General features: G+C 67.9%; 54 protein-coding genes, 3 tRNA genes and 1 pseudogene (1 of these 58 only partly in view). 24 read left to right on the top strand and 34 right to left on the bottom strand.

The annotated features are described in order from the left end of the window. The 3 genes from MUN33_RS02955 to MUN33_RS02945 form a co-directional block, all read left to right on the top strand. On the top strand, positions 1-1,763 hold the 3' portion of the coding sequence (locus MUN33_RS02955; RefSeq protein ID WP_244803415.1) for a S8 family peptidase. The gene continues 787 nt to the left of window position 1, outside the view; the window shows 1,763 of its 2,550 coding nt (coding positions 788-2,550); its start codon lies off the left edge, out of view; the stop codon is at positions 1,761-1,763. 77 nt (positions 1,764-1,840) lie between these two features. After that, complete coding sequence (locus MUN33_RS02950) at positions 1,841-2,377, top strand: hypothetical protein (RefSeq protein ID WP_244803414.1); 537 nt, start codon at positions 1,841-1,843, stop codon at positions 2,375-2,377. Positions 2,378-2,434: 57 nt separating this feature from the next. Beyond that, positions 2,435-3,607, top strand: coding sequence for an MFS transporter (locus MUN33_RS02945; protein ID WP_244803413.1), 1,173 nt, complete (start codon positions 2,435-2,437; stop codon positions 3,605-3,607). On the opposite strand, the gene MUN33_RS02940 is transcribed toward MUN33_RS02945, so the two are convergent. From MUN33_RS02940 to MUN33_RS02915, 6 genes are all read right to left on the bottom strand, one after another. Then, entirely contained in the window at positions 3,589-4,191 is a 603-nt protein-coding gene (locus MUN33_RS02940) for a response regulator transcription factor (protein WP_244803412.1), read from the bottom strand. The two genes, MUN33_RS02945 and MUN33_RS02940, sit on opposite strands and share 19 nt — an antisense overlap. Continuing rightward, positions 4,188-5,261: a sensor histidine kinase gene (locus tag MUN33_RS02935; RefSeq protein WP_244803411.1), complete on the bottom strand. Its 1,074-nt coding sequence runs from the start codon at positions 5,259-5,261 to the stop codon at positions 4,188-4,190. Before MUN33_RS02935 ends, MUN33_RS02940 begins: the two co-directional genes overlap by 4 nt. Next, positions 5,258-6,022 (bottom strand): ABC transporter permease, encoded by a 765-nt coding sequence (locus MUN33_RS02930; RefSeq protein WP_244803410.1) that lies wholly within the window; start codon positions 6,020-6,022, stop codon positions 5,258-5,260. The genes MUN33_RS02935 and MUN33_RS02930 overlap by 4 nt, the downstream gene beginning before the upstream one ends. Then, on the bottom strand, positions 6,019-6,864 hold the full coding sequence (locus MUN33_RS02925; protein ID WP_244803409.1) for an ABC transporter ATP-binding protein: 846 nt from the start codon (positions 6,862-6,864) through the stop codon (positions 6,019-6,021). The genes MUN33_RS02930 and MUN33_RS02925 overlap by 4 nt, the downstream gene beginning before the upstream one ends. A gap of 75 nt (positions 6,865-6,939) precedes the next feature. Further along, the gene (locus tag MUN33_RS02920) at positions 6,940-7,716 is read right to left on the bottom strand and encodes an SDR family oxidoreductase (RefSeq protein WP_244803408.1); all 777 of its coding nucleotides are present in this window, start codon (positions 7,714-7,716) and stop codon (positions 6,940-6,942) included. A 60-nt stretch (positions 7,717-7,776) separates the two neighbouring features. Further along, entirely contained in the window at positions 7,777-8,733 is a 957-nt protein-coding gene (locus tag MUN33_RS02915; protein ID WP_244803407.1) for a glycerophosphodiester phosphodiesterase family protein, read from the bottom strand. A gap of 139 nt (positions 8,734-8,872) precedes the next feature. Here MUN33_RS02915 and MUN33_RS02910 point away from each other — a divergent pair, with 139 nt between their 5' ends. Further along, positions 8,873-9,322 (top strand): DUF4442 domain-containing protein, encoded by a 450-nt coding sequence (locus MUN33_RS02910; protein ID WP_244803406.1) that lies wholly within the window; start codon positions 8,873-8,875, stop codon positions 9,320-9,322. Here MUN33_RS02910 and MUN33_RS02905 read toward each other — a convergent pair. After that, positions 9,319-10,347, bottom strand: coding sequence for a methyltransferase (locus tag MUN33_RS02905; protein WP_244803405.1), 1,029 nt, complete (start codon positions 10,345-10,347; stop codon positions 9,319-9,321). The two genes, MUN33_RS02910 and MUN33_RS02905, sit on opposite strands and share 4 nt — an antisense overlap. A gap of 131 nt (positions 10,348-10,478) precedes the next feature. On the opposite strand from MUN33_RS02905, the gene MUN33_RS02900 reads away from it, so the two are divergent. Further along, positions 10,479-11,372 (top strand): GDSL-type esterase/lipase family protein, encoded by an 894-nt coding sequence (locus MUN33_RS02900; protein ID WP_244803404.1) that lies wholly within the window; start codon positions 10,479-10,481, stop codon positions 11,370-11,372. Between the two features lie 76 nt (positions 11,373-11,448). Continuing rightward, positions 11,449-12,360, top strand: a complete 912-nt coding sequence (locus MUN33_RS02895; protein WP_244803403.1) for a DNA glycosylase AlkZ-like family protein — start codon at positions 11,449-11,451, stop codon at positions 12,358-12,360. On the opposite strand, the gene MUN33_RS02890 is transcribed toward MUN33_RS02895, so the two are convergent. After that, the gene (locus MUN33_RS02890; RefSeq protein WP_369414913.1) at positions 12,323-12,811 is read right to left on the bottom strand and encodes a TetR/AcrR family transcriptional regulator; all 489 of its coding nucleotides are present in this window, start codon (positions 12,809-12,811) and stop codon (positions 12,323-12,325) included. The genes MUN33_RS02895 and MUN33_RS02890 overlap by 38 nt on opposite strands. Positions 12,812-12,909: 98 nt before the next feature. On the opposite strand from MUN33_RS02890, the gene MUN33_RS02885 reads away from it, so the two are divergent. After that, positions 12,910-13,308, top strand: a complete 399-nt coding sequence (locus MUN33_RS02885) for a hypothetical protein (RefSeq protein ID WP_244803402.1) — start codon at positions 12,910-12,912, stop codon at positions 13,306-13,308. Here MUN33_RS02885 and MUN33_RS02880 read toward each other — a convergent pair whose 3' ends face one another. Both MUN33_RS02880 and MUN33_RS02875 read right to left on the bottom strand, forming a co-directional pair. After that, positions 13,309-13,500 (bottom strand): hypothetical protein, encoded by a 192-nt coding sequence (locus tag MUN33_RS02880; protein ID WP_244803401.1) that lies wholly within the window; start codon positions 13,498-13,500, stop codon positions 13,309-13,311. Between the two features lie 99 nt (positions 13,501-13,599). After that, positions 13,600-13,779: a hypothetical protein gene (locus tag MUN33_RS02875; protein WP_244803400.1), complete on the bottom strand. Its 180-nt coding sequence runs from the start codon at positions 13,777-13,779 to the stop codon at positions 13,600-13,602. Between the two features lie 184 nt (positions 13,780-13,963). On the opposite strand from MUN33_RS02875, the gene MUN33_RS02870 reads away from it, so the two are divergent. Then, a complete protein-coding gene (locus MUN33_RS02870; protein ID WP_244803399.1) occupies positions 13,964-14,488 on the top strand; it encodes an LGFP repeat-containing protein in 525 nt (174 codons plus the stop codon). 39 nt (positions 14,489-14,527) lie between these two features. Here MUN33_RS02870 and MUN33_RS02865 read toward each other — a convergent pair whose 3' ends face one another. Then, complete coding sequence (locus MUN33_RS02865) at positions 14,528-15,520, bottom strand: helix-turn-helix transcriptional regulator (protein WP_244803398.1); 993 nt, start codon at positions 15,518-15,520, stop codon at positions 14,528-14,530. 54 nt (positions 15,521-15,574) lie between these two features. Here MUN33_RS02865 and MUN33_RS02860 point away from each other — a divergent pair, with 54 nt between their 5' ends. Next, positions 15,575-17,860 (top strand): ATP-binding cassette domain-containing protein, encoded by a 2,286-nt coding sequence (locus MUN33_RS02860; protein WP_244803397.1) that lies wholly within the window; start codon positions 15,575-15,577, stop codon positions 17,858-17,860. A gap of 134 nt (positions 17,861-17,994) precedes the next feature. On the opposite strand, the gene MUN33_RS02855 is transcribed toward MUN33_RS02860, so the two are convergent. From MUN33_RS02855 to gyrA, 5 genes are all read right to left on the bottom strand, one after another. Then, positions 17,995-18,067: transfer RNA gene (locus MUN33_RS02855), tRNA-Ala, on the bottom strand. Between the two features lie 382 nt (positions 18,068-18,449). Next, positions 18,450-18,522 (bottom strand) — tRNA-Ala (locus MUN33_RS02850). Positions 18,523-18,537: 15 nt separating this feature from the next. Next, positions 18,538-18,614 (bottom strand) — tRNA-Ile (locus MUN33_RS02845). A 52-nt stretch (positions 18,615-18,666) separates the two neighbouring features. Further along, positions 18,667-19,032, bottom strand: coding sequence for a DUF3566 domain-containing protein (locus MUN33_RS02840; protein WP_244803396.1), 366 nt, complete (start codon positions 19,030-19,032; stop codon positions 18,667-18,669). Further along, positions 19,029-21,533 (bottom strand): DNA gyrase subunit A, encoded by a 2,505-nt coding sequence (gene gyrA / locus MUN33_RS02835; protein WP_244803395.1) that lies wholly within the window; start codon positions 21,531-21,533, stop codon positions 19,029-19,031. The genes MUN33_RS02840 and gyrA overlap by 4 nt, the downstream gene beginning before the upstream one ends. A 127-nt stretch (positions 21,534-21,660) precedes the next feature. Between gyrA and MUN33_RS02830 the strand changes: the two genes are divergently transcribed. After that, positions 21,661-22,488, top strand: coding sequence for a siderophore-interacting protein (locus tag MUN33_RS02830; RefSeq protein WP_244803394.1), 828 nt, complete (start codon positions 21,661-21,663; stop codon positions 22,486-22,488). Here the strand turns inward: MUN33_RS02830 and MUN33_RS02825 are convergent. Further along, a complete protein-coding gene (locus MUN33_RS02825) occupies positions 22,470-22,892 on the bottom strand; it encodes a flavin reductase family protein (RefSeq protein WP_244803393.1) in 423 nt (140 codons plus the stop codon). The two genes, MUN33_RS02830 and MUN33_RS02825, sit on opposite strands and share 19 nt — an antisense overlap. 242 nt (positions 22,893-23,134) lie before the next feature. On the opposite strand from MUN33_RS02825, the gene MUN33_RS02820 reads away from it, so the two are divergent. After that, positions 23,135-24,304: an HNH endonuclease signature motif containing protein gene (locus MUN33_RS02820; protein ID WP_244803392.1), complete on the top strand. Its 1,170-nt coding sequence runs from the start codon at positions 23,135-23,137 to the stop codon at positions 24,302-24,304. On the opposite strand, the gene MUN33_RS02815 is transcribed toward MUN33_RS02820, so the two are convergent. From MUN33_RS02815 to MUN33_RS02800, 4 genes are all read right to left on the bottom strand, one after another. Continuing rightward, positions 24,291-25,088 carry an ABC transporter ATP-binding protein gene (locus MUN33_RS02815; protein ID WP_244803391.1) on the bottom strand — a complete coding sequence of 266 codons (798 nt, stop codon included), beginning with the start codon at positions 25,086-25,088 and terminating at the stop codon, positions 24,291-24,293. The genes MUN33_RS02820 and MUN33_RS02815 overlap by 14 nt on opposite strands. After that, entirely contained in the window at positions 25,085-26,014 is a 930-nt protein-coding gene (locus MUN33_RS02810) for a taurine ABC transporter substrate-binding protein (RefSeq protein WP_244803390.1), read from the bottom strand. Before MUN33_RS02810 ends, MUN33_RS02815 begins: the two co-directional genes overlap by 4 nt. A gap of 113 nt (positions 26,015-26,127) precedes the next feature. Next, positions 26,128-26,910, bottom strand: coding sequence for an ABC transporter permease (locus MUN33_RS02805; protein WP_244803389.1), 783 nt, complete (start codon positions 26,908-26,910; stop codon positions 26,128-26,130). Continuing rightward, positions 26,907-28,046: an LLM class flavin-dependent oxidoreductase gene (locus MUN33_RS02800; protein WP_244803388.1), complete on the bottom strand. Its 1,140-nt coding sequence runs from the start codon at positions 28,044-28,046 to the stop codon at positions 26,907-26,909. The genes MUN33_RS02805 and MUN33_RS02800 overlap by 4 nt, the downstream gene beginning before the upstream one ends. 111 nt (positions 28,047-28,157) lie before the next feature. Between MUN33_RS02800 and MUN33_RS02795 the strand changes: the two genes are divergently transcribed. Then, positions 28,158-29,291 (top strand): MarR family transcriptional regulator, encoded by a 1,134-nt coding sequence (locus MUN33_RS02795; RefSeq protein ID WP_244803387.1) that lies wholly within the window; start codon positions 28,158-28,160, stop codon positions 29,289-29,291. Here the strand turns inward: MUN33_RS02795 and MUN33_RS02790 are convergent. The 6 genes from MUN33_RS02790 to dnaA all read right to left on the bottom strand — a co-directional run bounded on the left by MUN33_RS02790 (position 29,288) and on the right by dnaA (position 37,182). Continuing rightward, positions 29,288-30,127 carry an alpha/beta fold hydrolase gene (locus MUN33_RS02790; RefSeq protein WP_244803386.1) on the bottom strand — a complete coding sequence of 280 codons (840 nt, stop codon included), beginning with the start codon at positions 30,125-30,127 and terminating at the stop codon, positions 29,288-29,290. The genes MUN33_RS02795 and MUN33_RS02790 overlap by 4 nt on opposite strands. Then, the gene (gene gyrB / locus MUN33_RS02785; protein ID WP_439647823.1) at positions 30,120-32,168 is read right to left on the bottom strand and encodes a DNA topoisomerase (ATP-hydrolyzing) subunit B; all 2,049 of its coding nucleotides are present in this window, start codon (positions 32,166-32,168) and stop codon (positions 30,120-30,122) included. Before gyrB ends, MUN33_RS02790 begins: the two co-directional genes overlap by 8 nt. 61 nt (positions 32,169-32,229) lie before the next feature. Beyond that, positions 32,230-32,745: a DciA family protein gene (locus MUN33_RS02780; RefSeq protein WP_244803385.1), complete on the bottom strand. Its 516-nt coding sequence runs from the start codon at positions 32,743-32,745 to the stop codon at positions 32,230-32,232. Beyond that, the gene (gene recF / locus MUN33_RS02775) at positions 32,729-33,886 is read right to left on the bottom strand and encodes a DNA replication/repair protein RecF (RefSeq protein ID WP_244803384.1); all 1,158 of its coding nucleotides are present in this window, start codon (positions 33,884-33,886) and stop codon (positions 32,729-32,731) included. Before recF ends, MUN33_RS02780 begins: the two co-directional genes overlap by 17 nt. Positions 33,887-33,890: 4 nt before the next feature. Next, positions 33,891-35,060 carry a DNA polymerase III subunit beta gene (dnaN, locus tag MUN33_RS02770; protein ID WP_244803383.1) on the bottom strand — a complete coding sequence of 390 codons (1,170 nt, stop codon included), beginning with the start codon at positions 35,058-35,060 and terminating at the stop codon, positions 33,891-33,893. A 637-nt stretch (positions 35,061-35,697) separates the two neighbouring features. Next, entirely contained in the window at positions 35,698-37,182 is a 1,485-nt protein-coding gene (dnaA, locus tag MUN33_RS02765) for a chromosomal replication initiator protein DnaA (RefSeq protein WP_244803382.1), read from the bottom strand. A gap of 677 nt (positions 37,183-37,859) precedes the next feature. Between dnaA and rpmH the strand changes: the two genes are divergently transcribed. The 8 genes from rpmH to MUN33_RS02725 all read left to right on the top strand — a co-directional run bounded on the left by rpmH (position 37,860) and on the right by MUN33_RS02725 (position 43,358). Then, positions 37,860-38,003: a 50S ribosomal protein L34 gene (gene rpmH / locus MUN33_RS02760; RefSeq protein ID WP_075811958.1), complete on the top strand. Its 144-nt coding sequence runs from the start codon at positions 37,860-37,862 to the stop codon at positions 38,001-38,003. Positions 38,004-38,027: 24 nt separating this feature from the next. Continuing rightward, entirely contained in the window at positions 38,028-38,378 is a 351-nt protein-coding gene (rnpA, locus tag MUN33_RS02755; protein ID WP_244803381.1) for a ribonuclease P protein component, read from the top strand. Further along, complete coding sequence (yidD, locus tag MUN33_RS02750) at positions 38,344-38,637, top strand: membrane protein insertion efficiency factor YidD (RefSeq protein WP_244803380.1); 294 nt, start codon at positions 38,344-38,346, stop codon at positions 38,635-38,637. The genes rnpA and yidD overlap by 35 nt, the downstream gene beginning before the upstream one ends. A gap of 33 nt (positions 38,638-38,670) precedes the next feature. Further along, positions 38,671-39,648: a membrane protein insertase YidC gene (yidC, locus tag MUN33_RS02745; protein WP_244803379.1), complete on the top strand. Its 978-nt coding sequence runs from the start codon at positions 38,671-38,673 to the stop codon at positions 39,646-39,648. Between the two features lie 88 nt (positions 39,649-39,736). Further along, positions 39,737-40,405, top strand: coding sequence for a 16S rRNA (guanine(527)-N(7))-methyltransferase RsmG (gene rsmG, locus MUN33_RS02740; protein WP_244803378.1), 669 nt, complete (start codon positions 39,737-39,739; stop codon positions 40,403-40,405). A gap of 155 nt (positions 40,406-40,560) precedes the next feature. Then, complete coding sequence (locus MUN33_RS02735; protein ID WP_244803377.1) at positions 40,561-41,502, top strand: ParA family protein; 942 nt, start codon at positions 40,561-40,563, stop codon at positions 41,500-41,502. After that, positions 41,502-42,539 carry a ParB/RepB/Spo0J family partition protein gene (locus tag MUN33_RS02730; RefSeq protein ID WP_244803376.1) on the top strand — a complete coding sequence of 346 codons (1,038 nt, stop codon included), beginning with the start codon at positions 41,502-41,504 and terminating at the stop codon, positions 42,537-42,539. Before MUN33_RS02735 ends, MUN33_RS02730 begins: the two co-directional genes overlap by 1 nt. A 111-nt stretch (positions 42,540-42,650) precedes the next feature. Continuing rightward, positions 42,651-43,358 carry a hypothetical protein gene (locus MUN33_RS02725; protein ID WP_244803375.1) on the top strand — a complete coding sequence of 236 codons (708 nt, stop codon included), beginning with the start codon at positions 42,651-42,653 and terminating at the stop codon, positions 43,356-43,358. Positions 43,359-43,374: 16 nt separating this feature from the next. Here MUN33_RS02725 and MUN33_RS02720 read toward each other — a convergent pair whose 3' ends face one another. From MUN33_RS02720 to MUN33_RS02705, 4 genes are all read right to left on the bottom strand, one after another. Next, positions 43,375-44,565, bottom strand: coding sequence for an N-acetylmuramoyl-L-alanine amidase (locus MUN33_RS02720; RefSeq protein WP_244803374.1), 1,191 nt, complete (start codon positions 44,563-44,565; stop codon positions 43,375-43,377). Between the two features lie 48 nt (positions 44,566-44,613). Then, on the bottom strand, positions 44,614-44,943 hold the full coding sequence (trxA, locus tag MUN33_RS02715) for a thioredoxin (protein WP_244803373.1): 330 nt from the start codon (positions 44,941-44,943) through the stop codon (positions 44,614-44,616). A gap of 144 nt (positions 44,944-45,087) precedes the next feature. Next, positions 45,088-46,023 (bottom strand): thioredoxin-disulfide reductase, encoded by a 936-nt coding sequence (gene trxB, locus MUN33_RS02710; RefSeq protein ID WP_244803372.1) that lies wholly within the window; start codon positions 46,021-46,023, stop codon positions 45,088-45,090. Continuing rightward, a complete protein-coding gene (locus MUN33_RS02705; RefSeq protein WP_244803371.1) occupies positions 46,020-46,628 on the bottom strand; it encodes an RNA polymerase sigma factor in 609 nt (202 codons plus the stop codon). The genes trxB and MUN33_RS02705 overlap by 4 nt, the downstream gene beginning before the upstream one ends. Before the next feature lie 136 nt (positions 46,629-46,764). Here MUN33_RS02705 and MUN33_RS02700 point away from each other — a divergent pair, with 136 nt between their 5' ends. Continuing rightward, on the top strand, positions 46,765-47,316 hold the full coding sequence (locus MUN33_RS02700; protein ID WP_244803370.1) for a hypothetical protein: 552 nt from the start codon (positions 46,765-46,767) through the stop codon (positions 47,314-47,316). 115 nt (positions 47,317-47,431) lie between these two features. Here the strand turns inward: MUN33_RS02700 and MUN33_RS02695 are convergent, their stop codons facing one another. The 3 genes and pseudogenes from MUN33_RS02695 to MUN33_RS02685 all read right to left on the bottom strand — a co-directional run. Next, on the bottom strand, positions 47,432-50,833 hold the full coding sequence (locus MUN33_RS02695) for a lipid II flippase MurJ (RefSeq protein WP_244803369.1): 3,402 nt from the start codon (positions 50,831-50,833) through the stop codon (positions 47,432-47,434). After that, positions 50,826-53,192: a hypothetical protein gene (locus MUN33_RS02690; protein ID WP_244803368.1), complete on the bottom strand. Its 2,367-nt coding sequence runs from the start codon at positions 53,190-53,192 to the stop codon at positions 50,826-50,828. The genes MUN33_RS02695 and MUN33_RS02690 overlap by 8 nt, the downstream gene beginning before the upstream one ends. Positions 53,193-53,212: 20 nt before the next feature. Beyond that, positions 53,213-53,710, bottom strand: a pseudogene (locus MUN33_RS02685) (NUDIX hydrolase); the annotation flags it as partial. Positions 53,711-53,930: 220 nt separating this feature from the next. Here MUN33_RS02685 and MUN33_RS02680 point away from each other — a divergent pair. From MUN33_RS02680 to MUN33_RS02670, 3 genes are read left to right on the top strand one after another with little or no spacing between them, the layout of a single operon-like run. Continuing rightward, positions 53,931-55,379, top strand: a complete 1,449-nt coding sequence (locus MUN33_RS02680) for a CCA tRNA nucleotidyltransferase (RefSeq protein ID WP_244803462.1) — start codon at positions 53,931-53,933, stop codon at positions 55,377-55,379. Next, on the top strand, positions 55,376-56,074 hold the full coding sequence (locus MUN33_RS02675) for an AzlC family ABC transporter permease (protein WP_244803367.1): 699 nt from the start codon (positions 55,376-55,378) through the stop codon (positions 56,072-56,074). The genes MUN33_RS02680 and MUN33_RS02675 overlap by 4 nt, the downstream gene beginning before the upstream one ends. Then, positions 56,067-56,411: a branched-chain amino acid transporter permease gene (locus MUN33_RS02670; protein WP_244803366.1), complete on the top strand. Its 345-nt coding sequence runs from the start codon at positions 56,067-56,069 to the stop codon at positions 56,409-56,411. The genes MUN33_RS02675 and MUN33_RS02670 overlap by 8 nt, the downstream gene beginning before the upstream one ends. Positions 56,412-56,445 lie beyond the last annotated feature (34 nt).

Here is a 56,445-nt window from a genome sequence, read left to right as displayed (position 1 = left end):
TCCAACAGGAGCACGTTACCGATCTGGCGGATCGGGTGACCCCGCCCGACCTGGATGCACCGGCCGTCTGCCTTCTCGACAGCGGAGTCCTACGCGCTCATAGTCTGCTCCGCGATGCTCTCGCACACAGCGACCACCAGGCGATCAACGGTTGGCCGGCCGATAACACCGCCACGCACGCACACGGCACCTCCATGGCCGGGCTTGCGCTGTACGGGCCCCACCTCGACGACCATTTCACCACGACTCAAACGGTCCCTCTACTCCATCGACTCGAATCCGTACGTATGGTTCCCGATCGTCGAGAACCAAAAATCGAGATAGCCGATCGCGGAACAGCAACAACGGAGGCCGTCGCCCTCCCCGAGATCACTTACCCGAGGCCCCGGGTTTTCTGCCTCACACTGAGTTCCACACCCGATGGTCGACCAGGGGAACCGACACTGTGGTCTGCGGCAATCGACGCGATCGCCGCAGGAACGGACAGCATGCGTGAAGGTGATCAGTTCCGTCTGATCTCTGATCCCGACCCTCACAGCAGCCGCCTGTTCGTGATAGCGGCCGGCAACCTCAACCCTCCGCACTACCAGGAGAAACATCGTCAGGCTTCTGCTGTCTCAGCGATTCAGGACCCTGCCCAGGCATGGAATGCCCTGACCGTCGGTGCATCGACCCAACTCACAGAACGCCCCTCAGACGCACAGCACGACAGCTGGTCGCCGATTGCAGCCTCTGGGGACCTCTCACCACACAGCAGCACGTCACTCCTGTTTGACCACTCGAAATGGCCGTTGAAGCCGGACATCTGCATGGAGGGAGGGAATGTCCTCAGCGACGGCAAGAACATTCACGAGCGTCATCCGCTGTTGTCGCTACGTTCAACAGGAGTCACATCAGATACCGCTTTAACGTCCGCTAACGCAACAAGTGCAGCGACTGCGCAGGCAGCCCGGCTCGCGGTCCTTGCGATGCAGCGTTACCCCGACTACTGGCCGGAAACTATCCGTGGCCTTCTGCCGCATTGCGCAGAATGGACGCCATCGATGAAGCGTGAGATCGACACAGCTCGACGGGGCAGTAAACATGAGATCGAGGTTCTGCTCCGGACGTTCGGCTGGGGCGTACCGACCGAGGACGCTGTCCTGAACTCCTCACGGCAGGCAGTCACGCTCGTCACTCAGGATCAGTTCACCCCCTTTGAGGGGAGAGAGTTCTCCATGCGCTCCCTTCGCCTGCACGACCTTCCTTGGCCCGCGGAAGCACTCGAAGCGCTGGGTGAGAAGGATGTACGTCTCCGAGTGACCTTGTCCTACTTCATCGAACCGTCCGCATCACGTCGTGGATGGCAGAGGCGCCACAGCTATGCCTCCCACGGCCTTCGCTTCGATCTCCAGGACTCCACTGAAACACAACAGCAGTTCATCGCACGCGTGAGCAACACAGCACAACGGGAGGAAGAAGGGAATTCACCGGGCAAGGATGCGTCCAAACGATGGACCCTCGGCCCTCGCCGACAAGGACTCGGGTCACTCCACCAGGACGACTGGTACGGCACCGGTGCCGAGTTATCCCGTTGCAACAGCCTCGCGGTGTTCCCCGTGGGTGGATGGTGGAAGTACAACAAACGTACCGGCCGTGAGGGTCAACCAGTTCGATACGCACTCCTACTGTCCCTGCAGACACAGGAGGAAGGTGTCGATCTCTATACTCCGATCGCCACACAACTTCAGGTTCCCGTCCCCACCATGATCGACACCCCCTGACCCAACACCACACACCCCGCATCCTGACTGGTAAACATGGCTGTAGTGAACCATTCAGACGTGGAGAGAGAACACCCATGACACGACACCGCTCCGTCGCCGCTTCCCTGGCGGCCGTCCTCGCCCTCGGGGCCGTCACCGCCTGCAGCGACGACGACAGCACCGCAGACCCCAGCTTCACCACGGAAACCACGACAACCACTGAGACTTCGACGACCTCAGCCACCTCAGAGCCCGAGATCCCCGAGGGCCACATCGCCGTCTCCTCCTCCGGTGGTGGCCCGATCGCGCTGACCACCAGGGACACCCCGGAGGGTGAGCCGCAGCAGGTGACCGGCCGCCTCATCGTCGGCCCCGGCTCCTGTTTCGCGCTCAAGCGGCCCAACGGCCGGGGTAACGATGGCGAGAACGCGCCCCGTCCCCTGGTGCTGCCCGTCGGCTCCGAGTTCGTCACCCGGGGCGACCGTCCGTCGGTCACGCTGCCGGGCAAGGACACCGTCTACGTCGGCGAGACCATGGACGTCGAGGCCGTGTCCATGCCGTTCAACGAGCTCGACGGACTGCCGGACCCGTGTGCCCGCGGCGCGGCGGAGTCCGGTCTCGTGGTGAACTGAGCCCCACCGGACCCCACAGCCCCATAAGGGACCGAACTGTATGCCAGAGTGTGGGTCATGACACTCGCACCCTGGGTCCGCGTCGCACTGGGCATGTTCGCCGTGTCCTACGGCGCGAACCTCTTCGCTCCCCTGCTCCCGGTGATGCGCGACGTCCACGGCCTGGGTCAGGCGCCGGTGAACCTCGTCCTCGCCGTCTACGTCCTCGGCCTGATCCCCGCGCTCATGGTCGGCGGTCCCTTCTCCGACCGGCACGGCCGCCGCGCGGTGGTCCGTCCCGCCCTGCTGTTCTCGGCGGCGGGCACGCTGGTGACGCTCACCGCCCACCTGGGCGTCGGCTCCGCGTGGGGCCCCGTCCTGCTCAGCGCCGGGCGCATGCTCACCGGCGTGGCCGTGGGTCTGGTCCTCGCCGCCGGCGCCTCCTGGCTCAAGGAGATCACCGCGCGGTCCGGCGGTGACGAGGGTGCCGCGGCCCGGCGCGCCACGGCGGCCACCTCCGCCGGGTTCGGGATGGGCCCCCTGGTCAGCGGCCCGGTCGCCGAGTGGTTGCCGGGGCCGGACGTCACCCCGCTGCTGCTGCACCTCGCCATGACCGTGGTGCTGACGCCGTTGGTCTGGGTCACCCCGGAAGCCGGTGGACGGTCCCCGTCGCGCCTGCGGTTCCCGCCGTCGGCGCGGACGCCCCGGTTCCTGTTCTCCGTCGCACTGTGGGCACCGTGGGCGTTCGGGCTGGCGACGACGTCGTTCGCGGTTCTGCCGCCACTGGTCACCGACGGGGTGTCCGCGCCGGTGGCGTACACCGGCCTGGTCGCCGGTGTGGCGATGCTGACCGGCACATTCGTCCAGCCGTGGGCGGGACGGCTGCCGGCGGATGCGCGCATCACCCCGCCGATGTACGCGCTGGGTACCGCGGTGCTCGGGATGTGCGCGGCGGTCGTGGTGGTCGCCACCCACGCGGTGTGGTTCCTGGTCCCCACGGCGGTGGTACTGGGGACAGCCTACGGCATCATGATGGTCTCGGGGCTGCGGGAGGTGCAGCGTATCGCCGCCCCGGGGGAGCTCGGTTCCCTCACCGCGGTGTTCTACGCACTGACCTACCTGGGGTTCTTCGTGCCTTTCGTCATCGCACTGGTGGCGCCGGTCGTCGGCTACGTCACCGTGTTCGTGGTGGGTGCGGTGGTGTGCGTGGTCTCCATCGCCGTGACGGCCCGTCACAGCCACCCGTTCTGATCGGCGAGGGTCACCGCCTCGAAGCGGTTCGACGCCCCGGTCTTCCCGATGACCGAGGACAGGTGGTTACGCACCGTCCCCTGGGACAGGTGCAGTTCCGCGGCGATCTCCCGGACGCCGGCGCCGCCGCGGGCCGCGCGGCAGACGTCCACCTCCCGGCCGGTCAGCGGCGAGTCGGGGGTGAACAGCGACTCCTCGGCCAGGGCGGGGTCGACCACCCGCAGTCCCTGGTGCACCCGCCGCACGGCCTCGGCCAGCTGGGACGGCGGGGTGTCCTTCACCACGAAGCTGCTGACCCCCGCGGCCAGTGCCTTGCGCAGGTAGCCGGGACGTCCGAAGGTGGTCACGATGACCGTCCGGCAGAACGGCAGTCCGCGGAGTGCCTCCGCCGCCTCGATCCCGGTCATGCCGGGCATCTCGATGTCCAGCAGGGCGACGTCGACCCGGTTCTCCCGCACGGCGTCGACGACCTCGTCACCCCGGCCGACGTCGGCGACGACCTCGAGGTCGTCCTCGCCGGACAGCAGTGCCACGAGTGCGCCGCGGACGAGGTCCTGGTCGTCGGCGATCAGTACCCGGATCATCGTGGGCCTCCTGTCATCGACACCGACAGCCGTGTCCCCCGGCCCCCGGGTCCGGCGGTGAGGGTCAGCGTGCCGCCGGCGTCCTCCACCCGCCGGTCCAGCCCGGCCAGTCCGTTGCCGTGGGTGCCGTCCCAGCCGTCACCGTCGTCGACGACCTCGACGCCGTCGGCGTCCATCAGTACTTCGCACCGTGTGGCGCGGGAGTGGCGGACCACGTTGGTGACGCCTTCGCGCACCACCCACGAGTACAGGTGGGTGTTCACCCCGGCCACGGACTCGTCGTCGGGCAGGACGGCGTCGATGCCGGCGGTGGTCAGCGCCCGGCGCGCGGCCTCGATCTCTCCGGCGAGGTCCGGCGAGCGCATCCGGGTCACCGTGGAACGCACCTCCGCCAACGCGGTGCGGGACAGGCGGGTGATTTGCTCGAGTTCGGACCTCGCCGCGGCGGGGTCGGTGTCGAGCAGCCGGGTCGCCAGTTCGGACTTCAGGGTCACCACGGTGAGGGAATGGCCGAGCAGATCGTGGACGTCCACGGCGATGGACTCGCGTTCCCGGGCGAGTGCCAGCTGGTGCTCCAGGTGTGTCTTCTCCTCGTAGCGGCGGGTCACCAGTGCCACGGCGTAGACCATGACCGGGCCGGCGAGCGTGGCGCCCAGGGCCCCGGGCATCGCGGCGGGTTCCACGAGCTGGACCAGGGCCGTGGACCCCAGCACCAGGGTGACCGTCGCCGGGAGGCTGACGGCCAGCGGCAGCGGGAACGCGATGACGGCGACGAAGAAGGGGACGAGGTAGGCGGCGTACGCCCCGACGACCAGGGCGACCGCCACCGCGACCAGGGCGAGCAGGCTGAACCAGAACAGGTGGCGGCGCGGCATCGTCCAGCCGCGCGGCCAGTGGTCGACCAGCCCGAAGGCGAGGGCGTAGACCGCGCTGAACAGGGCCAGCAGGGCGACACCGGACACGGTGCGTACGGTCACTCCCCCGGTGACGACGAGGAGGACCGCCGGAACGACGAGCACCCCCAGCCAGACCGAGGCCATCAGGCTGGAGGCACCGTCGAAGTTCTTCATCGTCGACCTTTCTCCCGGTTGTGCAGTGCCAGGACAATGAGGATGAACACCGCCGACCAGGCGAGGACGTTCACCACCGCCCACCATAGCGGGTCCTGGACCAGCCCCGGGTCGTACGAGACCGACTGGTAACCCTCGGTCAGTGGTGCCCGTGCCAGGGATGCGGCCCCGTACAGCGGGCTGAACCGGCCCACGGCCATCATCGTCTCCGGCAGGGGCATGAACAGGTTGCCGAGGAACGCCAGGACGACGACGCTGGTCCCGGCGATGCTCACGGAGGTCTCCGTCGGCCACATCTGCGACCACATGATGCCGTAGAACCCGAAGGGCACGGCACCCAGGACGCACAGCACGAAGGACGTCGCCCACGCCGTCCCGGGCATCGACGCCCCGGTCAGGGCACCCACGACGAACACGGCCGCCACCGGCAGTACGGAACGGACCGTGATGCCGAGCAGGCGTGACGCCAGGAGCTGGCCGCCGGTCAGCGGGGTGAGCGCGAGCTGGCGCCCCCACCCGGTCGTGCTCTCGACCACGATCTGCCCGGCGGCGGCGACGGCACCGGTCACACCGGCGTAGAGGGCCATGCCGATCATGATGTAGGCCGAGACATTGCCCGTGCCGACGGACTCGTCGCCGAAGCCCATCGCCTGGCCGAAGACGAGGTAGAACAGGACGGGCAGTCCCATCGAGAAGAAGAGCATCGCACCGTCGCGGTACAGGCGGCGCAGGTCGTGGAACGCGAAACGCAGGGTGGTCATGATTCCTCACTCCTGTTGCCGGTCAGCCGGATGAAGGTGTCGTCCAGGGTCTGTGCGGTGATCCGCAGGTTCGTCGCCCCGCGGGCGAGCAGGTCGGCGGCGAGCGCGTCGGAGTCGGTGGTGGTCACGCTGTGGTGTCCGTCCAGGTCGTACTCGACGACGACGTCGCCGTCCTGGAGTTCGGCCGGGGTGCCGTCGGCGACGACCGTCCCCCCGTCGAGCAGGACGATGCGTCGGGCGAAGTCCTGCGCCTCCTGCAGGTAGTGGGTGGCGAACAGGACGGTGACCCCGCGGTCGGCCTGGACTCGCATCGAGTCCCAGAACTCGTGCCGGTTGGCCGGGTCCATCCCCGCGGTGGGTTCGTCGAGGATGAGGAGTTCGGGGTCGCCGAGCAGCGCGAGCGCGAAACGCAGCCGCTGCTGTTCACCCCCGGAGCACCGTCCCACCCGTTGCCGACGGATGCCGGTGAGCTTGGCGTGCTCCAGCACCTCCGCCACGGGGCGGGGGCCGGTCAGGGTCGCGGCGATCATCGTCACCGTCGCCTCGACGGTCATGTCGGGCAACAGCCCCCCGGTCTGCATCACCGCCCCGATCCGTTGGCCGGTGACCGCCTGGCGTGGCGTGCCCCCGACGACCGTCACCGTGCCCGCGGTGGGCTTCGTCAGACCGAGTATCAGGTCGATGAGGGTGGTCTTGCCCGCCCCGTTGGGGCCGAGCAGGGCCACGATCTCGCCCCGGTCGACGGTGAGGTCGACGTCGTGCAGGGCGGTGACCTGACGGTCACCGGTCCCGCGGAACGTCTTGCGGAGCCCTTCTGCGTGTACTGCCGCTGTGGTGTCCATACCCCCACTCAACAGCGGGACCGCGGGCGGCACCTCTCCCCTGTGTCACGGTCTGCCCGTGACAGTTGTCACGGGTCAGCCGGCGATGATCTTGTTGAACTGGCGGGAGACCGGCGCCGGGGAGAAGCGGGCGGCCAGGCGCAGGGCCAGGTCCGGGAAGGACACGGAGTAGTCCTGGCGCTGACGCTCGAGCCAGTTCCTCGGATGCACCGACTTCCACACGGCGTCGGCGACGTCCTCGGTCCGGATCCGCACGCCGAGACGCTTGGTGGAGGCCGCCTCGACGTCCGCGAGCTTGGTCTTGACCCACAGCGGCATGATGTTGACCACGCGGATCTTGTCCTTACGCCACTCCAGGCTCATGGCCTGGGTGAATCCGTGGACGTAGAACTTCGACGCGGAGTACGGGGTGATGTGCGGCTGGCCGTAGATGCCGGACGCCGAGCCCATGGTCACCATGTGCGAGCCCTTGGTGTTCTTCAGGTACGGGTGGGCCGCGCGGGCGCCGAAGGTGACGCCGGTGCAGTTGATCTCGATCTGCTTGGCGATGAGGCCGGGGGCCTGCTCGGCGATGTCGTGGTCGCCGATGATGCCGGCGTTGTTGTCGAGGACGTCGAGCTTCCCGCCGGTGTGGGAGGTGAAATCCGCCAGGGCCTGCTCCCAGGAGGCGTAGTCGGTGACGTCCAGGCGCCCGGTGACGATGTCGGGGTACTGCTCCTTGAGCAGCTCAAGACCCTGTTCGTCGATGTCGTAGGCGCCGACGGTCCAGCCGGCGTCGCGGAACTTCAGTGCCACCTCACGGCCGATGCCGGCGGCGCCACCCGAGATGAAAATGCTCTTGTTTGCGGTCATGTACCGAAACATACATTCCCGGGGCCCGCCTTGTCCGCGGTTTTCTGTATTGGACGCTACTCAGCGGTAGGCGATCCCGCGCTCCTCGAGGATCCCCGCCAGCCGCGTCGGGTAGTCGGTGATGATCCCGTCCACCCCGGCGTCGAGGTACCGCTCCATGTCGGCGGCCTCGTTGACCGTCCACGGCACCACCCGGAACCCGGCCTCCTGCGCCTGCGCGACGAAGGACGGCTCGACCGCACGGAACCCCGGACTCAGCACCTCGACACCCAGGTTCCGCGCGGCGGCGAGGACGTCCCCGTCCCCGTAGTCCACCGGTCCCAGGTAAGGCGAGTCCGCCGTCCAGGTGGTCTCGTCCCACAGTGCGACCAGCGGGACCTGCGGCGCCCGCTCGCGGACCAGCGGCAGGGACGACCAGTCGAAGGACTGGACGGCGATGCGGTCGGTGGTCCCGGCGTCCTCCGCGGCATCGAGGATGGCGTCGACGTACTGTCCGGCCGGTGCCGAGCGTTCCGGGGCCTCCGCCTCGATCTTCGTCTCGATGTTGAAGTACACCTGCGGGTCCCGGGCGGCGATGTCGAAGACGTCGGTGAGCTGCAGCATCCGGTTGTCCGCGGCGTGGACGGCCTCGGGGTAGTCCGCCAGGGGCAGGTTGCAGTTCAGGGTCTGCAGCTGCTCCCAGGTGAGGTCGTGGACGTCCTGGCCCACGTAGTCACCGGTGCACTTGTCCGCCTGGACCGAGGCGTCGTGCCAGACGACGGGGACGCCGTCCGCCGACAGGTGGACGTCGAGTTCCAGGGTGGTCACCCCGAGCTCCAGGGCGTGCCCGAAGGCGGCCCGGGACTCCTCGGTGTGCTCCCCGCGGCCGCCGCGGTGTGCCTGCAGGTCGAAGGTGGACGGCAGGTTGTCCGCGGGTGCCACCTGCGACGTCCCCAGGCTGCCGGTCGGCGGGTCCGCCACGGCGACGGGTGTCGTGGCGGCCACGAGGGTGAGCAGGGCGGTGAGGGTGCGGAACATGTGTCTCCTGGGACGTCGGGGTGCAATACCGTCGATGACGCTAGCGCCCCGACGTGCCGTCCGCCGGGTGGACCGGCGTGACGTTCCGGATGATCACCGAATCGTAGGAAACACGTTGCCTACAGTGGTACACACGGGTATGGCCTTCTCACCACGACAACTCCGCCGTTTCATGCAGTTCTGGCCGCCGTACCTCGGCGCCGGGGTGAAGATCAGGGAGTTCGCCGACGACGGTTCCCGCGTCGTCGTGACCCACCGTCCCGGACGGCTGACGAAGAACGCCGTCGGCACCGCGTTCGGCGGCACCATCCTGTCGATGACCGACCCGTTCTACATGCTCGCCTCGATGGCCCGCCTGGGTGGCGGCTACAACGTGTGGGACGTCAAGGCCGAGGTCGACTTCGTGAAACCGGGCCGCGGCACCATCACCGCGGACATGCGCATCGACGACGCCACCTACGAACTCATCCGGGAACGCACCGCCGACGGCGGGAAGTACCTGCACTGGTTCGACGTCGACGTCACCGACGAGGACGGTGACACCGTCGCCCGGGTCCGCCGCCAGGTCTACTACCGCCGGAAGCGTTAGCCCCGCAGCCGCCACAACGAGGTGACCTCGCGGGACCGGGCGACGTGCAGCGGGTCGTCGGCGTCGCGCACCCTGGGGTGCCGCGGGGCGGTGTCCTCCCGCCCGACGACGCGCAGACCACCCTCGGCGATCCACCCCTCCAGCTGCTCCCGGGTACGCAGGCCCAGGTGCTCGGCCAGGTCGGAGAGCACCAGCCACCCCTCGCCGCCGTCGGTCAGGTGGTCGGCGAGCCCGGCGAGGAAACGCCGCAGCGCGCCGGAGTCGGCGTCGTAGATCCCCAGCTCCAGGTCAGAGGTCGGTGTCCCCGGCAGCCACGGCGGGTTGAACACCACCACGTCCGCACGGTGCCCCGCCGGCCACAGGTCCGCCTCGACCACCTCGGCCGCACAACCGAGCCGCTCCAGGTTCCGGCGGGCGCAGGCCACGGCCCGTGGGCTGACGTCGGTCGCGGTCACCGACGCCCCGTGACGTGCCAGGACGGCGGCGAGGACACCGGTCCCCGTCCCGATCTCCAGGACCCCACGCCCGGCCGCCTCGTCGGCGAGACCGGCGACGAGGCCGACGTACTCGCTGCGCGTCGGGGAGAACACGCCGTAGTCCGGGTGGACGAGGTCCCCGAGCTCCTCGACCCACACGCCCCGCTGGTGCCACTGCCAGGCGCCGAGCACCCCCTGGAGTTCGGTGAACGGCACCGTCCGCGGCCCGGGCGTCCCGTAGGCGTGCCGGCAGGCGTCGCGGACGTCCGGGGCACGCCGCAGGTCCAGGCTGTGGTCCTCCCCCAGTTCCACGAGGACGCGGCCCAGGACGTCCGCCCGCTCGGCGCGGTCGGCGCGCTGCCGGAGGAACAGGGCCGCCGCGTCCTGCGGTGCCCGCCGCGTCGCCGCCCTCCTGGCCAGCCGACGGTCGACGGCCTTGAGCAGTTGCCGGCCGTTGTGGAAGTCCCCGGTCCAGAGCAACGACCCGCCCGTTCGCAGATGGCGTAGCGCCTGGTCGGCTGTGGTCCTGTCGTCCGCGATCTCGGTCATACCGGTGATTCTTCCACGGACGGCGGACGTAACGGTCGGTGACACCGGGACGTTGGGACGCCTTAGACTGTTTCTGACTGTTTCACACCTGCGCATCGGAACCCCGACTGCGTTTCGAGAGGACGAACGACGTGACCACCAGCAAAGACACCCGTACCCCCGGACACCGCCGCCGCTTCGCGCGGACCGTGCGGGCCGGCGCCCTGGCGGTCGCCGGGGCACTGTCCGTCGGACTGGGCTCGCTCATCGCCGCCCCCGCCGCCACCGCCGCACCGGCCGGCAACGTCGTGGTGGTGGGCGACTCCTACGCGGCGAACCCCGACCAGTACTACAACACCCTGCGCGGTATCGACGGGTTCGTGCCGGACAACTACCCCGTCACCGGCAACTGCCTGCAGGCGCCGAACAACTGGCCGCGGCTGATGCAGCAGCGCCACGGCGGCACCGTGAACGACTGGTCCTGCTCCGGGCTGACCTCCCACAGCGCCCTGGGGCGTATCGACCGGGCCGTGCGGGCCGGCGACATCCACGGCGGGACGCGCACCGTGGTCCTGAACTACGGCATGAACAACTTCGGCCCCGGCGGCACGGACAACGGCGCGGACTTCCTGAACCCCGGGGACGTGCGCAACCGCTACCTCGCGGACGTCCGGGCCGCCGCTGCCAAGGTGCGCGCCGCCGCCCCCGGCGCGAAGATCGTGATGACCGGGCAGATGGCCATCACCTCCAACGGGATGTTCTGCTTCGCCAATGTCGTCCCGAACTTCCCCGCCGGCCTGCCGATCCCGGTGCTCGCCGACGTGGAGAAGTGGCTGCGCGGCAACCAGCAGGAGGCCGCCCGCCAGATCGGGGCGTCGTTCGTGGACCTGAAGACCGAGACGGCCGGCAACGCCACCTGCTCGCCCGACCGGGACCGCTACGTCGCCGGGATCATCGACACCACCACCCCGAACTACAACATGATGATCCACCCGTCGCTGAAGGGCTCGACCTACATCGCCGACCGGATGTCGCGCGCTGTCTAGAGACCTCCTCGAGGCGCGGCTGGTCGCGCAACGCCTGCTCACGCCGGCGGACTCGGCCGTCGACCTCCTCGAGGCCATGGGGCCGGTGCAGGGCCAGGACCTGACGGGGGTGCTCAGCTCCCTCGCCCTGCGGCTGCCACGGGGCACCGACGTGCGCGGTGCCTTCGACTCCGGTGACGTCGTCCGCGGGTACCCGATGCGCTCCACCGTGTTCGCCGTGTCCGCCCGCGACGCCGGCTGGGTCACCGAACTCTGCGCCGGGCAGCAGCGGCGCGAGTCCGCCCGGCGCTGGGAGAAGGAGGGGGTCGTCCCGACCGAGGTCGCCCGGGCCCACGACGTCTTCCTGGATTCCCCCGGCCTGACCCGGAAGGCCCTCGGCGACCTGTGGGCCCGCCACGGGTTCCCGGACGACACCGGGTTCCGCTACCTGATGATCCGCGACATGATGCTGCACGGCACCGCGGTCTACGGACCCTTCGAGGGCACCGACCAGCTCATCGTCCCCGCCACGCAGGTGCCCTACGCCGGGGACCGTTCACCGGCGGCCGAACTGCTGCTGCGTTACCTCACCGGCCACGGCCCGGCGGACCTGCGGGACTTCGCGTGGTGGACGAAACTGCCGCAGCGGACGGTGAAGGAGGCCTTCGCCGAGATCGCGGACGAGGTGGAGACCACCGACGGGCTGCACCACCGTCCCGGCCTGTACGACGAGGTGGCGGCGGTGCGCCGGCGGGCGCACGGGACGTTCGCCCTGCCGGCGTTCGACGAGATCATGCTCGGCTACCGCGACCGGCTGACGTACCTGTCGCCGACCCACCATGAGCAGGTCGCACCGGGTAACCGGGGTGTGTTCCGACGGACGGTGGTGCGCGGCGGCAGGTTCGTCGCCACGTGGTCGACGGCCGGGGTGGAGCCGTTCCGGGCGTTGAGCGCCACCGCCGAGCGGGACGTCACCCGCGCGGTGCGGAACTACCCGCGGGTCCTGTGATGAACGTGTCGACCAGCCAGTCTGCCTGACCGGGGGCGAAGCTCTGCGCCCTCTCGGGCAGGGGGCGGCGGCCACCCCGAGGTGGAAACGCCATGCGGTCAGGCCGGGGTCCACGAGGCCGCTGTCCGCGGCGAGGTCGAGGATTCCGCGGTACGCGTCGAGGAACTTCTCCCGGAGAGGTTCGGTGGCGGTCCACACCGGGCTGTCGACCGGCGTGACCGCGACCGTACGGCCGGCCAGGGCGGCGAGTTTCAGCTCCGCAACCTCGTGGACGAAGCCACGCCATGTCCCCCATGTCCCGTCCCCCCTCGCCGTACCGGTGGATGATCGTGAGGACGCGGTCGGCGATCTCCTCGATCAGGCCGATGACCAGGTCGTCACGCGTGGGGAAATGGCGGTAGAGGGTGCCGATGCCCACCCCGACTTCCGCGGCGACGGTGCGTATCCACACTCGACGAGAAGGTCGCGGTCACCACCTATGACGACCCCACGGCCGGCGGGCTCAGCGCACTGGCCCTCCCCCTGGCCTTCGGCGGCATGGTGTCGGCGATGAAGAAGCGCGACCTGCACCGTGTCCTCGGTGCTGCGTTGTTCTCCCTGGCAGCCGGCCTGGCTGCCGGGGCCGTCCTCCAGTTCGGTTTCGGCACCTTCGACGGGAACTGCTGGGCGACGGCGGGCGTCCTGGCGTTGGGCATCGCGGGCACGTCGTTGTTCGTCCTCGGACTGGAGGCGTTGGTCGGGGCCCGGCCTGGCGCTCGGCGCCGTGCTGACCCTGTTCGTGTCCAACCCGTTGTCCGGTACCGCCACGGGCTGGCAGTGGCTGCCGTCGGCCAGTACATGCCGATCGGCGCCGGAATCGCCTACTCCGTGTGGGTCCTGCTCGCCTGGATAGCGGTCGGGGTGTTGCTGGTCGGTGCGGCGGCGGTACGCAACCGCCGCACCGCCTGATCAGTTGGCGGCGGTTTCGGCGCCGTCACCCGGCTGCAGGACGGACGAGCCGGCACTGCTCAGGTCGATGGCCGAGGAACCGAGTTCCAGGGTGGACGAGCCGATGCCGACGGGGTTACCGGTGGCGACCGAGGATCCGAGGCCGACGACCGAGGTCAGGAGATTGATGAGGGGTTCAATGAGAGTATCCATGGTGGACCTTTCGTGAGAGGGGTGCCAGCGGACGCTGTACAGCGACTACTTTAGGCACCCCTTCCCCTCCCGCAACAGGAACGCCACGACTACCCCCGGTCAGCTCCCCGGGAGGATGTCGGAGCCTGCGCTGCTCAGCTGCACACTGGCGGAGCCGAGATCCAGTGCGGAGGAGCCCACGGCGAGCGATCCGTCGCCGGAAAGTACCGAGGAACCGAGGTCCAGGGCGGAGGAACCGACGTCGACGAGTGACTCGATGAGGGCGATGAGAGAATCCATGCTGTGCCTTTCAACTGTGTGAGGTGTCCATTGTCGTGATGACGATATCTACACTAGGCGAAATTTTTCCTCCACAAATGAGAACGCTGGAATATGGTGCCGACACGCTGCGAGTTCCGCAGCGATGATGTACAACGGTGCGTGAACGTCAACCCGCGATTCACCAACGGAAGGCAGTTCCACCATGAGGATCCATCTCAAGCGCACAGCCACAGTTCTCGTCGCAGGCGGTCTCGTTCTCGGTGCCGCAGCATGCAACCAGGACGACTCTTCTGACACAGCACCGGACACGAGTTCAGCAGCGGAGAGCGGTGCACCCGATACGTCGTCGGCCTCCGGCTCCGCGACGGAGGCACCGTCCGGCACCGAACTCACGGAGGGCCTGCAGGCCGCCTACGATGAGGCGGGTGGCGAGCAGGGGCCGTGGGGAGCGGTGCAGAACGTCGAGAGCAGGAACGGCGCGACCCTGGCGACGTTCGACCACGGCTGGGCCGTGGAGAACGGCGACGGTGACGTCGTCCCCCTCATCGGGAAGATCGGTGAGACCTGGGCCAATGACGGCGGCCTGGACAACGAGATCGGCCTCCCCACGGCCCCGGAGACGGGCGACGCCATGCAGGGCTGGACCCAGGACTTCGAGAACGGCACGATCGCGTGGATGCAGGACGGTTCCGGTAACTGGAGCGCCGATATCCGGTCTGCACCGTAGGCCGGGGATCAGCCGGGTTGTGAGCGGTCCTCCTTCTGCTCAGCCGCCCCCTCCCTGTACGTGCGGTCCTGTCACTGCGCGGTGAAACCGCGCAGATGATTCCCGCACCATGGCGCGGAACTCCGGCGGGTCGACAACCGTGAACTCCAGATCGCTGAGTACCAGGACAGTGAGAAGTTCTTCGAATGACTCCACCAGTGCCAGGTACCGCGTCCAGGTACCGTCCTCCGGTGACTCGAGTGGTTCAAGGACACCGTCGACCCGGTAGAGACGAGACGCTGCCTCAGTGGGAGTCGCACGCAGGTCGAGGGTCACGGAGTGGTACCTCTCGCGATGGAAATCACCTCTGATGACCTCGGCGATATCGCCCTCCGGTAAGGGCGCAGGCACAAACCGGTTGGAGGTGGTGGCAAGTCCGCTGATCCGATCCAGCCGGAAGGTCCTCCAACCCCGCCGGTCGCGGTCCCAGCCATGGAGGTACCACCGATGCTCGAGGTTCACCAACCTGGCGGGTTCCACACTTCGTCGCCGCTGCCCGCCACGCCCGACATGGCTGAAGGTGATCTCCCGACTCTCCCGAATTGCCCGGGCCAACAGGGACAATGTCCCTTCGCTCACACGCGAGCTGCGCTCAGTGCTGAAATCGATCGCGGCGATCACCGTATCGGCCTGACGCCGGTCTTCCGGGGACAACAGGTCGCGGAGCCGGCGCTTCGCGCGAACTACGGCGCGATGCGGGAAGTTGATCCCGACCACGCCCTTCGCTGCAGCATGGAGGCTCACCACCACGGCGACTGCTTCGTCCCCCTGGATCGGGAGCACGGGAACGGAGTTGTGGCTGTTAAGCCGGTAGTGCCCGCCACGCCCGCGGGTGCTCGTGACGTCGTAACCCGAGTCTTTCAGGGACGCGATGTCCCGGCGCAGTGTCCGCCCCGGCACGTCCATCGCGGACGCCAGCTCGCCGGCCGTCCAGGGCGACCCGTCTTCCAGCAGAGACAGAAGCCGAAACAACCGGTCAGCGGACTTTGACATGGTTCACTCCTATGTGGCCATTTTACTGCCACATATGACCCTAGCGTGGTCGCCATGCATACTCACGAGATCACCGTCACGGGTGCACGCACACACAACCTCACAGGCATTGACGTCTCTCTTCCCAAGCACGCGTTCACCGTCGTCACCGGAGTGTCCGGGTCCGGTAAGACCTCACTGGTGTTCGCGACGATTGCAGCAGAAGCCCAGAGCGCCACTGCGGCGAGCTACCCCAGCTTCGTCCGCGCACGACTGGCGAAACACCCTCGTGCGGACTGCGACAAGATCACCGGGCTCACCTTCACGGTGGTTGTCGATCAACGACGGTTCACCGGCAACGCCCGGTCGACCGTGGCCACGGCGACCGATGTCGCCGGCACGCTGCGGATGCTGTTTTCACGGTTTGGCACACCATCGGCGGGATTCTCCCCTGCCTACTCTCCGAATGACCCTGCCGGGATGTGCCGATCCTGCCAGGGGCTCGGCACACGACGCGTCATTGACGACGTCGCGCTCGTCGATACAGAACGGACACTGAGAGAGGGGCCGATACTCTTTCCCAGCTTCCAGCCCGGAGGCTACCGCTCTCGTCAACTCATCGACTCCGGCTTGGCGGACCCAGACATCCCGTGGGGCCAGCTGCCGGAATCCACCCGGCATACATTGCTGCATGCCGACAAGCTGCAGCTGCCCAACCCGGGTGAAGAGTACGCGAAACACGGCTTGTTCACTGGCGCCGTCACACAGATCAGGAAGCGCTACCTGGCGCAGACCCCGCCCCACATCACCACGAAGGAGGCGCGGGCCCTGGACCAACTCGTCCGGACAACAACGTGCCCGGCATGTGACGGATCGCGCGTGAACGCCGAGGCGCGGGCGAGCATGATCGACGGCAGATCCATCGCGGACTGGATGGACACCCCCGTCACCCGACTGCGCGACATCGTCGCGGAGGTCGGTGATCTCCTCGGCGAACGGGCAGCACCCCTGGTCGACGACATCTCTGCCACATTGGACGGCCTGGCGGACGTGGGTCTCGGCTACCTCACCTTGGGACGGCCCTCGCCCGGGCTCTCCGGCGGCGAGGCCCAGCGGGTGAAGATCGTCCGGCAGCTCGCCAGCTCGTTGACCGACGTGACCTACATCCTCGATGAACCAAGTATCGGCCTGCACGCGCATGACGTCCACAGGCTGGCGGGCCTCCTCTGCAGACTCCGTGACCGGGGCAACACCGTCCTCGTGGTGGAGCACAACCGTCGTATGATTCAGGCGGCAGACCGCGTGCTTCACCTCGGCCCTGGCGCGGGTAACGACGGTGGTCGTCTTGTCTATGCCGGGCCGCCTTCCCCTGCACCGGCACAACAACGATTCACCCCCAGACGGGACTGCCGTACCCCTCGTGGGCAGTTCCTGGTCACCGATGCATGCAGTAACAATCTCGACCATGTCACCGCCAGGGTGCCTGAGGGTGTCCTCACTGTCGTCACCGGAGTCGCCGGAAGTGGAAAATCGTCGTTGGTCATGGACTTCGTGACTCAACATCCGGAGTTCGTTGTCATCAGCCAGCAACCGCTCCACGGGGGACGACGATCGACACCGCTGACGGTGATGAGCATCGCCGACGAGGTCCGCTCGGTATTTGCACGGGCAGGAAAGGCAGAAGGGCTGGATAGGTCGTGGTTCTCCCGGAACTCGAAAGGCGCCTGCCCGGAGTGCGGCGGGCGCGGAGAGATCGTCATCGACCTCGCCTTCCTCGATGACACCGTCGTCCCGTGTGACGCATGCTCCGGCACCGGCTTCAATGAGGACGCCCGCTCAGTCACGGTCAACGGAACGACCATCGCCGATGTGGCCGACCTGCCACCAACCAGACTGGCGTCACTGTTGTCCCGCAGTGGACGCCGCCGACTGGCGTGGATGGACAAGGTCGGGCTCGGCCATATCGCGATGGGACGGGGGATCGACACTCTCTCCGGTGGCGAACGCCAACGACTGCTGTTGGCCAAGCACCTGGCCACGGCCACTGCGTCCCCGGGAACGAGGAACGCGTCCGATGACTGTTCAGCGCTACGCATGGTGCTCGATGAACCAACGGCGGGACTTCACTCCACCGATGTCGCGGGACTGCTCCACCTCTTCGACGACCTCGTTGACCATGGGGCGACACTGATCGTCATTGAGCACAACCTGCAGGTCGCTGCTCACGCCGATCACATCATCGATGTCGGCCCCGGCGCAGGGCACGATGGCGGCCGTGTGGTCTTCAGCGGAACACCCTCGGGTCTCGCGACATCCGGGACCACCACCGGGGACTACCTCCGTCAGGCTGCAGACTTCTGACTCAATGGCCCAGTCACCGCACCGGGGATCACCGACGTAGCGGAAGCGGGGTCGCCGAACAACGAAGAACCGGAGGTCGCGCACCCTTTCGAGTGTGTGACCTCCGGTCTCTGCAGTTCGTGAACCGCACGTTGTGGAGCTAAGGGGAATCGAACCCCTGACCTTCGCATTGCGAACGCGACGCTCTACCAACTGAGCTATAGCCCCGTAGGGACAACACAGGAAATCGTACACCCGACCCCTGCCATTCACCTAGCCGCATGGGGTTCATCGGCATGTCGCCTCCGACACCTCCTTCCTCCGTCCACCAACGACACGTTTCACGTGAAACGCTGCGCCTGCCCTCCGGGGATCTCTGGCCCGTTGATCAGCCGTGCCATGGGGCGCCTGAACGGATGCTCACCACATGGCCGTAACCCTGGCAGTTGCACAAGCAGCAACGGTCCGTAGCGCGTTCCCGTCCCTCGTGGTGTACTTCCCCACCGCCTTAACGTGCCACCCCCCTGGGCGGGCCGGTCAGCGCACGACCAGTGCCGCCGCCACCGCACACGAAAAATCCCCCGGCCAATGACCGGGGGAAGATGTTCTGTGGAGCTGAGGGGAATCGAACCCCTGACCTTCTGCTTGCAAAGCAGATGCTCTACCAATTGAGCTACAGCCCCGAGGGGGGGTCTTACTGGTGGGCCTAGGAGGACTTGAACCTCCGACCTCTTCGTTATCAGCGAAGCGCTCTAACCGCCTGAGCTATAGGCCCTCGAACGAGACAGAACTTTACCCACCCTGCCCCGAACTTACAAACTGACTGGTCAGGACTCGTTTTCGACGTTCTCCGGCTCGTCCACCCGCTCCGGGTCGATCGTCACCCGGAGGCCACCGACCAGGCCCGTCGCCGCGTTGTAGAGCACCGCCATCACCGGTGCGAACAACGTCACCACGACGAACTCCAGCAGTCCGACGCCGAAGGCGACACCGTAGTAGAGCCCCGCCGACACATGGTCGGCACCGATCAGGTCGGCCAGGAGGTTGTTCATCCGGTCCCAGACGCCGGCCAGCCCCAGGAAGATGTAGATCAGGGCCGCAGCGACCATCCAGGCGGCGAAGATGCACGCGCTGAGGAGCGCGCCGATCTTCAGCGCGCTCAGCGGTGCGACCTCCCGGACCGAGGCCCTCATGAATTCTCCGCCGTCTGGTTGACCGCCTCTTCGCCTTCGTCCTCGACGTTGCGGTCGATGGCCAGCAGCTCCACACCCTTGGCCAGGTCGACGAGCCGGACGCCCATCGTGGCACGCGAGGAGCTGCGGATCTGCTTCACCGGCGTCCGGATGACACCACCGGCGGAGGTGATCGCGAAGACCTCGTCATCCAGGCCGACGGTCACCGCACCGATGAGCTTGCCGCGCTTCGGGTCGTACTTGAAGGTCATCACGCCGAGCGTCCCACGTCCCTTGACGGGGTACTCCTCCACCGCGGTGCGCTTGCCGTAGCCACCGGACGTGGCGACGAGCAGGTAGGAGTTGTCGTCGGCGACGGTGAGCGCCAGGAGCTGGTCGTCACCCTTGAACCGCATGCCCTTGACACCGGCGGTGGCGCGCCCCATGGGCCGCAGGGTGTCGTCGTCGGCGCTGAACCGCAGCGCCTGCCCCTCCTCAGAGACCAGCAGCAGGTCGTCCTCCCCCGTGCACAGGCGGGCGCCGATGAGCTTGTCGCCCTCGTTGAGGTTGATCGCGATCAGCCCGCCGGAGCGTGCGGTGTCGTAGTCGGTCAGGTGCGACTTCTTCACGCGTCCCTGCTGCGTGGCGAGCACCAGGTAGGGCGCGTCCTCGAAGGACTGGATCTGGATCACCTGGGCGATCTGCTCACCGGGCTGGAACTCGAGCAGGTTGGCCACGTGCTGGCCCCGCGCGGTGCGGCTCGCCTCCGGCAGCTCGTAGGCCTTGAGACGGTACACGCGGCCGTAGTTCGTGAAGAACATGATGATGTCGTGGGTGGAGCACACGAAGAAGTGGCGGACGATGTCGTCCTGCTTCAGCTCCGCACCGCGCACACCCTTACCGCCGCGACGCTGCGAGCGGTAGGAGTCGACCTTGGTGCGCTTGGCGTAGCCGGTCGAGGTGATCGTGACGACCACGTTCTCCCGGGCGATGAGGTCCTCCTCGGACACGTCACCGGTGGCGCCGACGATCTCGGTGCGACGCTCGTCGCCGAACTTCTCCACGATCTCGGCGAGCTCGTCGTGGACGATACTGCGCTGACGCTCGGGGGACGCGAGGATGTCCTTGAGGTCGGCGATGATCTCCTCGATCTCGGCGAGTTCGTCGATGATCTTCTGCCGCTCCAGCGCGGCCAGACGGCGCAGCTGCATCGCCAGGATGGCGTCCGCCTGGACGTCGTCGATGTCGAGCAGGTCGCGCAGCCCTTCCCTGGCGATGTCGACGGTCTGGGAGCGGCGGATCAGCGCGATGACCTCGTCCAACGCGTCGAGCGCCTTGACCAGGCCGCGCAGGATGTGGGCCCGCTTCTCCGCCTCGTCCAGCCGGTACTGCGTCCGACGGATGATGACCTCGATCTGGTGCTTCACGTAGTAGCGCAGCATCTGGTCGAGACGCAGGGTACGGGGCACCCCGTCGACGATGGACAGCATGTTCGCGCCGAAGCTGGTCTGCAGCTGCGAGTGCTTGTACAGGTTGTTCAGCACCACACGCGGCACCGCGTCCCGCTTCAGGGTGACGACGATGCGCATGCCGACGCGGTCGGAGGACTCGTCGTCGATCCGGGCGATGCCGGCGATCTTGCCGTCCCGGACCTGTTCGGCGATCGAGGCCACGAGGTTGTCGGGGTTGACCTGGTAGGGCAGTTCGGTGATGACGATGATCTGCCGGTTGCCCTCCTCCTCGATCGTGGTCTTGCCGCGCATGCGGATGGAACCACGGCCCGTGGTGTAGGCGTCCTTGATCCCGGAGTCGCCGACGATCATGCCCGCGGTGGGGAAATCCGGTCCCTTGACGAGCGCCATGCAGGCGTCCAGCGCGGTCTGCTCGTCGGCCTGCGGGTTGTCCAGCAGCCAGAAGACCGCGTCCGCGAGCTCGTTGAGGTTGTGCGGCGGGATGTTCGTCGCCATACCCACGGCGATACCGCCGGAACCGTTCATGAGCAGGTTGGGGACGCGCGACGGCAGGACGTCGGGCTCGGTGGTCTTGCCGTCGTAGTTCGGGGAGAAGTCGACGGTGTTCTCGCGGATGTCGCGCACCATCTCGAGCGCCAGCGGGGTCAGCCGGCACTCCGTGTAACGCATCGCCGCCGGGCCGTCGTTGCCGCGGGAACCGAAGTTCCCCTGCCCGTCGACCAGCGGGTAGCGCATGGACCAGGGCTGTGCCATGCGTACGAGGGTGTCGTAGATGGCGGTGTCGCCGTGGGGGTGGTAGTTACCCATCGTCTCGGCGACGGGCTTGGCGGACTTGACGTAGCTGCGGTCCGGCCGGAACCCACTGTCGTACATGGCGTACAGGACCCGTCGGTGGACGGGTTTCAGGCCGTCCCGGACCTCGGGCAGCGCACGGCCCACGATGACGCTCATGGCGTAGTCGATGTAGCTGTTCCGCATTTCCTCATTGAGGTCAATGGGGGTGATGCGGTCGAACAGCGTCTCGCCGCCGCCGGTGTTGTCGTCGCTCACTTCGGTGCGATCCCTTCCAGAAGACTAGGTATAGACCTGTCAATCTTACCACTTCATAGCCCATATCCGGGTCAGGTGCGTACGATGGGCGGGGACGTCGAACACGAGAATGAAGGAAAGCCTGTCCATGCCCCGCCCTGCCCGTCCCGTCCACAACGCCACCGTGACCGACGCGTCACGGATCTCACGTGACATGGTGCGGGTGACGCTCTCCTGCACGTCACTCCCCTACGCCGAACTGCACCACACCGACCACTACGTGAAGCTCCTCTTCCCGCCGGCCGGGGCGTCCTACTCCTGGCCCTTCGACCCGGCGGCGGTCCGCGAGGAGCTGCCCCGCGGGCAGTGGCCGGTGACCCGTACCTACACGCTGCGGTCCTGGGACGCGGACACCTCGACGATCGTCATCGACTTCGTGACCCACGGTGACACGGGACTGGCCGGCCCCTGGGCCGCTGCCGCGCGACCCGGCGACCAGATCGGCTTCATGGGCCCCGGCGGGGCCTGGGGCCCCGAGGGGAGCCACACCGTCTTCGCCGGCGACGAGGCTGCCGCGCCGGCGATCTTCGCCGGTATCGAGGCGTTGCCGCAGGACGCGACGGCCGAGGCGTGGATCGAGGTCGCCGACACGGATGCGCGGCTCCCGTCCCCGACCCACGCGGGGACGACGGTCCACTGGGTACCGCGCAATGGCGCGATCCACGGGACGGAGCTAGTGCGGGCCGTCACCGCAGCCGGTGTGCCGTCCACGCCGACCCGCTGGTTCATCCACGGCGTGGCCGAGATGATCCGCGACCTGCGCCGTTTCCTCTTCGTGGACAACGGCGTACCGAAGTCGGAGGTGTCGATCTCCGGTTACTGGCGTCTCGGCATGGTCGAGGACGAGTGGCAGGCCAGCAAGCGGGAGTTCACCGAGGAGATCGAGGCGGACGAGGCTCAGGCGGCGAACAGGTAGTCACGCTGCTCGGGGGCGATGTCTCCGGTGCGGCGTCCGGAGACGCTCATGAGCGCGACGGTGTGCTGGCCCGCGTCGAACTCCTGGTAGAGACGCGCGGTGAGGTGGACTGCCGCGCCTTCGACGACGCCCGGTCCCCCGTCCGAGGTCAGCGACGGGGCGATGTTCGCCACGCCGATGGTCTGGAGGGGGTTCAGGACGGAGATTCCGAGACGGGGTGCGGTGCGGAGCTCCTGCCAGGCGGGGTCGTCGGCGGGGATCGGGACGGAGACGAGGCCGGGGGCGAGGCTCTCGTCGAAGTAGGAGTCGATGACCACGCACATCATGCGACCGTTGACCTCTGCTGCCAGGACGGCCAGGGGAAGACGGGGTGCGGACACAGTGTCCGTGTGTGCTGTGATCATGGAGACCAGTAGACCAGTCTGTCTGTCGAAAAGCAAGGGGGAATGTGCACCGCATCCGCATCTTCGCTGGTCAGACCGTGAAAATTTCCTAGACCGAGCTGTCTGTTACGCGTTCTTCAGCACTGGGCAGGCAGTAACGCCGCATTCGAACACATGGTTGACCATTCCCGAGACCCGGTGTATAGTTTCACTTACCGAATATCGGGGGCCGGGAGGCCAGCTTTCAACCTTGGGGAGGGAACATGGCGGTCGATCTTCTTCACATGCCGACAGACGAGGAACTACTGGTACACCCCATCAACATCGCCGAAATGGCACTCGTCCAGTACCTCGCCACCATCGATGCCGACCAGCGGCGTTGCGTGGCTCTCGCGCGCCGCGGTCGAGGTCGCTCGGAAGCGCACCGGTTCGCACATGCAGGCGAACTCGCCGCCCGCCAACCCGACCTCTTCTCCGTGGTCTCCGATGACGGGCGCATCAGCGTCGAACACCTCGACCGGGTCTGGTTGGTGATCAACCGGCACACCCGGCATCTCTCGGCGGCTGACGCGGTGGACGTACGCGACGCCGTCGACCTCGCCGTCGAATGCGGCATCCTGGACTGGCTCGACAATATCGGCCCCTCCTCCCCCGTCGCACCGGACGCCCTCGCAGACCTCGCCGAGAAGATCGTCGTCACGCTCGACGCCGACCTCGTTGCCGAGACAGAGGAACACGAGATCCGTTCCGCAGGCGCGGTACGCCGGGAGACACGGATCATCCTCGAATGCGGCAGCCAGGCCGTCGCTTCCCGGCTATGGGACGCCATCAACGACGCCGCTTGGTCCCGGTTGCAGTCACTGAAAGAGAAGGAGGCTGTCGACGACGTCCGAACCGCACTGTCATCGCTTCGGTCAGAGGTCATGATGGAGGCACTCGGAGATGGGGCGAATAACATCACAGTGACGGTAAACCTCTACCGTCAGACCGTCGACGGCCACAGCGGCTACGGGCCCGGGTTCATTCCCGGAGTCGGTTGGGTCTCCACTACTGCCGCCGAAATACTCGAGGAACGGTCACGGCGACCCCGGATCCTTCCGGGTGACCTACCGCCGGTCGAGTCGTATGCGTTTCCCGTGAAACACAAGGCGGAGATCATCGGCCGGGACACCCACTGCCGGTTCCCGTACTGCACCGTGCCCGCAGACTTCTGCGAGTTCGACCATATCGAGAACAGTCCCCACACCGACCCCCAGAGCAACGGCCCCACCTCCGTCGCCAACGGCCAGTGTCTCTGCCGTCTCCACCACAGAATGAAGACACTGAAACTGTGGTCCTGCTACACAGACGACGGCGGCCTCACGATCCACTGGTCGGGCCCCGACAACAGCCACTACCGCACCGTGGCGGACGGCCCCCTCACACCGGGCTGACCGAAGAGATCAGTTCCGACACCCGGCGCCGCAACGCCACGACATCCGGATTCGTTGCGCGCTCACGCAGGCGCGCCTGGATGGTTTCACGTGGAACATCCGCGGCCACATCCACCCGCAACGACGGCGAGACCTCGACCACGTCCAGCACGCGCCCCGGGCCGGCCGCCATCACCACAACCCTGTGCCCCAGAAGGAGAGCCTCCTCCACACTGTGCGTCACGAAGACGATCGACGGGAACGACGTCGCCCACACCCGGAGCAGTTCGGCCTGCAATTGCTCACGGGTGAACGGATCGAGTGCCCCGAAAGGCTCGTCCATCAACACGTGCTCCGGCCCGGCCGCGAGCACCCGGGCGATCTGCACCCGCTGCTGCATCCCGCCGGACAGTTCGTGCGGATACCGGCCCGCCGCATCCGACATACCGACGAGTTCCAGCAACTCCCCCGCCCTCGCCGCCTTCTCCTCCGTCCCCGAATACCGGTGCGACAGCCGGACATTCTCCTCCACCGTGTACCAGGGGAACAACGTCGGCTGCTGGAAGACGACGCCCCGCTCCGTCCCGGGTCCCCGCACCACCGTCCCGTCGACCGTCACCCGCCCCGACGTCGGCCGGAGGAATCCCCCGAGCAGACGCAACAGGGTCGACTTCCCGCACCCGGACGGCCCGACGAGACACACGATCTCCCCGTTCCCGATCTCGAACGAGATCTCCCGGAGAGCCTCGACGACTCCCCCATTCTGGGTCCGGTAGACCTCGCCCACACCGTCAAGAGCAATCATGTCCTGTCCTCCCACAGATCGGTACGTACCATCCCTGAATAGTCCTTCTCCTCCGCCGGGATATCCCCCTGGCGGGCGAGGAATGCCGCGGTCGAGCGCAGCGACTCGGCGACGTCGGTGAGGTACTCGACCTGCTCGCGGCCGGTGATGAACCGTTGCCCGTCCACCTGGAGTTCCGCGGCCTCCTCATCCATGCCGGACGCGCGGGCATTCACCGACACGAAGTCCTCCGACCCAGGGGCTTCCTCCGCCACGCTGGCTTCCAGGTCCAGCCACGTCCGCAGGAGGTCCGGGTTGCCGTCCATCCAGGCATCGGAGGCCAAGGTGACGTTGTACGTCGCGTGGCCCCGGTCGGCCTGTTCCCGGGAATCGGTGATCACCGTTCCCGGCGTCGTCCCACCCGTCCCGTCCTTCAGCTCCTGGAGCGTCGGGTCCCACACATAGGCCGCGTCGATCCGGTCCGACTTCCATGCGGCAGGCAGCTTGTCCGGGGAGATGTTCGTGATCTCCACGTCCCTCGACGGGTCGATCCCGGCGTCGATGAGCGCGTTGAGGAGTGAATAGTGCGCGGTCGACGAGAACGGGACGGCGATACGTTTGCCCTTGAGATCCCTGATGCCCGCCGCGTCCTTGGCGACGAGTGCCTCGGTCCCGCCGATCACCGAGTTGGCCTGGACGACGGAGACGTCCAGATTCAGCGGCGCGCTCAGGGCCTTCGCTGTCGGGGTCGACCCCAGCGAGGCGAGGTCGACCGACCCGGCCGCGAACCCCTGGACGATGTCCTGACCCGTCGGGTACCGCGTCCATTCGATGTCCGCCTCCGGCAGACACGCCTCCGCCAATCCGGTCGCCTGGGTGTACAGGTCGGTCGCCGGTCCACCGAGGTAGCCGATACGGACCGTGCCCCCGGCCTCCGAGGGTTTCACGGGACACACCGCGTCCCCTCCCCTGTCCTCCCACTCGCTCGCGGGCGGGCCGACACATCCTGCCACTGTCGTGAGGAGGATCGCCGCGGACAGCGCCCCCGTTCTCCGTGATGTCACTGTTTCGTCCTCCAGGGTGAGAAGCGGGCCTCGACGGCCAGCAGAAGGTTGTCGACGACCAACGCCGCGACACCGATCACGATGATGCAGGCGATCGTGAGCGAGGTGTCGAGCTGGGTGCCGGAGATGTAGGCCAGACCGCCGATGCCCGGGATACCGTCGTTCATCTCCGCGGCGACGATCGCCGACCAACAGAGGCCGGCGGCGACGCGTGCCCCGCTGATGATCTCGGGAAGCGCGGCGGGAAGTTCGACCGTCCGGAACACCTGTCCCCGCCCGGCCCCGAGCGACCTCGCGGCGCGGATCCAGTCCTGCCGCACCCCGGTCACCCCGAGGAGCGTCGCGACCGCGACCGTGGGGAAGGCGGCGAGGAACAACAGGATGACCTTCGACTGGTCGCCGATGCCGAACCAGACGATGAGGAGTCCGATGTACCCCAACGGCGGCAGTGCCCGGAGGAAGGAGAGGTACGGCTCCACGACGCTCCGCGCGACCGGGTTCGCGCCGAGCCACCAACCGACGAGGACGCCGACGAGGATGCCGGCGGACAACCCGACGGCGATTCGTTCCAGCGTGGCGAGGAGATGCTGCCAGAGGAAGTAGTCCTGCACCCCGCACTGCTGCGCGCAGAGGTTCGTCTCGACAAGTCTGCGCCCCACCTCGCCGGGCCCCGGGAGGAGGACCGGGTCGATTCCGGTGAAGCGTGCGACGAGCCACCAGAGTCCGATGACCCCGGTGAAAACCCCGAGATGGAGCGGCGTTCTCCTGATCCCGGTCATGCCGGAGCATTCGTCACAGTGACACCGCGGGCCTGGAGTGCGGGGACGACCCCCTCCCCCACCCGGAAGGTCTCCTCGAGATGCGGGACCCCGGACAAGATCAGATGGTTCACCCCGATCCGGCGGTGGTCGTCGATTCGCGCCGCGACGTCCTCGTAGGAACCGACGAGGGCCGTCCCCGCTCCACCGCGTACCAGTCCGACACCGGCCCAGAGACCCGGTGCGATCTCCAACGACCGGGCGTCCTGCCCGTGACGGTAGGCCGAGCCGGCCCCGTGGAGTTCCCTCATCCGCCTCTGCCCCTCCGACTGGGAGGTCGCGAGCCCGGCCTGTGCCACCCGCACCTGTTCGGGATCGATCGCGTCGAGGAGCCGTTGTGCTTCAGCCCACGCCTCATCCGCCGTCGGCCGGGCGATGACGTGGAGGCGGACGCCGTACTCGAGGGTCCGGCCGTGGGACGACGCCCTCGCACGCACGCGTCCGATCTTCTCCGCGACCTGTTCCGGCGGCTCGCCCCAGGTGAGGTAGACGTCGGCCCGTCGTGCCGCGACCTCGATCCCCTCGTCCGAGGATCCGCCGAGGAAGATCGGCGGGCTGGTGACAGGCTGGTGCCGCAGCGCCGCGTCCTCGACACGCAGATGTTTCCCGTGAAACGTCAGCGGTTCCGGGGACGTCCACAGGTGTTGTGCCACCTGCAGGGTTTCGTCGGCGATCGCGTACCGCTCCGCCTTGGTGGTGAAGTCGCCGAAGGCCCTCTGCTCGGCATCCTCACCCCCGACGACGACGTTGAGCAGCAGCCTGTCACCGGACAGCTCCTGCAACGTCAGCGCCTGGTGCGCCGTCAACGTCGGACCGACGAGGCCCGGGCGCAGGGCGACGAGGAACTTCAGCCGCGATGTCGCGCCGGCAAGGGCGGAGGCGGTGACCCAGGCGTCCTGGCACCACCGTCCGGTCGGCGTGAGCACCGACTCGAAGCCGTTGTACTCCGCGGCGCGGGCCACCTGTGTCAGGTAGTCGAGACCGGCGTACCTCTCCCCGGTCTCGGGTCCGGCCCCGTGGCCACCTCCGACGATCTCCCGGGAGTCCCCGGTGGTGGGGAGGAACCAGTGCAGTGTGACGTTCCGTGTGTCTGTCATGCCGAACGAGTAGACCAGTCAGTCTATCCGCTCGGCCACCATTTCGTTCGCCGTGAATCAATAGACCGATCGGTCTGTCTTTTCACCGTGAGTTGAACTATCGTGATCCCCATGACGACAGCCCACCTCTCCGCGACCGCGCACTTCACCGCGCCCGTGACCGGACCCGCCAGGTGCCTCCACCAGATCCGCACCACACCAGGCATCACCCGCGGCGCGCTCCACGAGAGCCTCGGCATGTCCCAACCCACCGTGACGCGGCACGTCAGCGCCCTCATCGACGCAGGACTGGTGGAACAACTCTCCCCCACCGCCGCCGGCGGAGTCGGACGTCCCGGGACCACCCTGCGCCCGGACGGCCGCAGCGTCACCGCCCTCGGTGCCCACGTCGGCCTCCGCAGTACCCAGCTGGTGGCGGTCGACGGCGCGGGTCGTCCCCTGCGCACACGCACCCTGCGGCTCCCGGTCGCCGAACTCTCCCCCGCCGACGCCATGGAGGCCGTCCAGCACGCCCTCTACGCGCTGGGGCGCGGTCTCCCCTCCCCCACCGGCATCGGGATCGCGTTCTCCGCGCACGTCGACCACGCCGGACGGGTCACCTCGCCGTCCTACGGGTGGAAGGACGTCGCCCCCACGTCCCACCTCGACACCGACGTCCCGGTGGCCCTGTCCACGGGTGTCAGCGCCATGGCCGGTTCCGAACTCGCCAGCTCACCACTGTCCCTGGACTCCGGTGAGCGTACCTCGACGCTCTACGTGTACGCCCGCGAACTCGTCGGGCACGCGTGGATCGTCGACAACGCCGTCCACCAGCCGTACACGGGGTCCGTCCCCGCCGCGTTCACCGAGATCGCCACGTCCGGCACCTTCTCCTCCGAGCACGGCCACCCCCTCGGCTCCACGCCGGTGATTCAGGCCGCCCGACGCCGGGGGCTGAACGTCTCCACGGTGCCGGACCTCGTCGCCCTGGCCGAGCACAACCCGGTCGCCCGCGGGATCCTGGACGAACGGGCCGAACTGCTGTCCCGGATCATCTCCCTGGCGGTCGACGTGGTCGACCCGGCGACCGTCGTCTTCGCCGGTGAGACGTTCACCGCCGACCCCGGGACAGTGCGGGTCATCGCCGACGGCCTGCACGGGACGGGCCGGCAGCTCGGTATCCAGCGGGCCGGTGACGGGATCCTGTCACGGGCCGCGGCGGTGACGGCGCTCCACCGGCTGTGGCAGAACCCGTTGGCCGCCTAGAGGGACGCGACGAACGCCTCGAACCGGTCGACGACCACGTCCGGGTGGCGGGCCCAGGAGTTGTGGCCGAGGGTCCCGGGGAATTCCTCGACCTCGGCCGGCACCAGTTCGGCCAGTGCCCGGCAGGAGTCCACGGTGCAGTAGGTGTCGTCGCTGAACCTGGTCAGCAGGACGGGGCACCGGACGTCCTGCATCGCGGCCATGTAGTCCATGTCCGCGCCGCGCAGGTCGGAGAGCCTGTTGCTCCGTCCGAAACGGGCCCACTCGCCGAGGTGCACGTCGGACTGCCGACCGTAGTTGGTGACGTCCAGCCTGCCGTCCGGCCAGTACCCGAGGACCCGGCTCACCCCCTGCATCACGTAGCCGCCGAGGTGCAGACGGCTGCGCTCCGGGTTCGGGAACGTGCGGAAGTACGGCGACCCGCTGCCGACACCCATCATCCCCCGGACGTTGAGCTCGCGGGCCTCCGGACGGGCCAGGAACAGCGCGCCGACCTGCCCGCCCATCGAGTGGGTCAGCAGGACCGTGGGGTGGTCCTCCGGGAGGCCGAGGGCACGTCGGGCCCCACGGATCGACCGGGGGTAGTCCTGCGACGCCAGGTCGTGGTAGCCCCACTGCTGGTCCTTCCCGGCGACGGCGGTACTGGCCCCCTGACCGCGGAGTTCGCCGACTGCGACCGGGAACCCCGACGCCGCCAGGGCCTCCGCGATCGGACGGTAGTACCGGGCGCCCATGCCGAGCCCCGGCCACAGCATCACCAGGGGACGATCTCCCCCGGGGAACAGCAGGACCGGCGACGTGCTGCCGCCGGGCATGGCGACGTCGACACTAGACATCGAGGAACCGGACGTCCTTGGCGTTGCGGGTGATGAAGCTGCGACGGGCGACGACGTCGTCGCCCATGAGGATGCTGAACGTCTCGTCGGCGCTGGCGGCGTCCTCGAGCGTGACCTTCTTCAGGATGCGGTCCGTGGGGTCCATGGTGGTCTCCCACAGCTCCTTGGCGTTCATCTCGCCGAGACCCTTGTAGCGCTGGATGCCGTCGTCCTTGTTGATCTTCCGGCCGTTCTCCAGGCCCTCCTTGAGCTGCGCGTCGCGTTCCGCGTCCGAGAAGGCGAAGCCCGGCTCGCCCTTGCTCCACTTGAGCTTGTACAGCGGGGGCTGCGCGAGGAAGACGTGCCCTTCCTCGACGAGCGGCCGCATGAAGCGGAACAGCAGGGTCAGCAGCAGCGTGGCGATGTGCTGGCCGTCGACGTCGGCGTCCGCCATCAGGACGATCTTGTGGTAGCGCAGCTTCGAGATGTCGAACTCGTCGTGGATGCCGGTGCCGAGGGCGGTGATGATCGCCTGGACCTCGTTGTTCTTCAGCACCTTGTCCAACCGGGCCTTCTCGACGTTGAGGATCTTGCCGCGCAGCGGGAGGATCGCCTGGTACATCGAGTCACGGCCGGACTTGGCCGAGCCACCGGCGGAGTCGCCCTCCACGATGTAGAGCTCGGACTTCACCGGGTCCTTGGACCGGCAGTCGGCCAGCTTGCCGGGGAGACCGCCGACATCGGTGGCGGACTTGCGTCGCACCAGGTCACGGGCCTTGCGTGCGGCGTCGCGGGCCTGCGCGGAGGAGACGGCCTTGTTGATGATCGCCTTGGCCTCGGCGGGGTTCGCGTCGAACCAGCCGGAGACGTGCTCGTTGACCATCTTCTGGACGAAGCTCTTGATCTCGGTGTTGCCGAGCTTCGTCTTCGTCTGCCCCTCGAACTGGGGGTCACCGACGCGGACGGAGATCACGGCGGCGAGGCCCTCGCGGCAGTCGTCGCCGGAGAGCTTGGTGTCCTTCTCCTTGAGCAGCTTGTGGTCACGGGCGTACTTGTTCATCAGGTACGTCAGTGCGGCACGGAACCCCTCTTCATGGGTACCGCCCTCGATGGTGTTGATCGTGTTGGCGAAGGTGTGCACGGACTGCGAGTAGCCGGAGTTCCACTGCATCGCGATCTCGACCTCGTGGTCGTCGCCCTCGGCGTCGAAACCGATGATCGACGGGTGGATCGGGCTCTTCGTCCGGTTGAGGTGGTTGACGTAGTCCTTCAGGCCGTCCGGGTAGTGGAAGACCTTCCTGCGCTCCTTCGGCGCCGGACGGGTGTCCTCGCCCGGCTTCGGGGCCGCGGCGTCCTCCACGGACTCCGCGGCGGCCTCCGCCTCGTTCTCCTGCTCGATGACGGTGAGCCGCTCGTCGACCAGGGTGATGGTCAGCCCCTTGTTCAGGAACGCCATCTCCTGGAGACGCCGGGACACGGTCTCGAAGTTGTAGTCTGTCGTCTCGAAGATCTCCGGGTCCGCCCAGAACCGCTGGCGGGTACCGGCCCCCCGGGCCTTCTTGACCTGCTCGAGCTCCGCGGGGACCGAGCGGTCGAAGTTCTGGCGCCACAGGTACCCGTCGCGGGTGATCTCGGTCTCCACGCGGGTGGACAGTGCGTTGACCACGGAGATACCCACACCGTGCAGACCGCCGGAGACGGCGTACGCCTGGGAGTCGAACTTACCGCCGGCGTGGAGCTCGGTCATCACGACCTGGACGGTCGGACGGCCCGTCGGGTGCATCGCCACCGGGATACCGCGGCCGTTGTCGGCGACCTCGACGGAACCGTCGTCATGCAGGATGACGTCGACCTGGGTCGCGAACCCCGCCATGGCCTCATCGACGGAGTTGTCCACGACCTCCCAGATCAGGTGGTGCAGACCGCGCTCACCGGTGGACCCGATGTACATGCCCGGCCGCTTCCGGACGGCCTCCAGTCCCTCGAGGATGGTGATGGAGTCCGCGCCGTAGTCTCCGTTGGCGGGGGTGTTCTCGGCTGGGATGTTCTCGGCCTCGGCCACAGTCGCTTCAGCTCCTTTTCGACAAATGGGTTAACCCCCACATTGTACCAGGTAAAAGGCCTCAGCCGTAGGTGTCGCGGGGCCCTCTGCCCTTCACGTGCAGGGGCCCGTGCCGCCAGCTCGGTGGCTTGGGACCGTAGATCTTCAGTTCCGCGACGACGTCGGGTCCGACACGGTGCGCGATCGTCTTCAGGATGGTGCTCTGCATCAGCCTGAGGTTCGTCGCCCACGCCGTGGAGTCGCACTCCACGTGCAGCTGCCGCTTCTTCTCGTTGTACATGACCACGTGCGTGTGCCGGCCGATGTTCTCCCCGACGATCTCCGGCCAGGCGCTGCGCAGGGAGCCGGCGGCGAAGTTACGGCCCCACCCGTTGCGCTTGATCTCCCGTTTCACCAGGTCGCTGAATTCGCCCGGGTCGCGGTAGCTGCGGTCGGGCCGCCCGTCGTAGCGGGTCTTCATCCTCTTCGGCCGACGTCCTGTCCGCCGGACGGGCCGGCCGGGCTTCCCCGCCGCCGCGCGGAGCATCTCCATGCGTTCGGCGACGGGGTCCCGGTCCGCGTCACCCCCGGTGGTCATCGTCGAGCTCCGAGATGCGGCCGTCACCGGTGTCCCGGGTGGAGACCGTGTGCACCGCCGCCACCGACCGCAGGTCGTCGGGGATGTCGTCGCCGACGGCGGCGGTGATCAGCACCTGTTCCGCTTCGGCGGCGAGGTCGACCAGCGCGCGACGTCGGGCGCGGTCGAGTTCGGCGAAGACGTCGTCGAGGATGACGACCGGTTCCGTGCCGTCCGCCCGGTGCATCCGGTGGGCGGCCAGCCGGAGCGTCAGGGCGAAGGACCAGGACTCCCCGTGGCTGGCGAAGCCTTTCGCCGGCTGGGTGCCGAGGACGAGGGTGAGATCGTCGCGGTGTGGACCGGTCAGGGTGGTCCCCCGGTCGATCTCCGCGTCACGGCGCCGGGCGAACTCCTCGAGGAGCACCGCCTCGGCGACGTCCGGGGCCAGCAGCTGCGGGTTCCCCGGCTCCCCCAGGTCGACGGTGGTGGCGTAGCTGATCAGCGCCGGACGCGACCCCGGCGCCAACCGGGAGTAGGTGTCGCGCACGTGGGGTTCCAGGTCGTGGACGAGCTGGGCCCGGGCGGACATGATCTGCCCGCCGAGGTGGGCCAGGCGGGCGTCCCAGACGTCCAGGGTGACGAGGGCGTCCTCGTCGACGCCCTGGCGCAGCAGCGCGTTGCGCTGACGGAGGGCCTTGTCGTAGTCCGACCGCACGCCGGCGAGCCGTGGGTACCGCGCGACCATCGTCTGGTCCAGGAACGCCCGGCGTTGTTCGGGTTCGCCGCGGACCAGGGCGAGGTCCTCCGGCGCGAACAGTGTGGTCCGGACGATGCCGGCGATGCCACGCTGGTTCTTCACCTGCGTCCTGTTCACGGCCGCCTGGTTGGCGCCGCGTGCGTTGAGGACGAGATGGGCGGTCAGTTCACGACCGTGGTTCACCGCCGTGGCCGACAGACGTGCGGAATCACACCCCTCCCTGACCAGGGCGGCGTCCGAGCTGACCCGGTGGGACCCCTGGTGGGCGAGATAGCCGACGGCCTCGACGATATTGGTCTTTCCGTTGCCGTTCGGTCCGGTGAACACGGTGACGCCGGGTTCCAGGTCGAGGTCGAGCTGTCGCCAGGACCGGAAGTCACCGAGGTGGAGCGAGCGAATGTACATCCGGTCAGCCCGGCAGGCGGACAGGCATCAGCAGGTAGGTGAAGGAACTCTCCGGGGTGGGGAACGTCCCGTCCTCGGACGCCTCGGGCAGCTGCTCCGGTTCCGGGACGAGGACGGCGGAACGGGACGCCTGGTTGAAGCCGAACACGACCCGGTCGGTGTGCACCGACCCGAGACCGTCCTTGAGGTAGCCGGGGTGGAATGCGATGACCAGGGGTTCTCCGGCGAAGGCGCAGGGCAGCTGCTCCTTGGCCACGCCGAGGTCACTGCCGCCGGCGGAGAGCGTGAGGGTGCCCTCCTCGAAGTCCATCTTCACCGGCGAGTTGCCGTCGGTGACCAGGGAGACACGACGGATCGCGTCGAGCAGCGGGGCGATCTCCACGCTGGCCACGGAGGTGTGGGTCTTCGGGAACAGGGACCGGAACTTCGGGAAGTCCGAGTCGATGAGACGGGTGGTGGTCCGACGGTCCGAGGTGGAGATACCGAGGAGGCGTCCGCCGTCCTGGTCGAGGGCGATCTCCACCGGCTCGCCCGTGGAGTCCAGCGACCGTGCGGTCTCTGCCAGGGTACGGGCCGGGATGAGGAGTTCCGCGGAGATGTCGGCACGGGCCGGTACCCAGTCCAGGGTGCGGACGGCGAAACGGAAGCGGTCGGTCGCGGCGAGCACGAGGTGTTCACCGTCGATCTCCATCCGGATACCGGTCAGCATGGGGAGGGTGTCGTCCCGGCTGGAGGCGATGGCGACCTGGCTGATCACCTCGGTGAACAGGTGGGGGTCCAGGGAACCGGCGACCTGCGGGAAGTCGGGCAGGACCGGGTAGTCCTCGATGGTCATCGCGGGAAGCTCGAAGTGGGAGCTCCCGCAGTTGACCAGGACCTTGGTGCCGTCGTAGTCGATGCGGACCGGCTTGTCCGGGAGGGCCCCGATGATGTTCGAGGCCAGTCGTCCCGCGACGAGGACCGTGCCCGGGTCGGAGACGTCGGCGGAGACCCGGACCTTCGTGGAGACCTCGCGGTCGAAGCCGGACAGCTGGAGTCCGTCGTCCGTGGCCTCGATGAGGACCCCGCGGAGAATCGGTTGGGATGCCTTACTCGGCAACGTTCGCGCTACCCAGGCCAGTGCCGAGGAGAAATCGTCCTTGGACACGGTGAAACTGACGGACTGGTGGTCCACGCCTGAGGTCCTTTCGATGAAGTTCGTGATTCTGCCCGTAACCCTAGCCGACGCCGGTTCCGGACGGTACCGGGTCCGCCTGCGGCGGAGCCCGTCCCGCGGCACAGGCCGCGCCGGTTGTGCACACCGGTTATTTCTTCTTTGAGTTCTCCATGGATGGATCCGGTAGAAGCAGTAGGGGCTGTGCAGACTGTGGATGGAGCGAGCGGGGCGTGGTCCGGCGCTGGTGGGGCGGAGGATGACGATGTTGTAAGTTGTTCACAGCCCGTGGATGAATCTGTGGATAACTGGGGACCGTTGTGGATAACTTTTAGAGGCTGTGAGTTGTCCCCAGGCGCTGCACCGTTTCTCCCCGCGCTCTGTCGAGTTATCCACAGGGGCGACCTGCGGTTTTACTGTCCGCGCATTCCCGGCGATATGCCCGTGACCTGCGGAATGACAAGAATGTCATTTGTCCACAGGGGCGGTCCGCGGCGGTAAAACCGCAGGTGGAAGGACTCCGACGGAGCCGTTTCGACCCAAATTTGTGACGAAGGTCACTAAATGACAAGTCTGTAATTACATGCCTGTGGATAGGGCTGTGGAAATTGTGCACAACTTCGTGATGGCCGAGGTCGTGTGGCCGCAACGTTGTGCACTACTGCCGCGCGCGGGACTTGATCCGCTGCGTCAGCTCCTGGATTTGCTGGAAGGTCTTGCGGTCCTCCTGGATGGATTTCCGGATCTTGCGCTCCGCGTACATCGCGGTGGTGTGGTCACGGCCACCGAAGACCTTGCCGATCTGCGGGAGCGACAGCTCCGTGAGCTCACGGCAGAGGTACATCGCGAACTGACGAGCGGTGACCAGGCGCCGGACCTTCCCCTTCCCCATCATCTCCTCGACAGTGACGTCGAAGTACCCGGTGATCACGTCGATGATGATCTGCGGGGTGATCTCGACGTCCTTCGGGTCCGGCATGATGTCGCGCAACGCGATCTCCGCGGCCTGCCGCGTGACCGGCTCCTTGCTGAGGGAGCAGTAGGCGGTGACACGGATCATCGCGCCCTCGAGCTCGCGGATCGAGGTCTCGTAGCGGCCAGCGATGAGCTCCAGGACGTCGTCGGGCAGGTAGGTCCCCTCCATCTGCGCCTTCTTCGAGAGGATCGCCATCCTCGTCTCCAGGTCAGGGGTCTGCACATCGGTGATCAGGCCGCCCTCGAAACGGGTGCGGAGCCTGTCCTCCAGCGTGGTCAGCTGCTTCGGGGGACGGTCGGAGGACAGAACGATCTGCCGGTGGTTCTGCTGGAGGGCGTTGAAGGTGTGGAAGAACTCCTCCTGCGTGCTCTCCTTGCCTTGCAGGAACTGGATGTCGTCGACGATGAGCATGTCGAGGTTCCGGTAGTGGCGTTTGAACTGCTCACCCCGTCCGTCGCGCAGTGCGTTGACGAACTCGTTGGTCATCTCCTCACTGGAGATGTACCTGACCTTCATACCCTGGCGCAGCTCACGGGCGTAGTGGCCGATCGCGTGGAGGAGGTGGGTCTTCCCCAGACCGGACTCGCCCCAGATGAACAGGGGGTTGTAGGCGTAGGCCGGCTTCTCTGCCACGGCACGGCAGGCGGCGTTCGCGAACTGGTTCGAGGAGCCGGTGACGAAGGTGTCGAAGGTGTACTGCGGGTTGAGGCGGTTCTCCGTGTCCTCACCCCGTGTCTTCGCCGGGGGCTCCGGGACGGGGTCGGTCCGCACCGGTGTGGACGGACGGTGCTGGTAGGCGGCCCCGGTGAGGTCCTCCCAGTGCTGGCGCTGCCGCTCGGGCGTCGGTTCGACGGCCGGCGCCGCAGGGACCTCGACCTCCGCCGGTGACTCGTCGACGCTGAGGGACAGCACCACGGAGTGGCCCAGCTCCTCCCCCAGGAGGTCGCAGATCAGCTCGGAGAGGTGGTTCTCGGTCTCCGTCTTCACCCATTTCGACGGCGCCTTGAGCAACGCGATGTTGTCGAAGACGGTGACCGGGGACAACTGACGGAGAAGACTCCGGGAACGCGAGGTCAGGCGGGGGAACTCCGCGGAGTCTTCATCGGCGTTGATCCACCGGTCGATGAGTGAGCCCCAGACTTCCTTGAAGTCCACAGCATCGGGCATATCGGGTACCTTTCGGCGGGTGGGTCGGTGACGGCGGGACATCTGACATTCATGCGCAGGAATCTGACGTTCATGTGCACAACAGCTTGGTGTTGCTGGCCAGCGTATCCACAGTGTTGTCCACACTTGTGGATAACTTTTCTGTAGTAGTTGTCAACAGGGTACTGCAGCTCTGTGGATAACCCCAACATTGCGCGAAATAAACTCTTGACCTGCACGGATGACGGGTAAATCTGCAGTTGAGGGTTCGGGGGTGGATAGAGTTGTCCACAGGGTGGGTGTGTGAACTGGGAGTTTTTCCGGCGACCTGCGACTTCTCCTGTGGACAACCCTGTGTGTCTTGCATCTGGCGGCGCAGTGTGCGTGGGTGACCGTTATCGACCGTGACCTGCGTCGGATCGCGCTGTGGACGACACGCGTGTCATGGGCCCGGATTTTGATCTGAGGGTGTGAGCACGTAGGATCGTGACCGTCTTCGAGTGTCACTGAACCCGGTTTCCGGTGTCCCTGACTCTCACCCCCGTCATTGAACGGATGGATGGCCCGGGATCTCACGATCCTGTCCGGTCTTCCGACCCACCTGACCGCAGTCGCGGCGGATGGGCCGGTGCCGGTCCGCTGAAGGGCGGCCCGGCACCGGTCGGCCGCGGCGTTGAACAACATAAGGAGTGAGTACCGTGGCCAAGGGCAAGCGTACTTTCCAGCCCAACAATCGTCGTCGTTCACGGAAGCACGGCTTCCGTGCCCGTATGAGCACCCGCGCCGGCCGCGCCATCGTGTCGGCCCGTCGTCGCAAGGGCCGCGACAGCGTCACCGCGTAACGCGTCCCGACGACACCAACCACCGTGCTAGCCCCGGAACACAGGCTCCGGTCCTCCTCACTGTTCAGTGAGACGGTCCGCCGAGGCCGTAAGAAGGGGGCTCGCACGGTGATCGTCTATGTGCACGACCGGTCGGACACCATCGTCTCGGGGGGCCCTCGAATGGGGCTGGTGGTGTCGAAGGCGGTCGGCAATGCGGTGACCCGTCACGCCGTCTCGCGCAGACTGCGTCACGTCACCGCGTCCCTGCTCGGGGACTTCCCCCTTGAGCCGTGGCACAGCCTGGTGATCCGGGCACTCCCCGCCGCGGCCGACGCGACCTCAGCGGAACTGGAATCCGATGTGCGGCGAGCGCTCCGTCGGATCACCGGCTGAGCCCTGGGACGTGTCCCGGGGGCGGGCACGGACCCTTCGTCGCCTGGTTCTTGGTTACCAGAACCATCTTTCACCCCTTAAACTGGGACCGTCCTGCCGTTTTGAGCCGTCGTGCAGCGCATATTCCCTGATAGCCTTTTCCCGACATGGCGTGGTGAGAGGTTTCCTCCTCAGCGTTGCCCGCCTCGCCAAATGCGGTCCCTGGCATCCCGGTGGCTGGGATCCGGTTCCTCCGGTCCGGCGTCGGACACGCAGCTGACCGTCCACCTACAACAAGGAGATTGCACCACCCGTGCTTGACTTCATTTACTACCCCATCTCGGCGGTGTTGTGGTTCTGGCACAAAGCCTTCGGCTTTGTCCTGGGGCCAGACTCCGGCCTCTCCTGGGCCTTGGCGATCATCTTCCTGGTCGTCACGATCCGTGGCCTCCTCGTCCGCCCCACGATCAAGCAGCTGCGCTCCAGCAGGAAGATGCAGGAGATGCAGCCCCGGATGCAGGAGATCCGGAAGAAGTACGCCAAGGACCAGCAGACCCAGGCGCTGGAGATGCGCAAGCTGCAGAAGGAGATGGGGGTCAACCCCCTCGCCAGCTGCCTGCCGATGCTGGTGCAGATCCCGATCTTCATCGGTCTGTTCCACGTGCTGCGGTCGTTCAACCGGACCGGGAGCGGGATGGGGCAGGGGGACCCCATGACGATCGAGCAGACCCGCAACACCCCGAACTACTTTTTCGGTGTGGACGAGGTCCAGTCCTTCCTTGACGCACGGCTCTTCGGCACGCCGCTGTCGGCCTTCATCACGATGGAGAAGGACTCCTACAGGGCGTTCGCCCCGGACGGCTCCGTGGACTTCGCCCAGTGGAACATCGTGATTGTGGTGCTCCCGCTGATGCTGATCGCGTCGGTGCTGATGCACTTCAACGCCCGGATGTCCATGGACCGCCAGAAGAAGCGTCAGGCTGCGCAGCCGAAGAAGAAGAACGCCACTGCGCAGGAAGACATGATGCAGAACCAGATGATGATGATGCAGAAGCTCATGCTCTGGGTCATGCCGGTGATGATGTTCGCCGGTGGCTTCCTCTGGCAGGTCGGTCTCGCGGTGTACATGTGCGCCAACACCTCCTGGATGTTCGTCCAGCAGGTGCTCGTCTTCCGGAAGATGGACCGCGAGGAAGAGGAGGAGAAGGCCGCCAAGATCGAGGCCAAGCGCTCCACCGCCCCGAAGCCCGGCGCCAAGCCGAAGAAGCAGAACAAGCGCGACGGCAACTAGCCGCCGCCCTGGCAGACCCCGCTTCCCTCCACCTGAGGGAGCGGGGTCTTCTGCATTTTCATGTCCGGCTCCTCGCTACACTGGGAGTGTGAGCCAGTCAGAAGAGAATCTCTCGCCCCAGACCGTCCCCTCCCCTCCCCCGGAGGCTACGGCAGTCTTCGGTGACCGTACCGATCTCGCGGCACGGTATGCCGAGTGGCTCCGCGACGCCGGTGTCGTGCGCGGCCTCATCGGACCGCGGGAAGTCGACCGGATCTGGGAACGTCATATCCTCAACAGCGCCGTCCTCAGTGAGGTCGTCGAGGACGGCGCCCGTGTCGTGGACGTGGGGTCGGGTGCCGGACTGCCCGGGATCCCGCTGGCGATCGCCCGCCCGGACCTGCAGGTGCAGCTTGTCGAGCCCCTGCTGCGGCGTGTGACCTTCCTCAACGAGGTGGTGGCCGATCTGGGCCTCGCGAATGTCGAGGTCTACCGCGGGCGCGCCGAGGACAAGGAGATCACGAAGGCCGTGGGCGGCGCCGACGTGGTGACGTCGCGCGCGGTCGCCCCGGTCGGCCGTCTGATGGGGTGGTCCCTCCCCCTCGCGCGCGTGGGCGGCCACGTCAAGGCACTGAAAGGCTCCTCTGCGGGGGACGAGCTCGTACGCGACGCCCGGGACCTCACCCGGGCCGGAGGATCGCCCGGGACGGTTCTGGAGGTCGGTGCGTCCGTCCTGGAACAGCCCACTTTCGTGGTGGACGTCGAACGCCTACGCTGAATGACAACCATGTCATTCATGACCCTGGTTTCACGTGAAACTCTCGTTGTTCGCAACGCGAGTGGGGACTAGGCTATCGGTATAAGCGCATCCGGTACGCCTCGTGTTTCACGTGAAACACGACCACGCCGCATCAAGTCACGCAAAGGACGTCCATGATTCCTCCCGAGTGGGATGACACACCCATCGCCGACGCCGCTCGGCGAGCCGCTCGTATCCAGAATCCGGAGCGTCTCACACTCCCCCGCCCGTCCCGGACTCGGCGCATCACCATCGCCAACCAGAAGGGCGGCGTCGGGAAGACGACGTCTGCCGTGAACCTGGCGTGGGCTCTGGCGATCCACGGGATGAAGGTCCTCGTCGTGGATCTCGATCCCCAGGGGAACTCGTCCACGGCATGTGGCGCCGAGCACCGGATCGGCACCCCGTCGAGCTATGAGCTGCTCATCGGCGAGAAAGGGCCGGCGGAGGTCATCCAGGGCAACGCGGAGAACGAGAACCTGTTCTGCATCCCCGCCACGATCGACCTCGCCGGCGCCGAGATTGAGCTTGTCTCGATGGTCCGCCGGGAGTACCGCTTGAGCGATGCGCTCAGCTCGGCATACCTGGAACGCGAAGGTTTCGACTACGTCTTCATCGACTGCCCGCCGTCGCTGGGGCTCCTGACCATCAACGCGATGAACACCGCCACGGAGGTGCTGATCCCGATCCAGTGCGAATACTATGCACTGGAAGGCGTGGGTCAGCTCCTCAGCAACATCTCGATGATCCGGGAACACCTCAACCCGGAACTCCACGTCTCGGGCGTCCTGCTCACCATGTACGACGCCCGGACGAAGCTCTCCGAGCAGGTCGCCGGCGAAGTGAGGAACCACTTCGGCAGTGCCGTGCTGAACAACCAGATCCCCCGGAGCGTGAAGGTGTCCGAGGCTCCGGGCTACGGCAAGACGGTACTCCAGTACGACGCCGGCTCCCGGGGTGCCCTCGCCTACTTCGATGCCGCGGTCGAGTTCGCGGAACGCGGTGACTATCTCCCCCTCCCCGAGACTGCCCCGATCGGCGTGGCACATGAACTCCGGACAGGAAGCAGCATCTGATGTCTGAGAAGAAGAAGCCGACCCTCCCCCAGCTCCCGCAGACGGAGACTCAACGCGGTGGCCTGGGTCGCGGACTCGCAGCTCTCATCCCGACGAGTCCGTCGAAGCCGCGACTGGGTGCCGGTGCGGCGGACGTCATCCTCGGCCCGGCTGGGCAGCAGCGTCACAGTGACGATACTCCCGAAGAGCCAACCAAGGGTGCCGACGCCACTCCGGAGGTGGAGGAGAGCATCGGTGCGACCTACCAGGAGCTCCCCCTCGGATCGATCCGGCGTAACCGGAAGAACCCCAGGGAGACCTTCGAGGAGGAACCGCTCAACGAGCTCGTCCACTCCATCAAGGAGTTCGGGCTCCTCCAGCCCGTCGTCGTCCGGCCGGCCGGGAAGGGCACCTATGAACTGATCATGGGTGAGCGTCGTCTCCGCGCCTCGAAGCTGGCGGGGCTCGCCACCATCCCGGCGATCGTCCGCGAGACCGACGACCAGGACATGCTCCGGGACGCCCTGCTGGAGAATATCCACCGCGTCCAGCTCAACCCGCTGGAAGAGGCCAGTGCCTACCAGCAGCTGCTCGAGGAATTCGACGTCACCCAGGCAGAACTCGCGCGCCGGCTCGGACGGTCACGGCCCCTGATCACCAACATGATCCGCCTGCTGCACCTCCCCGTCGGCGCACAGCGGAAGGTCGCCGCCGGTGTACTCAGTGCCGGTCATGCGCGCGCCCTCCTCGGGGTCAAGGCGGGGGCTGACGCCCAGGAGAAGCTGGCGGAGCGGATCATCGCGGAGGGTCTCAGTGTGCGGGCCACCGAAGAGGCCGTCGTGCTGCTCAACCGCGGGGATGAACAGGAACCGCGCAAGGCACCGGCCCAGCGCGAGCAGCCGGAGTCCGTCACCAGGTGGGCGAGCTCGGCGGCAGACGCCCTGGACACCCGGGTCACCGTGCAGATGGGTGCGAAGAAGGGGAAGATCGTCGTCGAGTTCGGCGACGAGGATGACTTCGAGCGCATCACCGACCTGCTCAAACTCCCCCGCGAGTAGTGACGGCCCACGGTTTCACGTGAAACTGTGAGCTCCGCGTCGTATTCGGTCGTCCTCCGGCGACTCCCCCGCCCGCCGGGTAGACTCGACCTCCGACAAAGGAGGAAATCGGTGGAAATCAGGTACAGCGCACTACAGCACGACAGTGGTGATGTGGTGGCGCCCACCGCGGGTAGCGACGTCTTCTGGGAACTCGCCCCCGAGGTGCAGAGTACAGATCCTGCCTTCGACAAGCAGATGTGGATCCACTCCGTCCTCTACCGCTGGGGAACCTGCGGATACACCGCGTTCGTGGGGACCGGCGACCACGGAAGCGGTGAACGGCCGGCAGCCACCGCCTTCTTCGCTCCCCCGACGTACTTCCCCGGGTCATCGGCCCTGCCGTCCGGTCCCGTGTCCGGTGACGCGATCCAGATATCCACCGTCTACGTCGAACAGCCCTACATGGGCCTGTACCTGGAGCACAGTCTGATCGACACCATCCTCACCGAGGCGGAGCGCCGCGGCATCGCGGCGGTCGAGGCGTACGGACGCAATGACGCGGACGGCACTCCTCTGGCCTACATCCCGGAGGGCTACCACGGGTGGGAGGAGCGCCCCCACCACCCCGGGGCGGATCTGGAGGCGGCCCCCGTCCTCTCCGCCGACATCCTGGAACAGCAGGGGTTCACCGTCGTCGGAAAACACCCCCGTTTTCCGCGGTACCGCAAGAAGCTGGCTGAAGGGTCGTCGCTCTTCAGCAACTACGCCTCCGACGCGCATGAGCTCATGCACAACAGGGCTCCGCTGAGCACCGTCCTCGGCGGACAGCGCGTCTGAATCACACTGCTGTGGTTCAGGCCAGTTTCTCGGCCTCGAGAAGGTCCGAGAAGCGGTACGTACCGGTCGGTGCCGTGTCCGCGTCCAGCAGGTACAGCCGCTTGACCGCCACGACGAGCGCCTCGGCGATCGTGTCCCGGACATCGGGGTCGGTCAGTGCCGCGACATCGTCCTCGCTCGTGAGGTAGCCGGCGACGAACTGCACTGCCGGCATCTGCGTCATCCGCAACAGGTCCCAGGTCCGCCGGTGGTTGCGGCAGTTCGTCAGAGGCGTCCGCGTGGTGACTTCGCGCTGGATGAAGCCGGAGAGCTTCTCCCCCGTCAACGACGACGCCCCCGCCTCGGAACCGAAGTAGAACGACGCGGCACCGTTCGCGCGCTCATTCGGGTACACGTCCGCGCGGAGCGAGATCATCAGGTCCGCGCCGAAGGCGTTGGCCAGCGCGGCGCGCTCCAGGCTGGTGGGGTTGTCACTGCGGGGCCGGGAGAGGATGGTCTCCATGCCCGCGGCGATCATACGGCCTTCGGTGCGGGTGGCCAGGTCCCAGAGGATCTCCTCCTCGGTGATCGTCCCGTAGCGCCCGGTGACGGTCCGGCCCACCGACTCCCCGCCCAGCCCCGGGTCGATCACGATACGCTTGCCCGTCAGCTGGGGGCCGGCGGCGCGGATCTGCTCCTTCTCGCGGATCGCCTGCGGTGACCCACCGGTGATCCGTCGACCCAGGTAGCTCAGCGCCCGCAGTGTGACCGGTCCGCAGATGCCGTCGTTGGTCAGCCCGTAGTTCAGCTGGTACTTCCGGACCGCCTCGTGGGTGTGCGGGCCGAACTGGCCGTCCACCCGGTCGGTGTAGAAACCGAGGTCGTGCAGCTGGGTCTGGAGCTCGGCGACGTCGTCACCGACGAAGTAGTGTCCCGGAGTCTGCAGGGACAGGACCCGGGCACCGAGCGTGTAGGAGGCCTCCCGCAACGCCCGCAAGGTGCCGTCGGTGATGTGGCCGTCGGCGATGATGCCCCGGCCCTGCTGGAAGGCCCGCAGGGCGATGTCCAGGTCCGCGTCGAAGAGCTCGTCCTCGGGGGTCCACCGTTGCCCGGCCTCCCCCGACGTGTCCCCGGTGAACCCGTCGATGAAACCGAGCCGGGCGAGGGTGCTACGGACTTCGGCGACTCGCGGGCTTCGGTCGCCCAACTTGAGTGAGTTACGGTGCACGTTGTCCTCTCGTTTCCGTCACAGGTCGTTGATCGTCAGGGGCAGCGGTCACGCGGAAACGAGGGGGTCGAGCACCGCGGAGAGGTCCGCCTCGGACTGACGCCCGTGCAGTTCCACCACCTTCTTGCCACCCTGGAACACCATGAGCGCCGGGATCGACATGACCTGGAACATCGACGCCAGCCCCCGCTCCTCCTCCACGTTGACCTTCGCCACCGTGACCTGTCCGTCGTAGGCGGCCGCGATGTTGTCCAGCGCCGGCTCCATCTGGACGCACGGCTGGCACCAGCCGGCCCAGAAGTCCACCAGGACGGGAACATCCGACTCGATGACGGAACTGCGGAACGTGTCCTGGGTGACGGTCACGGGGACGGGCATGGGGAGTATCTCCTGGGGGTGGCGGGAGCAGCAATGTGCACACCACAATACCTGTGGGAGCAGAGGCACGGAAACATACCCTGAACAGTCACGAACCGGTCACGGTTGGGACACGGAACGGCTAAGCCGGGCATCCGTGCCCGCTCAGAGAGCGGCCAGATAACCTTCAGCGTCCAGCGCGGCACGGCAACCCGACCCCGCGGCGGTGATCGCCTGCTGGTAGTGGGAGTCCACCAGGTCACCGGCGGCGAAGACGCCCGGCACGGAGGTCCTGGTGGAGGGCTCGTCGACCTTGACGTATCCGTTGTCCCGGAGCTCGACCTGTCCGTCGAACACGGCGGTGCGCGGGTCGTGCCCGATCGCGACGAACATCGCGTCCATCGGCACCTCGCGGACCTCGCCGGTGACGGTGTCCTCGAGCTTCAGCGCCCGGACACTCCCCTCGCCGACGACCTCGACCACCCGGGAGTTCATGATCATGTCGATCTTCGGGTTGTTGCGCGCCCGTTCCTCCATGATCGCGGAGGCGCGGAACTCGTCCCGGCGGTGGATGATGGTCACCCGGTCACCGAACTTCGTCAGGAAGTCCGCCTCCTCCATCGCGGAGTCGCCACCGCCGATCACGGCGATCTGCTTCTCCTTGAAGAAGAAGCCGTCGCAGGTCGCGCACGCCGACACCCCGTGGCCCAGCAGGTCCGCCTCACCGGGGACGCCGAGGTAGCGGGGCTCGGCGCCGGTGGCGAGGATGACGGTGCGGGTGTGGAACTCCTCCTCGTCGGTGAAGACCTTCTTGACGTCGCCCTCGAGTTCGACGCGCACGACGTCCTCCATGCGCAGGTCGGCACCGAACCGCTCCGCCTGGTTACGCATGTCGTCCATGAGTGCCGGCCCCATGATGGACTGCGGGAAGCCGGGGAAGTTCTCGACCTCGGTGGTCTGCATGAGCAGGCCGCCGAAGTCCATGCCCTCGAACACGAGGGGCTTGAGCTCCGCGCGGGCGGCGTAGATGGCGGCGGTGTAGCCGGCGGGGCCGGAACCGATGATGACGACGTCGTGCACAGACGGGGTGGAATCACTCATGCCGACGATTCTAGCGACGCACCGGCCACCGCCGGTGCGACCCCGGCCTCCGAGAGACGGACGCGCAGGTGACGGTGCGCCCGGGCCCGCCGCGACTTCACCGTCCCGGTCGGGATACCCAGGTGCGCCGCCGTGTCCCGGAGCGACCAGTCACGCATGTCGGTGAGCACGACCACGTCCCGCAGCCCGGGGTGCAGTTGGTTGACGGCCTCGTGGAGCAGGATGCGGTGCACGGTCTGGCCGGCGTCGGCGGTGCGGTCGTCCGGCAGGTACCGTAACCGCTCCCCCAGCTCCACCGCGGGCGTCAGTTCGTCGTTCCTGCGTCTACTGTCGCGCAGGTGCGTCAACGCGGTGTTGCGCATGATGGTGTGCAGCCAGGCCGCGGCCGACTCCGTGCCGCGGAAGGTGGCCGCCGTCCGGTGGATCTTGAGCAACCCCTCCTGGAGGACGTCCTGGCGGTCCTCGACGGGCACCCCGGCCTGGTGCAGGGCCCAGCCCAGCAGGCCGGAATGACGACCCACCAGGTCGGTGAAGGACGTGTCGCATCCGGCGAGGTGCCGGCGGAGCAGTTCGGCGTCGGACGGCGTGACGGATGGTGCGGTCATGAAAGTTCCCCCTTGAGAATGTGTCCCCTGCCCTCCTCCGTCCCCCGGGGGAGAGCCTCGCACACAAGCTTAGCGGAGAGAACATACCCGCGCAGGGCCTGTGGACAACTTCCTCAGGCGACGTAGGATCGGCGGAATGAGGGCTCTGTGGTTCACGACGTGGGGAAGCACACGCGAGGAACGTCGTCGCACTGTGCCGGGTGACAGTCTCACCCGCCCACACCCCCACCTACGCGCCGACCGGGCGATCACGCTCTCCGCGCCGCCGCAGGACGTCTGGCCCTGGTTGATGCAACTGGGCCAGGACCGTGGTGGCTTCTACTCGTGGGAGTTCCTGGAGAACCTCTTGGGCAGTGAGGTCCGCGGCGTCCGGGAACTGCGTCCCGAATGGTCAACGAGAACTGTCGGTGACACCGTCCGGCTCGCACCTGAGCTCCCGTTGACGGTGCACCAGGTGACGCAGGAGGAGTCGCTGGTGCTGGTGGGAGGCGATCCCGGCGCCATCCCGGAGGTTTTCACCTGGGCATTCGTCCTGACCCCGGTAGCGGACGGCACGCGCCTGCACGTGCGTGAGCGCTACCGGTTCGCATGCGCGCACCATCGGCTCCTGACGCCGTTCCTCGCGATGGCGTCGTGCGTGATGACCGTACGGATGCTGCGGACCATCCGGCGGCTCGCCGCTTCCTGAACTACGCTGCAGGTCACGCCGCACCGCCGTATCCGGACGTATCGCGAAGTATCGTGCCGTATCCAGTTTTCTGGATACGGCACGATACTTCGCGATACTTAGGTTGATCCCGTGCTCACTCCCGCACGCCGTGCACCGCGACCTCCCCCACCGACGCCGCCTCCGGCATCGGCAGTTCGGTGATCCACAGCAGCACCCGGTCGCCGGCCGGTGCGTCCTCGCCGTTCAGCGTCAGCGTCCCGCCGGACGCGGTCTGCGCATCCAGCAGCTGCGTCTGGTCCACCGCGGTGATCTCACCGGAACCGGTCCGCATCTCGATCCGCGTACCCGCCGGCACCCCCTCGAGGTCCACCGACGTCACCGACGTCGGCCCGTCCAGCGACAGCATCAGGCCGATCCCCGGCTTCAGGGACGACGGCCCGTCGCCGAGCTGGTCGACGTACTGCGCCGAACTCCAGGTCGTCGCGGGGTCGCCGTCGACGATCAACGGAGCCTCCCCGGGACTGTCCAGGGTGCCGGTACCGGCGTCCGCCGGCGCCCATTCCGCCGCCTGTGACACCGCCACCGGCTGCGGGGCCGGCGCCGCCTGCTGCGAGGTGCTCTGACCGCCGCGGATCGAGTCCGTCGTCACCGGTGAGTCACGCCGGTCACCGCCGAAGTAGGCCACGGCGACGACGATCAGCGCGACGATGAGGAACAGTCCGCCGATCGTCACCGTCATCGACAGGGCGGTGCGGCCCGGCTTCTCCGGTGCGGCACCGAAACCGGCACGCTGCTCCGGGTCCGGGGCCACGTCGGCACTGGTCACCAGGTCCGAGTCCGGCGACTCCGAGGTCGTCGCCGCACGCAGGCGTGCCGCCAGCTGCCGGGCGTCGACACCGTCGACCCGGCGGGCGTCGTCGAGGATCTCCTGCAGCTCCGCGGGGATCAGCTCCCGGGGCACCGAGCTCAACAGCATGTCCAGCGACACCGCGATGGCGTGGACGTCCTGACGCGCCGAACCACCCGGCAGCACGCCCGGGAACGCGAGCACGGCCCGGCCCTCCGAGCTGATCCGCAGCCGGTTGCGGTGGTCGATGCCCAGCGACCCGCCGAGGTCCTCGACATCGCCGGCGGCGTCCGCCAGGTCCGCCATCGCGTAGCCGGCGGCCAGCGGGTCGGGGCCGGACTCGGCCACCCGCGTCAACGGTGCACCGTCGGTCCAGTCCGCCACGACGACGACCAACGTCCGGGCGTCGCAGATCTCCCGCACCCGGGCCACACCCGGGGACGACACCTTCGCCAGCGTGGCGCTGAGGTCCAGCAGCTCCCGCGAACCCACCCCGGCGACCTGCGGGTCCAGGATGGTCAGGGCCACCAGGTCCCCGGTCTCGTTGTCGCGGGCCTGCCACAGCCGGGCCGCCGGCGACCCGCCGTGGTCCGAGAGCAGCCGGAACCGGCCGTGCAGGATCGGGGCGCCCGGGACCAGGCGCGGACCGCGGACCCGTCCGGCGGATAGCGGCGGCATCGCCGGGCCCACCACGTCCTGCCCGGTGAGGCCCGTCATCCCGGCGATCGGCATCTCGGTGATGCGCGCGGACGGACGCTCCTGCGCCTCCGCGGCCGCGGCCTTGGCGAAGAACCGTCCCACACCGGGCAGCCGGGCCAGCGTCGCACCGACGGTCACCACCTCCGGCAGCTTCGACCGCGACATGATCGCGGTGACGATCGCCAGGAAGACGACACCGGAGACCATCAGACGCAGCAGGTACCCGAAGACGAACCCGTCCGGGACCAGGAAGTGGTCGACGAGCACGTCGAGACGCCACACCACCAGCGCGGAGACCGCCGACGCGCCACCGGCCCACAGCGACGTCCGCAGCACGCTGCGCATCCCCAGGTGCCCCAGCGAACGCTTCAGCAGCCGGTGGCCGATGATCGCACCGGCGACGAAGCCCATGCCGTTGGCCGCACCCAGCAGCACCACCACCAGACGCGGCTCGCTGGCGATATGCGGGGCGAGGTACGCCAGGGTCACCTTGGTGATGGTGATCCCGCCGATGATGAACGTCGGCGTCCACACCTCCTCCCGGGCGTAGAACACGCGCAGGTGCAGCAGCACGATCGCGTACGGGATCAGGGTGAACGCCGAGAAGCTGATCGTCCAGCCCAGGACGTTCGCGTCGTCGAGCGAGAACTCCTGGTAGGCGAACAGGGCCGGGGCGATCAGTGTGCCGAAGGCGGTGAAGAACACGATGACCGGCACCATGGCCAGCATCGTCAGCTTCGTCGCCATGGTCAGGTCCTTGACCACGGCCTTGTCGTCGCCGTCGGCGGCGTTGCGCGACAGCCGCGGCATCACCGCGGTCAGCAGGGTCACCCCGATGACACCGTAGGGCACCTGCAGCAGCTGCCAGGCCTGCATGTAGATCGTCGGCCCCGCGCCGGAGCTGGACGCGATGCGGTTGTTCAGCACCCAGCCGATCTGCGAGATCAGCACGTACACGACAATGGCCAGGGCCATGCCGCCGAACTGCTTGAGCCGGTCGTCCAGCCCCCACAGCGGGCGGATGTCGACCCCGGCCTTACGCAGGTACGGCACCATGATCGCCGCCTGGACGACCACACCCAGCGTGGTGCCCAGCCCCAGCAGCATGATGTGCGGGTCGGTGATCGACACGGTGTCGTTCGGACTGAGCTTCGAGTCGTTGGGCAGCAGGATGTAGAGGCTCAGCACCGCCAGTGTGACCAGGTTGTTGACCACCGGTGCCCACGCGCCGGGTTTGAACACGCCCTTGGTGTTCAGCACCGCCATCATCACCGCGAACATCGCGTAGAACACGATCTGCGGCAGCACCAGGTAGGCGAACGCGGTCGACATGCCGATGTTGACCTGGCCGTCGGAGTCCAGCGACACCCGGGTCAGCAGGGGCGCGGCCAGGACCGCGATGACCGTGACGGTGATCATCAGCGTGAACGTCAACGTCAGCAGGCGCCGGATGAACGCCGCACCGCGGTCCGGGTCCTCCTTCTCCGCCCGCACCAGCAGCGGCACCACCAGACTGGTCAGCACCGCGCCGAGCACCAGCTCGGTGATGAGGTTCGGCAGCGTGTTCGCCGTGTTGAACGCACTGGCGACCCCGGCGCCGAGAGCCCAGCCGATCAGCGCGGTCCGCAGGAAGCCGGTGATCCGGCTCAGCAGGGTGGCGACGGCCATCGACCCGGTGGCGCTGACGACGTCCGCGTCGGAGGCGGTCGTCGCGGCCGAGCCCTCGTTGCCGTCGCCGGAGGAGGCGGTCTGCCCGCCCGCCTTCGTCAGCCGCGGGTCCGTCGCCGCCCGCTGGGCGGGGGACATGTTCAGCTTCGAATGGTCGGCCCCGGGATCGGTGCCGCCGGTGCCGTGGCTGTCGTGGTCGGCCGATCCGGAGGAACGGGACGGCCGGGGCGGTGCAGCTTTCGCCGGCGGGGTGGCGGCGCGGAACCGCCCCCGTACGCCGGGATGCGCGGCGTCGCCGGGGTCTTCTCGAGAATCAGTCACCGCTCCATCTTCGTGCACTCCCCCGGCGGTTCGCTAACTGCCGGCGTCTCTTCGTCACCCGGATCAGCGTGAAAAGGCCGAAAACCACGGCCACACCGACGCCCACCACGAGCGCCCCGTTGCCGGGACCGGAGGCCATCCGGATCGTCACGGGCTCGGAAATGCGCATGTCATCGGTGGTTTCCAGGAACATGGTGAGGTCGGTGTCGTGGATGTCGGTGGGGAAGGACGTCGTCATCTGCAGCGTCACACTGCCCTGTGCGGGAATCTGCTGCACCCCGGGCGTGTTGAGGGTCACCCCGTCCTCCGACTCGTAGTCGACGTTGACCCGTACCGGCAGCGGCAGACCGTTCCGGGCCACCACGATCAACGGCGAGGAGTCGCTGGCGCGGGTGAACACGCTCCCCGGCGGCAGCAGCGACACCGACTCCCGGAGGTCACCGGTCAGGTCACGGACCCGGCCCCGGCGCTCCGCCGCCCGGTCGCGGGTGGTGGCGCTCTCGTCGGCGACACGGCGGCGGTGGTCGGTCAACGACCGCAGCAGGTCGTCGATCATCGGGCGGGTGAAGATCTCCGGCGTCAGCGCGACATTGTCGTCCTCGACCATGATCCTGGCGACGTCGTGGACGTCCGCGGCCAGCTCCCTGCCCTGGGCCACCTCGTCCTCCCCCACCGGCGCGGGGTCGTCGGCCGGGACCTGCACCGTGCCGTCGGACGCCACCCCGCGCAGCGCCGCCCCGAAGGAGACGGCCCGGGCCGACCCGTCCTCCAACCGTCCGGCCACGGCCTCGAGCCAGGTCCCCGCGTCGTCGCCGTCGACGGTCCACTCCGGCGGCGGGGAGGCGATGACGTTGCCGGCCGGGGACCCGTCGGACGCCGCGGCACCGCGGAGCTCCAGGTCGAGGACGCCGACCGCGGCCGCCATCCGTTCGGTCGGCGTGTCGTCGCCGAGGTCACGCCGCGTGCCCGGTGTGCTGTAGGCGGCCGTGGCGGGATGCTCCCCCGTCGCGGCGAGGGCCGACCCCAGCGCGGCGGGGAACCGCAGGGCGCGCGTCCCCCCGGGCAGGGTGACGACACCGGACTCCCCGCCGTCGTCCGTGGCCACCGCGTCATCGGCCACCAGCACCGTGGTCGGCGTCGCACGGTCGGCGTCGTTGAACCGCTGCACCGACTCCTCCGACACGTACCCCGACCCCGGGACGACGACACCGGTCGCCGCCGGGGTGTCGAGGACCTCGGCGATCGTCTCCGCCCCACGGTCCGAGAGCTCGGCCACCCGCGGGTCCCCGAGCGCGGAGACCGCGTCGACGTCGGCCCCGGCGAACGGCAACGGGACCGTGCACTGCCCGTCGACGACGGCGCGCAGGTCGTCGAGCCAGGACGCCGCGTCGGCGGCACCGGTGCCCGCGACGGAGTCGTCACGCGCGCCGCCGCCGGCCCACCGGTCCCGCAGACGCACGGGCTCCTGGACGGGGCTGGGGGCCTCGCCGACCCGGTAGCCCGTGCTCATCCGCGACACCGTCTCCAGGAGGTCGGGGTCGATCGCGATACACGTCGCCTCCTTCAGGTCGTCGGACTCCGCGGCCGCCGAGCGGTAGGTCGACAACAGGGTGCCCAGCCGTCCCTCGGGCCGGAGCTCCTCGGCCAACGACTCATCGGGCAGGTACAGCTGGCTGGGCTCCGGGGCGTCGCCCACCTGGCCGGCGCCGGCGGTGGCGCTCGACGACAACGGCCACAGCATCGTGATCCCCGCCGGGCGCGCGGCGTCGGGGTCGTCAGCGGGGTCGGCAGGGGCGTCCTCGGTCACGGTGACCGTCGTGCGCGTCGCGGCGACGAAGGACGTGCCCGCCCCGCCCAGGTCGGCGTTGAGGTTGAGCAGCAGCGGGTAGACGCCCGGGCCGCCCACCCCCAGGCCGCTGAGACTGCCGGCGCGGCCGTCGACCGGGACGGTCAGGCGGAACTGACGGTCCTCGCCGGGGGCCAGGGTGCCCTCGAGCTGCTGGAACGGCCCCACCCACGGGTACTCCCCCTGGTTCGACATCAGCGACGTCGCCACCGCCTCCGGGCGGGCCACCGCATCCTGGTGCTGCGTGCGCAGCTGCAGGCCGGACAGCTCCTGGTCCGAGGAATTCGTGACCCGGACACGCAGGTCCAGGGCGCCGCTGCCGGTGACCGTCGCCGGCTGCTGCCCCAGGATCTCGAGCGAGACCCCGCTGTCCGGGTCGGCCGACCGGGCCTCCGGGTTCGCCCAGATCGGTCCCCCGTCGGGCCCGTCCTGCGCCGACACCGGGACCGTCGTGGCGACCATCGCCACCACGGCCGCCGCACCGCAGGCCAGCGGACGTGCCGCCCGTGTCATCCGCGCCAACCGGCCCACCACTACCTCGGGGTACGTCGCCCGGCCTTCGCCTCCGCGCGGGCGAGGTCGGGCAACCGGTCGTGGGCCTGACGGGCGAGTTTGCGCTCGTCGGCGTAGGCGAGACGCTCCACGAGGTTGCTCACCGGCAGCCACGCCACCTCGGTGACCTCGGGATCCTCGTCGTTGAGGTCCCCGTCGACGTAGCGCAGCAGGTGGTGGTGCACCGTCTTGTGGATCCGGCGGCCCTCGGACACGAACCAGTAGTCGATGGTGCCCAGGTCGCTGACGACCTCCCCGCTGACCCCGGTCTCCTCCCACACCTCGCGCTCGGCGGTGGTGTGGTGGGACTCGTCCGGCTCGATGTGGCCCTTCGGGATCGACCACAGCAACCGGCCACGACGGTCCAGACGCCCGATGAGCGCGACGTACATCCGCGACAGGTCGACCGACCCGTCCCCCCGCACGGCCTCGGCGAGGCCGGACAGCACCAGACCGCCGGCGCTGGTCTCCACCGAGGTCGGCAGTTCACTGTGGTCACGCTGCTGAACGGAGCGTGCCGGAGAGCGGCGCTGGTCCGGCCGTGAGGGGCTCCCGTTGGAGCGGCGACGCCGTTGGTTCATGGGGAACAAGGGTAGTGCCTGCGGGGCCGTTTGTGGGAACTGTAAAATCCGGGGGGTGACGCGACGGCAGACAGAGGACAACACGGCGGACGACCGGGACACCGGGGGCGCAGCGGCGATGCTCGCCACCGCGTGGTCGGCGGTGAAGGACGACGCCAGGACCGACCGGACACTGACCGCGCTGGCGGAGGCCTTCACCTCCCGCGGGCACGCCCTCTACCTCGTCGGCGGCTCGGTCCGCGACGCCCTGCTGGGACGGTTGACCCCCGACGCCGACTTCGACCTGGACTTCACCACCGACGCCCGGCCCGACGTGGTCACCACCATCCTCGACGACGTCGCCGAGACCGTCTGGGACACCGGCATCGAGTTCGGGACCGTGTCCGCCATGTTCCACGGACTGACCGTGGAGATCACCACCTTCCGCGCCGACGCCTACGACGGGGCGTCCCGGAACCCGGAGGTCACCTTCGGCGACACCCTCGACGGCGACCTGGTGCGCCGTGACTTCCGCTGCAACGCCATCGCACTGGAACTCTCCGCCGACGGCGACCACGAACTCCGCGACCCGCTGGACGGCCTCGACGACCTCGTCGCCGGCGTCCTCGACACCCCCGCCGCGCCGGAGCAGTCCTTCCACGACGACCCGCTGCGTATGCTCCGGGCCTGCCGCTTCGCCGCCCAGCTGGGGTTCACCGTGGCCGACCGGGTACGCACCGCCATGACCGGGATGGCCGACCAGATCACCCGCATCACCGCCGAGCGCGTCGCCACCGAACTGAACAAGCTGATGCTCGGCGCCGAGCCCTGGACCGGCCTGGACATGATGGTCGACACCGGGCTCGCCGACCACGTCCTGCCCGAACTCCCCGCCCTGAAACTCACCCAGGACGAGCACCGCCAGCACAAGGACGTCTACGCCCACTCCCTGCAGGTCCTGCGCAACGCCACCGGGCTGGAGCGACGCCTCGGCGACGAGGTGCCGGACGAGACACGCCTCGTGCTGCGGTGGGCCGCCCTGCTGCACGACATCGGCAAACCCGACACCCGCGAGTTCACCGACACCGGGGCCGTGACCTTCCACCACCACGAGGTGGTCGGCGCGCGGATGGCCCGACGCCGGCTCAAGGCGCTGAAGTACCCCAAACGGCAGATCCAGGACATCGGCCAACTGGTGTTCCTGCACATGCGCTTCCACGGCTACGGCGACGGCGCCTGGACCGACTCCGCCGTCCGACGCTACGTCGCCGACGCCGGTGACCTCCTGCCCCAGCTGCAGGTCATCGTCCGGGCGGACTGCACCACCCGCAACCGGCGCAAGGCCGGACGCCTGCAGCGGGCCGTCGAGGACCTCGACACCCGCATCGTCGAGCTCAAGGAGCAGGAGGACCTCGACGCCGTCCGCCCCGACCTCGACGGCAACGAGATCATGACCGTCCTCGGCCTGCCGCCGGGACCCGCCGTCGGCAAGGCCTGGGCGTTCCTCAAGGAACTGCGCCTGGACCGTGGCCCCATGGACCGCGACGAGGCAATCGCCGAGCTGAAGCGCTGGTGGGAGACCCAGTGAGCCCCACCGTCACGGCGGAGTTCCGGAAGGGGATCCAGGACAGCTGGACGGTGGCCCTGGGGCTGATCCCCCTGGGGCTGGCGTTCGGGCTGCTGGTCACCCAGACGGGTTTCGCCTGGTGGTGGACGCCGGTGTTCAGCGTCGTGCTCTACGCCGGGTCCATGGAGTTCCTGGCGATCACGCTGGTCACCGGCGGTGTCGCGCCACTCTCCGCCGCGCTGTACGGCTTCCTGGTGAACTTCCGGCACGTCTTCTACGGGCTGAGTTACCCCGTGGAGGCGGTGCGCTCGCCGGCGGCGAAGGCCTACGGTATCTATTCGCTGACCGACGAGACCTACGCGATCCTGTCCACGAAGAACAAGTCCGTGTGGACCCAGCCGCGGGTGATGGCGGTGCAGGCGTTCTGCCAGTCCGCGTGGGTGGTCTTCGGCATCGTCGGTGCCCTGGTCGGCTCGGCACTGCCGCTGGACCTGGTGGGCCTGGACTTCGCCCTGACCGCCCTGTTCGTGGTGCTGGCGATCGAGGCGTTGGACGTCAGCCGGGACGTGTGGCTGCCGGTCGTCGCCGTCGTCGCGGGCGCGGTCGGATTCCTCGTGAGCCGGGAGCAGATGCTGCTGGTCGGACTGTCGCTGTACTTCGTGTACCTGGTGGGACGGTTCCTGTGGACCCGGCGGAAGGAGGACCGCGGTGTCTGACGGACTGCCCGCCGGCGTGGACCTGACGAACACCCTGCTGATCCTGGGCGGGGTCGGGCTGGTGACCCTGCTGCTGCGTGCCCTGCCGTTCGCGGCGATGCGCTACTTCCGGGAGTCGGCACTGGTCGCCTGGCTGGGGATCGCCATGCCCGCGGGGGTGATGACGGTGCTGGTGCTGTACACGCTGGTCAACTCGACGGAGAACCCCGGTGGCGTGGGGGCGGCGCTGATCGCCGTGGCGGTGACCGCGGGGGTGCACCTGTGGCGGCGTTCGGCGACGACGTCGATCCTGCTCGGCACCGTGATGTACATGCTGCTGGTGAACCTGGTGTTCTGACCCCCCTCTCCTCCCCGATGTCGGATTGTCGCCC

The sequence above is a fragment of the Corynebacterium kalidii genome (genome assembly GCF_022869005.1).
GTDB lineage: Bacteria > Actinomycetota > Actinomycetes > Mycobacteriales > Mycobacteriaceae > Corynebacterium > Corynebacterium kalidii.
The sequence above is the reverse complement of the archived record's forward strand: the minus strand, read 5'-3'. Positions and strand labels throughout refer to the sequence as shown.

Excerpts from the sequence above, each read along its gene's own strand:
- MUN33_RS02910 (WP_244803406.1), top strand. The coding sequence starts at position 8,873 with ATGGCCTTCTCACCACGACAACTCCGCCGTTTCATGCAGTTCTGGCCG.
- MUN33_RS02940 (WP_244803412.1), bottom strand. The coding sequence starts at position 4,191 with ATGATCCGGGTACTGATCGCCGACGACCAGGACCTCGTCCGCGGCGCA.
- MUN33_RS02700 (WP_244803370.1), top strand. The coding sequence starts at position 46,765 with ATGAGGGCTCTGTGGTTCACGACGTGGGGAAGCACACGCGAGGAACGT.
- MUN33_RS02870 (WP_244803399.1), top strand. The coding sequence starts at position 13,964 with ATGAGGATCCATCTCAAGCGCACAGCCACAGTTCTCGTCGCAGGCGGT.
- MUN33_RS02825 (WP_244803393.1), bottom strand. The coding sequence starts at position 22,892 with ATGATCACAGCACACACGGACACTGTGTCCGCACCCCGTCTTCCCCTG.
- MUN33_RS02795 (WP_244803387.1), top strand. The coding sequence starts at position 28,158 with ATGACGACAGCCCACCTCTCCGCGACCGCGCACTTCACCGCGCCCGTG.
- MUN33_RS02730 (WP_244803376.1), top strand. The coding sequence starts at position 41,502 with ATGTCTGAGAAGAAGAAGCCGACCCTCCCCCAGCTCCCGCAGACGGAG.
- MUN33_RS02935 (WP_244803411.1), bottom strand. The coding sequence starts at position 5,261 with ATGAAGAACTTCGACGGTGCCTCCAGCCTGATGGCCTCGGTCTGGCTG.
- MUN33_RS02705 (WP_244803371.1), bottom strand. The coding sequence starts at position 46,628 with ATGACCGCACCATCCGTCACGCCGTCCGACGCCGAACTGCTCCGCCGG.
- MUN33_RS02780 (WP_244803385.1), bottom strand. The coding sequence starts at position 32,745 with ATGACCACCGGGGGTGACGCGGACCGGGACCCCGTCGCCGAACGCATG.
- MUN33_RS02880 (WP_244803401.1), bottom strand. The coding sequence starts at position 13,500 with ATGGATACTCTCATTGAACCCCTCATCAATCTCCTGACCTCGGTCGTC.
- yidD (WP_244803380.1), top strand. The coding sequence starts at position 38,344 with ATGTGCGGCGAGCGCTCCGTCGGATCACCGGCTGAGCCCTGGGACGTG.
- MUN33_RS02680 (WP_244803462.1), top strand. The coding sequence starts at position 53,931 with ATGCTCGCCACCGCGTGGTCGGCGGTGAAGGACGACGCCAGGACCGAC.
- MUN33_RS02895 (WP_244803403.1), top strand. The coding sequence starts at position 11,449 with ATGGGGCCGGTGCAGGGCCAGGACCTGACGGGGGTGCTCAGCTCCCTC.
- MUN33_RS02875 (WP_244803400.1), bottom strand. The coding sequence starts at position 13,779 with ATGGATTCTCTCATCGCCCTCATCGAGTCACTCGTCGACGTCGGTTCC.
- MUN33_RS02840 (WP_244803396.1), bottom strand. The coding sequence starts at position 19,032 with ATGAGGGCCTCGGTCCGGGAGGTCGCACCGCTGAGCGCGCTGAAGATC.
- MUN33_RS02690 (WP_244803368.1), bottom strand. The coding sequence starts at position 53,192 with ATGACACGGGCGGCACGTCCGCTGGCCTGCGGTGCGGCGGCCGTGGTG.
- trxB (WP_244803372.1), bottom strand. The coding sequence starts at position 46,023 with ATGAGTGATTCCACCCCGTCTGTGCACGACGTCGTCATCATCGGTTCC.
- MUN33_RS02920 (WP_244803408.1), bottom strand. The coding sequence starts at position 7,716 with ATGACCGCAAACAAGAGCATTTTCATCTCGGGTGGCGCCGCCGGCATC.
- MUN33_RS02885 (WP_244803402.1), top strand. The coding sequence starts at position 12,910 with ATGAAGAAGCGCGACCTGCACCGTGTCCTCGGTGCTGCGTTGTTCTCC.
- dnaA (WP_244803382.1), bottom strand. The coding sequence starts at position 37,182 with ATGCCCGATGCTGTGGACTTCAAGGAAGTCTGGGGCTCACTCATCGAC.
- MUN33_RS02820 (WP_244803392.1), top strand. The coding sequence starts at position 23,135 with ATGGCGGTCGATCTTCTTCACATGCCGACAGACGAGGAACTACTGGTA.
- MUN33_RS02815 (WP_244803391.1), bottom strand. The coding sequence starts at position 25,088 with ATGATTGCTCTTGACGGTGTGGGCGAGGTCTACCGGACCCAGAATGGG.
- MUN33_RS02865 (WP_244803398.1), bottom strand. The coding sequence starts at position 15,520 with ATGTCAAAGTCCGCTGACCGGTTGTTTCGGCTTCTGTCTCTGCTGGAA.
- MUN33_RS02945 (WP_244803413.1), top strand. The coding sequence starts at position 2,435 with ATGACACTCGCACCCTGGGTCCGCGTCGCACTGGGCATGTTCGCCGTG.
- MUN33_RS02805 (WP_244803389.1), bottom strand. The coding sequence starts at position 26,910 with ATGACCGGGATCAGGAGAACGCCGCTCCATCTCGGGGTTTTCACCGGG.
- recF (WP_244803384.1), bottom strand. The coding sequence starts at position 33,886 with ATGTACATTCGCTCGCTCCACCTCGGTGACTTCCGGTCCTGGCGACAG.
- MUN33_RS02950 (WP_244803414.1), top strand. The coding sequence starts at position 1,841 with ATGACACGACACCGCTCCGTCGCCGCTTCCCTGGCGGCCGTCCTCGCC.
- MUN33_RS02790 (WP_244803386.1), bottom strand. The coding sequence starts at position 30,127 with ATGTCTAGTGTCGACGTCGCCATGCCCGGCGGCAGCACGTCGCCGGTC.
- MUN33_RS02925 (WP_244803409.1), bottom strand. The coding sequence starts at position 6,864 with ATGGACACCACAGCGGCAGTACACGCAGAAGGGCTCCGCAAGACGTTC.
- MUN33_RS02930 (WP_244803410.1), bottom strand. The coding sequence starts at position 6,022 with ATGACCACCCTGCGTTTCGCGTTCCACGACCTGCGCCGCCTGTACCGC.
- MUN33_RS02735 (WP_244803377.1), top strand. The coding sequence starts at position 40,561 with ATGATTCCTCCCGAGTGGGATGACACACCCATCGCCGACGCCGCTCGG.
- MUN33_RS02830 (WP_244803394.1), top strand. The coding sequence starts at position 21,661 with ATGCCCCGCCCTGCCCGTCCCGTCCACAACGCCACCGTGACCGACGCG.
- MUN33_RS02860 (WP_244803397.1), top strand. The coding sequence starts at position 15,575 with ATGCATACTCACGAGATCACCGTCACGGGTGCACGCACACACAACCTC.
- trxA (WP_244803373.1), bottom strand. The coding sequence starts at position 44,943 with ATGCCCGTCCCCGTGACCGTCACCCAGGACACGTTCCGCAGTTCCGTC.
- MUN33_RS02905 (WP_244803405.1), bottom strand. The coding sequence starts at position 10,347 with ATGACCGAGATCGCGGACGACAGGACCACAGCCGACCAGGCGCTACGC.
- MUN33_RS02800 (WP_244803388.1), bottom strand. The coding sequence starts at position 28,046 with ATGACAGACACACGGAACGTCACACTGCACTGGTTCCTCCCCACCACC.
- MUN33_RS02915 (WP_244803407.1), bottom strand. The coding sequence starts at position 8,733 with ATGTTCCGCACCCTCACCGCCCTGCTCACCCTCGTGGCCGCCACGACA.